Genomic DNA, 57671 nt, shown 5'->3' with positions numbered 1-57671 from the left:
TACATCCGCGCCAATTCCAAATTGAAAACCCCCACCAATTGATTGTTTGGAAATGCAGGATTTACCATTGGTCCGAGCATATTGAAAAAGGTTTTTACACCCAATTCCCTTCTAATTGGCGCTACATTTTTCATTGCAGGGTGAAAGAGGGGAGCGTGCAAAACACAAATTCCGGCCTCGTCCAAACTTCGTTTTAAAAAGTCTTTTTTATTACTGAATTTTATTCCCAATGCTTCCATCACATTGCTACTGCCGCTTACGGAAGAAACTCCGTAATTGCCATGCTTGGCGACTTTTATTCCAGCGCCCGCCGTAACAAACGATGCCAAAGTTGAAATATTAAAAGTATTCTTTCCATCGCCGCCTGTGCCGCATAAATCTATAGTGTTGTATTCGCTAAAATCTACCGCCAAACACAGGTCTAATAATGCATCGCGGAATCCTTCCAATTCTTCCAAACTCACGTTTCGCATCATATATACTGTCAAAAATGCGGCAATTTGACTTTGGTTGTATTTTCCTTCGGAAATGTTTACCAACACAGTACGCGCTTCTTCTTTTGAAAGTTGCTCGTGGTTTATTAATCTGTTTAGAATTTGTTTCATTTTTTTCCTCGCAAAGGCGCAAAGGCACCAAGTTTTTACTGAATACTACTACTGAACACTGAACACTACTTTTTCAGCTTTCTACCCAATTTTTAACGATCATTTTTCCCATTGGTGTCAATACACTTTCGGGATGAAATTGCACGCCGCATACGTTGTAAAATTTATGTCTGAGCGACATTATCTGTCCGTTTTCATCTACGGAGGTAATTTCCAAAACCTCCGGAAAATCTTCTTTGGAAACCACCCAACTGTGGTAACGACCTATTTCAAAATCTTTTTCAATTCCCTTAAAAAGCGGTTCGTTTTCTGAAATTATTGTTGCTTTTGTTGCAACACCGTGAAAAACTTGGCTCAAGTTTTCCAATTTCCCGCCGAACACTTCCCCGATTGCTTGTTGCCCCAAACACACGCCGAAAATTGGTTTTGAGGTTGCGTATTTTTGAATCACTTCCTTCAGTAAACCTGCTTCATCCGGAATACCCGGACCGGGGGAAAGCAAAATTTTATCGTAATTTTCAACTTCTTCCAAAGTGAATTTATCGTTTCGTTTTACAGTAACCTCGCAATCCAATTCTTCTAAATAATGGACGAGATTGTAAACAAAACTGTCATAATTGTCTATTACTAATATTTTCATCCCCATCCCCAGCCCTTCCCCAAAGGGAAAGGGAGCTTGTTTTGGTTTTTTATTTAACATTTTACTTTTCATTTATATTGGGTTTAAATTTCCCCTTCGGGGGTTAGGGGGCTATTTTCTCTGCTAATTCAAGGGCTTTCGTTAAAGCACCGAGTTTGTTATAAACTTCCTGTAATTCGTTTTCTTCATTGCTTTCTGAAACTACACCAGCGCCCGCTTGATAATGCAATGTATGGTTTTTGCTCACAAAGGAACGGATGATTATTGCGTGGTTAAAATTACCGCTAAAGTCCATAAAACCGATAGCGCCGCCGTAAAATTCGCGACTTCTGTTTTCGTATTTTTCCAGCAATTGCAGGGCTTTGTGTTTGGGGGCGCCGCTTAAAGTTCCTGCTGGAAAAGTGTCTGCAACAATCTGCATAGTTGAAGTTTCAGGATTTTTTGTTGCCGTAACTTTGCTGACCAAATGAATAACGTGCGAAAAAAATTGAACCTCGCGATAGGTTTCTACTTTTACATTTGTTCCGTGGCGGCTTAAATCGTTTCGCGCCAGATCTACGAGCATTACGTGTTCGCTGTTTTCCTTTTTGTCCTCAGAAAGTTTTTTGGCGAGCTCGGCATCCTGCTCATCGTTCCCAGTGCGTTTGAAGGTGCCTGCGATTGGATGAATTTCTGCTGTATTTCCTTTTACGACCAATTGTGCTTCGGGCGAACTTCCAAAGATTTTAAAATTTCCGTAGTCGAAATAAAAAAGATAGGGGGAAGGGTTTACACTTCGCAAAGCTCTGTAAACATTGAATTCATCGCCTGTAAATTGCTGCGAAAAACGTTTGCTGGGCACAATTTGAAATACATCGCCGCGTTGGCAATGCTCCTTACATTTTCGCACTAAATCTTTAAAATCTTCATCGTTGAGATTTGTATTTCGCGGACCATTTCTTTTAAAAGGAAACTCGGCAAAATTCTTCGACTTTAAAATCTGTTCAATCTGCGCAATGTTATTTTCGGAATTGTAACAATGTGCAAAAATGTAGGCTTCGTTATTAAAATGGTTTATCGCAATGATGTTTTGGTAAACGGCGTAATACAGATCTGGCATTCCGAGATTTTCTTCTTTTTTTGAAAGCGAAATATCCTCAAAATAGCGTACGGCATCAAAGGCCATAAAGCCGAAAAGACCAGCTCCCCCTCGATCCCCTCGAAGAGGGGAAGGCTCAACATATTTTATTGAAAAAGAGGAGGCAAATTCGTCTAAAATTTTTGGAACAGTATCCCCTCGGTCCCCCTTGTCTCCCTCTGCCCGTTGGGCATCTCCCCCCATGGGGGAGACAGCTATGCAGGTTGATTTTCCATCCGGAAATTTTTGTGTTATGGTTTCATTTTCAACTTTAATTGATGCGATTGGATTGAAACAGATATAGCTAAAACTATTGTCGTTGGCGTGGTAATCGCTACTTTCCAAAAGTAGGCTGTTCGGGAATTTATCGCGTAACCGTAAATACACCGAAACCGGCGTGAGGGTGTCTGCCAATAGTTTTTTTGAATGTGTTTTTAAGTTATATTTCATTTTTAGAATACTATATTTTGAGAATTGTCGGCTGTTGCGGGCATGAAAAAAGGCTTGTCGTGATTGACAAGCCTTTTCGTATATTTTTATACCATAGGTGTTCCGCTCACGAGATTTGCCGTAAGTTTTTCCACCACCAAATATTTTGTGTAAATGTGTTCATTGTTTCGGGTTCAAATATAAAAAGGTTTTTCTTGAAATTTCACAATATGATAATAATTTTTTGAAATTAAGTTTCGCTTCATATTTGATTCCTTATTTTTGCTAAAAAATTTAAAATATGGCAGATTTAACTCAAGAACAATGGTGCGAGCAGTGCGAAAATGACGAAAACGCAGTAATTTTGGATGTGCGTACCGATGCCGAATTTGAGGAAGGTTACATTCCGGGGGCATTGCAATTGGATATTCATAATAGTGCTGAATTTATAAAAAAGATTAAAGAATTAGACCCCAACAAAAGCTACTACGTTTACTGCCGTTCGGGTGGTAGAAGCGGACAAGCTTGCATGTTGCTGAATTCTGTTGGCGTAAAAAATGCCTATAATCTCAAGGGCGGAATTATGGAGTGGAATGGTGAAATAAATAATTAAATCTGAGTATATTATGAAAAAGATAATTTTTGTTTTTGGATTAGCGATGCTTCTTTTTACCACAGCTTGCAAAGACAACAATACGCAAAATGGTATTGAAGTAATATCGCCTCAAGAAGTATATGACGCAGTTAGCAATAGCAAAAATTTGCAATTGATAGATGTGCGTACCAAGGAGGAATATGGCGAAGATCACTTAGAAACAGCGCAAAATATTTGTGTTACTGACGATGATTTTAAAGAAAAGGTAGCCAAGTTAGACAAAGACGAACCTGTTTATCTATACTGCCGAAGCGGAAAAAGAAGTGCCCGGGCAGCCCAGATTATGAAAGAAATGGGTTTTAAGGAAATCTACGATATGGAAGGTGGATTTTTAAATTGGGACAGCCAAGGACTTCAAGAAGCGAATTAAAAACCAATTCTTAATTTATTTAACGATGCCCTGCTTTGTGAGTTAAACTCACGCTAAAGTGCAACTTCAAAGAACAATCAAACGCCAAAATTAAGTATCTTCAAGATAACTAATTTTGGAAATGGATACTAACTCACAATTTGTACAAAATGAAATGCGGCGGCTCGTGGCAATAAGTTGTATGGACGAGCTTTGCCCAAACTCTGAATTTCAGGAATTGCACAAAGAGTTGTTATTGTTTTCGTTTGGTGCGGTAAAGGTGACAGTTGATTATGGCAAAAAATTAATTTCCATTTGGAATTCCAAACCGTTAACTACAAGTCCTGTTCGGTTATTTAATATGAAAGATGCCGTGGCAGACACACTCTCTTATACCAGTTTAGAGGAAACCCTCGCAGGATGCCTTAAAAGTGGGCAGCTTCAAGACAAGTATTATAAAACACTTCTTTTAAAATACAGCAATTTCTTAAATAACGACGATCATTTTTTAAGTGCCTAAATTAAATTTCTCTCTCTATAAATAGATCAGAAACGGAGGTATCGTGCAAGAAATCTGTACTAATCTTTTCTATTTCGGTTTAAAATAATTCAATTGTAAAAATCAAAATTAATATTCCTGTTTAAAGCATTTTTTCAGAAAGAAATTCCTGTAAATTTGCAGCCTAAAATTTCATGAATTGGCAAGACAAATAACAGATACAATCGTAATGATACGCCCGGTAGCTTTTCGTATGAATGAGCAAACGGCGGTGAATAATTTTTTTCAAGAAGACATAGCGCTCAAAAATGCTGAAATAAATACCAAAGCTCAGAAGGAATTTGATGCTTTTGTTGAAAAACTGCGAGCGGTAGGTGTGCAAGTTATTGTTGAAAATGACGATTTACGTATGGATACGCCAGATTCAATTTTTCCGAATAATTGGATTAGTTTTCACGAAAATGGCGATATAGGTTTGTATCCAATGTTTGCCGAAAACCGTAGGCGAGAAAGACGCGAAGAAATTTTAATCCGATTGGAAGATGAAGGTTTTAAAATCAACACTATCTACGATTATACATCTGCCGAAGATGATGGCCTGTTTCTGGAAGGCACGGGAAGTTTATTGCTGGACCGCGTAAACCATAAAGCTTATTGCGCACTTTCCGCACGCGCCGATGAGGAGCTGCTTATTGAGTTTTGTGAAGATTTTGAATATTTCCCTGTAATATTTACCGCGAACCAAACTGTTGATGGAAATCGTGTGCCAATTTATCACACGAATGTAATGATGTGTTTGGCAGAAAAATTCTGCGTTATTTGTTTGGACAGTATTGACGATGCTGTTGAAAAGAAAAATGTAGTAAAGCATTTAAAAAAGGACGGAAAAGAGATTATTCCAATTACCGAAGCTCAAATGCACCATTTTGCAGGCAATATGCTTCAAGTTCAGGGAAAGGACAAAAAGTATTTGGTAATGAGTTCTGCTGCTCACAATAGTTTAACCAAACAGCAAATAACTACTATTGAAAAACACTGCCAAATACTAAGCAGCGATCTTACAACCATTGAAACCTGCGGCGGCGGAAGCGCCCGTTGTATGATGGCCGAAGTGTTTTTGCCAAAAGCTTAATCTGGTTTAGAAACGTAATTTCCTTTTGCGATATTTTTTATCATTCCTCCAAAAATAAAATAGTGGAAGGGCAGCATTAAATACCAATATAGGCGGCCCCACAAACCTTTGGGTCTAAAAGTGGCGGTTTGTATTAGGTTGTTTTCTTCGTTAATGCAGAATTCTAACCAGGCTTCTCCCGGGAGCTTCATTTCGGCAAAAAGGAGCAAACGTTTGTTTTCTCTATCGGCATACAATACGCGCCAAAAATCTAAAACATCACCAGCGTAAATTTTATCGGGATGCGTTCTGCCACGCCGTAAACCCACTCCCCCAAAAAGTTTGTCGATAAAACCACGTATTCTCCAAAGCGAATTAGCATAATACCATCCTTGGGTTCCCCCAATTGCCCAAATATTATTTAAAGCGTTTTCCGGATCAGTTACTTTAATAATTTGTTCATCTTTTAAACAGCCGTATTTTGGCACTTGAATGTATTCCTTTAAATTCGAAATCCTCCCGGCGGTCAACGAATCTTTCCAACTAGAGATAACCAAATTTTGTTCAATTTTTATAAATGCATTTTTAATTGCTTCTTCGTATGAAATTGGTTGAATATTCAATATTTTTTGAAGTTTATTGTCTCGGGCAACAACTTCCATCTTCATACTATCTACAAGGTTTACAGCAAGTTTATATGAAGTAGAGGTAACAAAATAAAGCCAATACGATGATAGTCGTGGCGACATAACGGGTACGGGAATAATCCAAAGTTTTAATCCGCGAATTTTAGAATATTTTTCTAACATTTCCCGGTATGTTAAAACATCGGGTCCGCCAACATCAAACGATTCATTATAGCATTTTTCGTTATTTAAAACCCCATACAGGAAGGCAATCACATCGCGAATTGCAATGGGCTGGATTTTTGTTTTTAACCACTTGGGCGCAATCATTATTGGTAATTTTTCGCATAAATCTCTTATTATTTCAAAAGAAGAACTGCCGCTACCTACTACAATTCCCGCTCGAAGCACCGTAAGATTATAGTTGCCCTTGTATAAAATTTCTTCAACCTTTTTTCGGGAAGAAAGATGTTTTGATAATTCTTCCTGATTTACAATTCCGCTTAAATAAATTACCTGTTTAACCGACGTTACCGCCATGTATTTGTTGAAATTTTCGGACGAACGGGCTTCCATTTCGTCAAAATTTTTGGTGGAGCCGCTCATAGAATGTATTAAATAATAAGCCGCATCTATGTCTGTTGGGAAGGAATCGGTTTGTACCTCTTCGGCAAAATCTACTTCAACCACGCTTATTCGCTCGGTGGTTTTAGGGTCTAAGGGCAATCTATTTTTATCGCGAACTGCACATACCACTTCGTGTCCGTTTTCAAGTAGTTCGGGTAACAATCGCATGCCAATATAGCCATTGGCGCCAGTGAGTAAAATTTTCAATACTTTATAATTTGTTTAAAGATAAAGTAATATAATTAAACATCAGTTAAAAACCCGTTAACAAATAGCCTGCTATATTTTTCAAAGCGGTATCTTTAAAACTTCAACCAGTAAAATTTTAATTCGATGAAAATCTTAAAAGTTGTCTTGCTAATAGTAGGAATTGTTTTAATTGTATTTGGACTTTACAATGCATTCGTGCCGCAGCAAGTACTGGATATTGGTCCTTTGGAAGTCAATGCCAAAGAGGGATTAACAAATCAAACTTTAGGGATGATCGGCATTGGGGTTTTGGCTTTGGTGGCGGGCGCATTGCTTAAAAATCGGAATTAAATATGTATCGTTTTTAAGATAGAAATAACGGCGGCGCTAATATATTCTATACCTATTGCTATTACAATAAACCCAACAATTCTGGAAATTGCATTAATACCGGAAGCACCTAAAAACTTACTGATATAATGAGAGCTTCGCAAAATTAGAAAAGTGGCTAAACCAACCGCTAATACGGCTAAAATTACAAATACAATTTCGTTGGTTGCTTGGTATTTCTGATTAAAAGTAATTAATAGTGAAATTGATCCAGGGCCTGCGAGCATTGGAATTGCTAGCGGTGTTAATGAAAATTTTTCTCGTTTGTCTAAATCTTTTCGCACCCGCTTGTTCTTCATTCCCTTGTGTTTTGAAAAAGTTCCCGTGAGCAGCGCAAAGCCCGAAGTAACGATTATCATTCCACCTGCAATACGCAATGCATTTAAACTTATTCCGAAGAAATCCAGCAAATAAGTTCCTGCAAAAAAGGAAATTATTAAAATAACAGCAACATTAACGGTGGTTAAAAGTGAAGTTTTGTTTCGTTCCTCAGGATTTTCATCACTCGTTAATCCTACAAAAACAGGCACCGTCCCCAAAGGGTTTATTACTGAAAAAAGTGCCGCAAATACGTATAAAAATATATCCATAGTTTTTTAAACAAAGGAAGCGCGGTTTTTCAATTTTGAGATTACCATTATGTTATCAAAAGTTTAAATGCAGTTGTTGAAAATGTGATGATTTTACGATGTTTTCAAAATAATTAGCTGCGATTTGCACTATATTTTTTTCGTATAAAGTTCACCCATTCCTAAATCCTTCAAATTTAAAAACGTGTATCTTTGCCAAAATTTCTGAAACCTGGACAACCCAATTCGCCATATTAAAAAACTATAGTAATGACACTTCAACAAACGTTAGACAATCAAATTAAAACAGCAGTAGAAAAACTGTACGGCGCCAAACTTGAATCGGTAGAATTGCAACCTACGCGCAAAGATTTTGAGGGCGATATTACTGCTGTTGTGTTCCCTATGTTGCGGGTGGTAAAAGGAAATCCAGTGCAAATTGGTGAAGCCATTGGAAACTATTTGGTTGAAAACGTTACAGAAATTGAAAAATTTAATGTGGTTCAAGGTTTTTTAAACATCGTTTTAAGCGATGCGTATTACTTAAACTTTTTCAGTTCCGTTGCGGATTTTTCTTCCTTCGGAAAAGTGCCGCAGGGAAAAGAAGCTTTAATGGTTGAGTACTCTTCGCCAAACACTAATAAACCACTTCATTTAGGGCACGTTCGAAATGTGTTGCTGGGTTATTCAGTTTCTGAAATTGAAAAGGCTGCGGGTAAAAAAGTGTATAAAACCCAAATTATAAACGACCGGGGCATACATATTTGTAAAAGTATGCTCGCTTGGGAAAAGTTTGGAAATGGCGAAACCCCTGCCGATGCCGATTTAAAAGGCGATAAGCTCGTTGGTAATTATTACGTAAAATTCGATCAGGAATATAAAAAGCAAATTGAAACTTTAAAAGCTGAAGGTAAAACCGAAGAAGAAGCAAAAGCGCAAGCGCCACTTATTCTTGAAGCCCAAGAAATGCTTCGCAAATGGGAAGCCGGCGATGAACAAACCGTAGCGCTTTGGAACAAAATGAACGGCTGGGTTTATAGCGGTTTTGAGGAAACTTATAAGTCTATCGGTGTAAATTTTGACTTTTATTATTACGAAAGCGACACCTACCTTTTAGGAAAGGATATTATTGAAGAAGGCATAAAAAACGATGTTTTCTTTATGAAAGACGATGGCTCGGTTTGGTGCGATTTAACCGAAGAAGGCCTAGACGAAAAGCTGGTTTTGCGCAGTGATGGCACTGCAGTTTATATGACGCAGGATCTTGGTACCGCCGTGCAGCGCGTAAAAGATCATCCCGATGTTGGCGGTATGATTTACACCGTTGGAAACGAGCAGGATTACCACTTTAAAGTCTTATTTTTAATCCTGAAAAAACTTGGTTATTCTTGGGCTGAAAACCTATTTCACTTAAGTTACGGAATGGTGGATCTTCCTTCGGGCAAAATGAAAAGCCGCGAAGGAACCGTGGTAGATGCCGATGATTTAATTGCTCAAATGACCAATACGGCAAGAACCATTTCGGAAGAACTTGGAAAGATTGATGATTTTTCGGAAGAAGAAAAAGAAGCACTTTACCGAATGATTGGCTTAGGAGCTTTAAAATATTATATATTAAAAGTTGATCCAAAAAAACGGATTCTTTTTAACCCAGAAGAAAGCGTAGATTTTCAAGGAAACACAGGTCCTTTTATTCAATATACTTATGCACGGATTCAGTCAATTCTCCGAAAAGCTGATGATGTCAGGTTGAGCGCAGTCGAAACCTCTTTCGGTGAAGGAATCGAAATGCATCCAAAGGAAAAAGAACTTTTAAAGATTATTCAACAATACCCTGAGACCATTCAGTTGGCAGCAGCTAATTACAGTCCAGCTTTGATTGCAAATTATACGTATGATTTGGTTAAAGAATTCAACAGTTTTTACCAAAACGTACCAATCTTGGCAACGGATAATAAAACAGAAAAGGCTTTCCGAGTACAGCTTTCGGCAGCGGTTGCTGAGGTTATAAAAAGTGCTTTCGCACTGTTAGGAATCGAGGTTCCGGAGCGAATGTAGATTTTTTCTTTACGACTTGGCGCCTTTGCGAGAGAAATTTTGCACGCAAAGGCGCAGAGTTTTATGTTTTTTTTCCACTCACCACTCACCACTCACCACTCACCACTTCTTAAAACAAAACCTGAAACGAAAAGTTGGGCGTAATTCCCAAGGAAATTTCTTCTACTTTATTTACTGAAACTTCGTTGTTTTCATCTCGAATTATCGCATACCGAATGTTTACAGTATTTTCGGCATTCAGAATGTTTAAAAGCGCAATGTTAATTTTCGCATCAATGGTTGGCGATAATTTCCAGAGATACTCTGCAGAGAAATCTGTTCTAAAATAATTTGGCAGTCGCTCATTATTAGGAGGGTTGTATTGGATTGTGGTTAAACCGCCGTCGGTTGTGGTTTCAGCATCTTTTAGGGGAGTGGTGTAAGGTTTTCCGCTGTGCCAATTTAATCCCAATGCAATTTTTAAAGCATCCCACGAATAGCTTCCCGCTAGCGTTGCGGCATGCTGCATATCTAAATTATTCGGGAAGGTTGGTGGTACGAGCGTTATAAATTCATAATCGTTTTTACTGAACACATAACTTGCCCACGCACTAAATGTTTTCGATTTTTTATTGATTATAAATTCGGCGCCTTTCACCGTGTAATTTCCAATTGCTTTTGTAAATCGAAATTGATTTTGAAATCCTTGGTTCGCACTGTTTATATCTTCCACGACTTTATAAAATCCTTCAGCATTTAAAAATAGTCCATTCCTGCTGTAAACCAATCCTGCCGAAGCTTGTTTGCTTTTTAAAATTGGCGTGTTTTCTTCGTCGGCTAAAATCCAGCGTCTTTTTTCGATGCCCAGAAAATCGCTTTCAAAATCGACTCTTTGCGTTGCGCTTTGGCTTTTAAACTCACCCAAAACTTCAATAGCGAAACCGTTTAAGAATTTTTGATGCAAGCTAAATCGGGGTTCGATTAAAATTTCTTCAAATTTGTCGAAATAATTCCCCCGGACACCCGCAACCACAAAGGTCTTTTGGTTTTTTGAATGATAATTTATTCCAGCGAAAAGGGTGTGTGTTCGCAATACATCTTTTTCGTAATTACGAAATCGCGGCAGGTTAACATCTTGCGTATTTGCAATGCCAACTTCCGAAAAGTGATAGCCAGTTTGAAGTTTTAGATTTTCAGAAAGTAGCATGTTCGCGTCAAGTTTAACGCCTGTTTCCAAGACTTCGTTTCTTTGAATTTGTTCCTGAGTAGTAAAAATATCGCGGTTAATTGCGTCCAGTAAATAATAGGTGCCGTAACCTAAAATCGTGGTTTCAAATTTATCGTTCCACGAGCGATTCCAAGAAACGCCGCCAAGCAAGCTGCGTTGGTCTAATTTACTGGTTTTAGACTGCGAGTTTATTGCTAAAGTTTCAGTAAAATCGAGTGAATTATCGATGGTTAAAAAGTTGAAACGAATTTTATCTTTTTCTGAAAAATCCCACAGCAATTTGGTGCCGAAATCGTAAAAACTAAAATCTTCATCTGTGCTAATACCTATGTTGTTTTGGGTGCTTTCAGCCTTGTTTATTTCGCTATCTTGAAAAATTCGTTGGGTGTAATTTTTATAAATTGGCGATTCCCAAACTTCATTGATAGATTTTCTTCCCGCAACTTGAAGGCTTGCTTTTTCAGAAATTGGAATATCCAAAAATCCGCTTCCGTTTATTAAATTGAAGCCGATTCCCGCTTCGGTTTTTGATGAAACTGTATTTTGTGAACGCATATCCAGCACGCCCGAAACCCCTTCGCCATAACGAATGTTGGTGCCGTTTTTATACAGTGTTACCCTTTTGGTAAGATCTGGGTTAAACGCTGAAATAAGTCCGAAGAAATGCCCGCTTTGGTACATTTTTATATCGTCCCAAAGCAGCAAGTTTTCATCGTGCATCCCACCGCGAATGTTGATATTTGAAATGGTTTCATCCACACTTTCAACTCCCGGAAGGGCTTGTGCAATTTGTAAAACATCGTTTTCTATTTGCCCAGGCAATAAGCCAAAATGTGCCGTTGAAAGAAGGATTGAACCATCTGTATTTTTATCGATTCCTTTGGTAAATATATTTTGAATAACCACGGGTTCAAGCGTTGAAACGGAGGGGAGCATCAACAGTGCGACACAATCTGTTGAAAGTGTAGCTGTGCTGCTTGTAAGAGGCGAATAGCCAACAAAAGTAACAGTAAAGGCTGTGTTTTTATTTTGAAGTGGAACATAAAAAAAACCTTCGGCATTGGTAATTGTTTTAAAAGAATTATCATTTGAAATAACAGTGGCTCCAACCAATGGCAACTGAGTTTCAAAGTCGATTATTCTACCGCAGAGAAGCCCAGTATTTTCTTTTTTGGTTATTGTAATGTACCGCTCGTTAATGCGGTTATAATGAAATGGCGTGTTTTCCCGAAGGTATAAAAGTTCACTTTCTATTGATGCTAAATTTTCGGTAGGTTTTTTCAGTTTTATTCCTTCAATTTCTTCGCGAACGTACGAAAAACGCACATTGTGTTTTTTTTCTAACGTTTCTAAATAGGTTAAAAGTGTAGTGGCTTCGGTTTCCTGTGCTATGGCTTTTGCGCCAAAAACACAGAACACCAAAAAGAAAACAAAAACTCTGTAGCTACTTGCTATGTTTGGCATCAATGGTTACTGCTCCGTTTTTATTTATTTTATACGTCAATTGCAGGGGCTCACAAATTGATTTTAATGCAAGTTCAAGATTTTTATGGGTAAATGTGCCCGTAAATCTTTTTTCTAAATTTACGTTTTTTAAATTTATTTTCACCACATATTGTCTTTCCAAAGCATTTATAACCCTTTGTAGCGGTACATTGTTAAAACTACTTTCTTGTTGAAGCCACAGTGGGGATTGGTTATCAGTGACTTCGTTGGCAACTAATTTGCCATTTATTATTTCTATTTTTTTCCCAGCGGGAAGTTTTATCAAACTATTGTTAAAGGCGACGCTTACTAAGCCTTCGTAACACGTTACGGTAAAGAGTCCGTCGCGTGCAGCAACATTAAATTGTGTGCCCAACACGCTTACAATTCCTTCTGCAGTTTTTACACTGAATTTATTTCCTTTAGTTACTTTAAAATACGCTTCGCCATCTAAAGAAAGTTCGCGGGAATCGTCCCAATTTTTTTTGTTATACGTAATTTTTGAACCCGAATTTAAAGCTACTTCAGACCCATCGGGCAGCGAAAAGGTTTCGGTTTGTGCAACTTCAGTTTTAATTGAAGTATCGAGGGTTGTAGTGTAATAATATCCCGCAAGCAATAATGCGAATACCGCAGCCACTTTCCAAACAACTGAAAACATATTCGGTTTTTGTAACTGGCGAACAGGTTTTGTTTTATTTGAAATAGCTTTAAAATTTGCTTCGGAATTCATATCGGCAACCTCAAAACCTGAACTAGCATCTGCAATCTTTAAATACGAAGCATATTTGGGGTCTGCTTTTAATTGCTCCAGTTCTTCGGGCGTGGCTTCATTATTTAGCCATTTATGTAAAATGTAATCTTTATCCATTTTTATTGTATTCATAAGTGAAACAGTTCAGCCAACCGTTACCCTACTTTTAATTTTAAACATTTCCTATTTCCTTTCTAAGAATAGCCAGCGCTTGGCTCATTCTCTTTTCTACAGCTTTTACCGAAATGTTAAGCATTTCGGCTATTTCGGCATATTTTTTACCTTCTATTCTATTTAATAAAAAAGCGGTGCGTTGTGCTTCGGTAAGATTTTCAATAGAGTTTTTCAGTTTTTCGTGAAATTCATTTTCCTCCATTACAAATTCTGGAGACTGATAATTGGTTTTATCAGGCTGCCGTTTAGCGTGTTTTAAAACTACTTTTTTATGCGCTACTTCATTTAAAAAAGCATTGTTACAAACAGTGTATAAAAACGATTTTGCTTTTTCTTTAGTGACTTTCGCACAGTTTTGCCACAGTTTTATAAACGCTTCCTGCACCAAATCGTCGGCTTGCGCTGTGTCGCCACATTTAAAATATATAAACCGCCAAACCGGTTTTCCGTGCGCCTCATACAACTGGGCAAATGTATTTTCGTTACAGACGTTTTCGGGTTGTTTCATAAAGGGGATTGCTAATTTTCAAATATATTTAAAAGTTATTCAATTTGCAGGGTAGGGTTAATTTTTATTAATTTGTTATAACTGTAGCATAAAGGTTTAAAATTTGAAAAAATCATACTTCTTCCGTTTTATTTTTTTGGTTCTATTAAGTGTATCACTTTTTTCTTGTCAGAAAGAAGAAGAGGAGCATATTGATGAAACCGAGGAAGAAACCATTACCGCCAGTTCGCCATTAACCGAATTGTTGTTGCGCACATCCCAAAGTCGGGGAGCCTACGACGATTTAATTGATGGGAATAGCTGTGCTTCGGTAATCCTACCCGTAACTGTAATAGCTAACGGACAGCAAGTAACGGTAAACACTCCTGAGGATATAAATTTAATTAAGGAGATTTTTAATCTGTTTCCGAACGATACCGATACCTTAGAAATATTATATCCAATTTCGTTGGAATTGTTTGATTACACCCAAGTAACAATAACCAATCAAGCCGAATTGGATGCCCTTGCCGCTACGTGCGATCTTACCAATACCGAAATAGGCTGTTTGGATATTGTTTATCCAGTTTCATTTTTCACCTATAATTCGGCGCAACAACGAACAGGAACCGTTGCAATTGGGAATGATTGGGAACTTTTCAATTATCTGTATAATTTGGGCTCAGATGATTTTATAAGTTTCGATTATCCTGTGTCGACGATTTTAGAAGAGGGGCCAGTAGTAGAAGTAAATAGCAACGAAGAGCTGCAAACATTAATTTTAGAATGTGTAGCAAACACCAACGACGACCCCATTGATATTTCGCAATTTGAAGAAGATTTAACAACGGGTACCTGGTATGTAGATTACTTTTTTGACGATTACGATGAAACGGATAACTATGCCGGATACGCGTTCACTTTTGCATTAGATGGCACGGCGCAGAGTGTAAAATCAGGCGTGGTGGTGAATGGAACCTGGGCACTGGTAGAAGATTTAAAATTTGATCTTTTCTTTGGAACAAATTCCCCGCTGGATGAACTTGACGAAGACTGGGAAATTCTTGAAGCCAACGCAAATTTTATTAAACTTAAACACATTAGCGGAAGCGATGGAAGCATAGATTATTTAACCTTCGGTCGCGAACCAAACACTGGTGGAACAAATACAGAGCTCAATCTTTTTATTGAAAATTTGATAACCGGAAGTTGGTACGTTAATTTGCTGGAAGAGGATGGGGTTGACCACACCGCAAATTTCAATGAATATGAATTTACTTTCTTCGGAAATGGTTCAGCCACTGCAGTTAGCAATAACAATACAATAAGCGGATACTGGACTGCCCAAATGGACAGTGGTAATTTAGACTTTATCCTGAATTTTGAAACAACAACTAACGGTGATTTTGAGGAATTGAACGATGATTGGGATGTGCTGGAAGCCACCCAAACTATTATTGAACTTTCCGACGTAAGTGGTGGCGGTGGTACAGACTACCTTACTTTTGGTCGTGAACCGTACGGTGGCGGTGGCGGAGGTCCCGATCCACAGGAGCTGCGCGATATTCTTGAATCTGGAACTTGGTATGTTGAAAAATTCTTGAACGATGGCGACGATGAAACGGAAGAATTTAACGGATACAATTTCAACTTTTACAACAACGAAACCGTTTATGCCACCAATGGCACCGAGTACGTTTACGGAATATGGATTGTAACCGTAACTGGCCAAGAACTCAATTTTGAATTTGATATGGATAGCCCAATAAATGGAGCAGACAGTCAAGAATATAAAGCTTTGCAATATGCACCCACTTCAGTAACTTTTATAACTAGAAATAGTCAAGGGCAAATAGAAGATACTTTAATATTTAAACAGAATTAATTTTCCCCCAGCGTTTTAAGCTTCCCCGTAAAACCATCCCACTTTTGGATGGTTTTTTTTATAAATCAAATTGAGATTTCAGGGTTTTTATAAAAAAAGTCAATTTAAGGGTAGGGTTTTTATTGCGTTGCCTGTCTTACTTATATAAAACCCAAAAAGAAATTACAATGTCTAGATTCATCAAATTATCAGTATTTATTTGTCTTCTAATGATTGTGGCCAACTCCTGCTCCGAAGACGACTCACAACCTACCGAAAATCCAGATTCAAATTTAATTGCAGTAGATTCTGAATTAGGCAATTTATTGCTTCGCACTACAGACGTTAATAATACGTCTTCAATAGATTGTATAGATCTGGTTTATCCGGTTACATTTTTCATATACAATTCTAACCAGCAACAAACCGGTACACAAACGGTTAATAACGATGGGGAATTATTGGCGTTATTGCTTTCACTAGAAAATGGCACTTACATCGCGCTGCAGTTTCCTATTAGTGTGGTGTTGCAAGATGGAACTATTGTAGAAGTGAATAGCAATGCCGAATTGGTAGCATTAATTTCTGACTGTTCTGCCAATGGCGGCGGTATTCCTTCAGATTTTGAAACTATATTAACTACAGATTCCTGGTTTGTAACCTATTTTTTCGACGATGAAGATGAAACTGGTGATTTTGCAGGCTATGAATTTACCTTCGCAACAGATAACACGGCTCAAGCGGTAAGTACTTCAAACACCGTGAATGGAACTTGGAATTTAACAACTAGCACAACTCCAGATTTATTATTGTTTTTCGGTAATACCGATCCTTTTGATGAATTAGATGAAGATTGGGACATTATTGAAGCAACACAAGATATTATTAAACTGAAACACATTAGCGGCGGCGACGGCAGCGTAGATTTCCTAACCTTTGAACGCACCCCGAATGGTGGCGGCGGGGGTGGAAATACTTCAAATTTTGTCGATAACCTTACAACCAGTGTTTGGTACGTAAATCTTTTAGACGACGATGGTGATGACGAAACATGTGATTATGTAGATTATCAATTCACATTTAATTCAGATGAAACGGTTACGGCTACAAGTACTAACAACACTGTTAATGGCACTTGGACAGCTACAAGTAGTGGTAGCGGAATAGACCTTATTCTAAACTTCGAAATAACTGGTGGCGACGATCCTTTTGACGACTTAAACGACGATTGGGATGTGCTAAGTTTTGACACTGAAATTATAAAATTAATTGATGTTAGCGGCGGAAACGGCGGTACAGATTATCTCGATTTCGGAAGAAATCCGTACCAAGGTTGCAGCGGTGGTGGAAACACAACGGAGCTAACAAATATCTTAATTGATGGCCAATGGTTAGTAGCAAGCTACATAGACGACGGCGATGATGAAACAAACGATTACAACGGCTATGCGCTTACATTTAACGCAGATGGCAGTGTGCTTGCAGTAAATAGCAATAATACCATTAGCGGAACATGGAGTGTCGTAACAAGCGGAAGCGGTCTTGATGTAATACTAGATTTTGGAACTGCAATTCCTTTTGACGAATTTAATGATGATTGGGATGTTGATACCTACACAAGCACTAGAGTTGAACTCTTTGATGTTAGCGGTGGAAACGGCGGCACAGATTATTTAACTTTTGAAAAACTATAGCATTTTAGTCAATTTTTTGGCGGGTGATAAATATGTAACTGCGATGTGATTTTGTCATCCAATTACTACGGCGCCCTCCATTTTTGAAAAATAAATTGAACATAAAAACTAAAAAACATCTTTATGAAAACAGTGGCTCTAATCTTAATTTCATTTTTACTGCTTGGCTGTACCGCCAGTACCTATGATGATATTGAAGAGATTCAAGAAGAAAATCAAGGGGAGCTGGTAACCTATCAAGATGTTGCTTTTATATTTCAAAATAATTGTACGGTTTGCCACAGCAATCCACCACAAAACGGTGCGCCAATGCCCTTAACAAATTATTCTGAAGTAAAAGATGCCGTGGAAGATCGCGATTTAATAGACCGTATTAGCAGAGAAGAAGGCGAGCAAGGTTTGATGCCCTTGGGTGGCCCGCGCTTGCCACAACAACAAATTGATTTAATAACGCAGTGGAACCTAGATGGCCTACTGGAAAATTAAAATTTATGAAAACTACAATCACTTTTGCAATTATCTGTTTCGCCTTTATAGTTTCGGCTGTAGGGCAAGAAAAATACGCTACCAAAACTGGACAAATAGATTTTGAAGCGTCAGTTCCTTCTTTTGAAGAAGTAAAGGCGGCAAACTCCAACGTGAGTGCCGTTTTAGATGCGTCAACTGGTAAGTTTGCGGCTCTCGCACTAATGAAAGGATTTCGGTTTAAAGTGGCTTTAATGGAAGAACACTTTAATGAAAATTATATAGAATCTTCAAAATATCCAAGAGCGACTTTTAAAGGAATTATTCAAGATTTTGACATTTCTGAAATCTCAGGAAAGAGTGACTATTCTATTAAAGGCACATTTAATATGCACGGAACCGATAAAGAAATGGACGTGCCCGCTGTTATTTCTGTAAATGGAGATACCGTAATGCTTACGGCCCAATTTGTTATGCAACCGGAAGATTTCAATATAAAAATCCCTTCGATTGTCAGCAATAAAATAGCCGAAGATGTAAACGTTTTTGTTGAATTCAGCCTACAAAAACAATAAAAAAATAGAACCGATGAGCAAGCAAAGAATATTTTTAATCGCCCTTTTACTACTAGCGATAGTAGGCTATTTTGGCTATAACTATATATACCAAGACCATAGAAATATAAAAACTGAAACTTCACAGCTAGAGATTACTGCGCCGTATTTATTGGAACGTTTTAAAACAAATAATGCTGAGGACCTGCTGAATAAAACCATAACCGTAACGGGAGTTATAACCAACATAGAAGGAAACGCCATCACCCTAGATGAAAGCGTTTATGCCAGTTTTGACGCCTTGAGCACAGAAGTTAACGTAAAGGATAAAGTGAAAATTAAAGGCAGATGTATAGGGTATGACGAGTTATTTGAAATTGTAAAGCTGGATCAAAGCACAGTGATAAAATAGAACCATGATGAAAAATATAGCACTCTTAATATGCTTTCTTCCCTTTGGACTTTTCGCTCAGGATGACTTATTAGATGATCTTGAAAGCGAAGTGGAAGTAGATAAAACCGTGACCGCAGCCTTTAAAGGTTTAAAAGTAGTAAACTTTGAAACCACAAAGCTTGCCGACAAAAACGATTTCTATTTTGTAGTGGCGCACCGTTTTGGGTCAGTGAAAAACGGAATTAAAGATTTTTTTGGATTGGACAATGCAGTCACCCAACTAAAATTTATTTACGGTTTTACTAATTGGTTGAATGTAGGGATTGCACGAAGTTCTTTTCAACAAAAATATGGAGCGCATATTAAATACCGTTTAATTCCGCAGGAGCGGGACGGCTTTCCGTTGACCGTAGTAGGTTATAATTTGGTTACAGTAAATACCTCGTTGGAAAAAGACCAATATACAAATCTGGAATTTGAAGACAGGCTTACATACACTTCGCAATTGTTGCTGTCGAAAAAATTTAGTGAATCATTTTCAGTATTGCTCGCCCCAACATATATCCATGAAAATTTAGCAACGCGTAGTCGTGAGGTATTGCCAAATGGGACCACGGTGAATTATGACGAAAATTCCAATCAATTCGCACTGGGTGTGGGAGGGCGATATAAAATTTCAACTCGAGTGAGTATCAACGCAGATTATGGAATTCATTTAAACCGAAATGATAATTCCAGTTATAGAAATCCACTTTCGGTGGGAGTAGATATTGAAACGGGTGGTCACGTGTTTCAAATGCATTTCACAAATGCTCAAGCCATGTTTGAAGAAGGATTTATTGTGCAGGGACAAGGTGATTGGGTAGATGGTAATTTCTTTTTCGGCTTTAATATTAGTCGTGTTTTTTAAAGAATATTTCATTCCTTTTTTAAATGAAACTTAAAGTACATAAAGTAGTAAAATTTTTTATTAACCTAAAATTAAACATTATGATAAAATTTAAACTATTTTTTACAATGGCACTAATAGCTACATTGGCTAGTGCACAAACAACTTTTGATCTAGACTGGTATGTTGGAATTCCGAATGGGGATGCCAGCATCACCATTGAACCGGGAGATACTGTACGGTGGACGTGGACAGACGAGGTTCCACATTCGGTAACAAGCGATTCTGGAAGCCAGGAGAGTTTTGACAGTGGAATACTAACGGGTAGCGGTACGCAATTTTCGTACACTTTTACTGAAATAGGTGTAAATGACTACGAATGCGATGTACATTCAAATATGGAAGGAACTATTACGGTAGATAATATTGCTTCAATTGAAGAAAAATTTAAAATGAATATTTCATTTTATCCCAATCCCGTAACCAATAAGTTAACCGTGGCTTCCCTTTACAAACTAGATAGTTACAAAATTCACAATGTATTGGGTAAATTGGTTGCACAAGGGGCTGCCAATGGAAACATTACAGAAATTGATCTATCTAAATTAGAGAGTGGGTTGTATTTTGTAAAAGCCGTTTCTGGAGAAATGGAATCGACTTTTAAAATTGTGAAGCGATAAAAGCACTTCAATCTTAAAAAGAGGCCGTTAAAAAAACAGCCTCTTTTTTATTTTGACTCTAACTCATCTTTATCCAGATGATAGATTTCCATAATGCCTTCCAATACTTTTTCAAAATCTATTTTTAAATCTATCAGTTTACCGCTAGCCATATCCATCACCCACCCGTGAACGGTTAAACGTCCTTGACGCACGCCAATCTGAACATCGGCAGTTTTTATAACATTTACGCACTGCTCCTGTACGTTAAGCTCTACCAATCTTTTGTATTTTTCCTCTTCATCTGCAATACCATTTAACTCATCGCGATGCAGGCGATACACATCTCGTATATTACGCAGCCAAGGATTTAAAATCCCCAAATCTTTAGATTGCATAGCAGCTTTAACCCCGCCACAACCGTAATGGCCGCAAATAACAATATGTTTTACTTTTAGAACATCAACGGCATAATCAATAACGCTCATCGCGCTTAAATCTAAGTTGGAAACCATATTTGAAATGTTCCGCATTACAAAAACATCTCCCGGTTTTACCCCCATAACTTCCTCTGCAGTTACGCGGCTGTCGCTACAACCTATATAGAGAATATCTGGGTTTTGCCCGTTGGCTAGGTTCTTGAAATAGTCGGGATCGTTGCCTAATTTTTCACTCACCCAGGTTTGATTGTTCTTAAAAATTTGTGCTATATCCATATTTTTCTGAAGATTTTATTCAGGCTATAAAGATACAGTAAAAGCAGTTTTGCTTGCAACTTCAAAATATATTCCGTTAGTTATTAATTTTGAACATTATTTAAGTTGATTGGATTTTTCTGGAACTTCCAAAACCTGCAATTTGGTGGAGATATTGGGTAACTTGATGATTGATTGTTGATATGACTTTTCAGAATTTATTGGCTTCCTGCTTCTACTATATAAGTATTTGGCCCAATTTGTCCCGTTGTTGTAAGTGATGCACATTCGTCATTTCTTTCAAAGATTGCTTTGGTAGGTTTTACAGCTCCGTTGGCCATGGTTGGAAAATCATAAATGGTTTTTGTATACCCAATACTACTACATGGATGTCTATTGCCATCTTGTGAGCCCCAATATTCAGTAAAATTGTAGGATGTAGCATTAAGCCATTCCCAAGTATCCGGAACCAAGATTTTTCCTATAAATTCCTCTTTTCCAGTTTCCATATCCATAACCCAAGATCCCCACCAAGTTCCGCTATTTGGTGCTTCTGCCTTGCCAAGTTCCCAAACCCTTATGCGGTATTTACGTCCTTCCTGCCAGTTGTATTTTATCCTGCAAGAATACCCAAAACCTTCATGCCCAAAGGCTTCGGTAAAACCATTTGGACTTTCGACAGTTTTTGCTTCCCAAATCGAGAAAATGGCAATTTTTGTTTTCTCACCTTTATACAAAGCCGAATTTTGAAGGCCCATATATCCTGTTTTACCATTTTTAAAAGAGAATTGCTGTGCCCAATAGAAATTGGGGGCTTCTTTTTCTATGGTAAGAAAGAAATCTAAATTATTATATCCTTTGCTGTCAGCATCTAATTGCGGCCAGTTAAATATTGCTGACGCTATATAAGAGGGCGATTTAAAGGTTAATTCGTTATCGCCCGTATTATTTTGTGCCATTAAAAAACTATTGCCGGCAAAAAATAGTAGGACAGCTGAAGTATAAATTTGCTTGAAATTTTTCATTATTGTTGATTTTAGGTTAGTTGTTTTCATTTGCTTTAAATACCCGAAACAGATTACTGACAAGGATTTTCCATTTTATTATTAATCTTTTAATACAGGTGGCGCCACGACCGTTTGTTTCAAAATAACAAAGCTATCCACGGTAACCCGGTGTTTCTTAAAGTTTATAAGTTGAATAAGGATTATCATAATCACGGGCATAGCGGCTATAATGAAAAAGACGATTTCCCAAGTAAAATTTGTTTTCAAAACCCCGAGCATTGCAGCTCCGGCAGCGCGCCCCATATTGGAAAGTGCCATATAAAGGGTAAATTGGGTCGCGGCAACAGTTTTCCAGCAAAGGTGCATCGCCGATGCGAACACCGCAATGCACAAAAATGTGTATAGTGTGTAATAGGAAAGGATAAAGGCGTAAACAATTAAATTATTTCCCCATAGATTGGACAGGGATGCAAATACGGCTATAAGTAGGGTCAAGAAAAATAAATACACCGAAAGCATTTTGATTTTTCCAAAATAGTCCACCAGATAGCCCCCGATGAACATGCCCAAAAAACCTCCAATTACCGTTGTAATGGAAAATACATTTGAAAAATACGAATTTGTCCACCCCAATTCCTGAATGCTGAAAATAGGCAGCAGCGTGTCAATAAGTCCGAACATTAAACCCACGGCAAAAACCCCAAGGCCAAATACCAAGCTCGATTTTAACCGAAGAACCTTGTAAAGGCATTTAAAAATGTGCTTCCAGCTTCGCAATTGTGTCTGCTTCGAATCTGGGGAAACTGCCCCGGCTGTCCAGGGCATTGTCTTTTCGCCCGGCCGTTCCTTAAAGTAAATCGGGAAAAGCATAATGGTTGCCACCGCAATGGAAAGGGAAGAGATAGCCGTAGGGAAACCAAAGGTATTGATAAGCCAAGTACCCATAAGCAATGACGCCGAAATGCCGATGGTTTTGGCCCCCCACATAAGGCCATTGGCCCGGGCCTGTTCGTTCCCGGGAATAACATCCACGGCCATGCCATCGGTTGCCACGTCTTGAAATGCGCCAAAAAAACTGATGAAAAAACCCGCAACCATTAAGGCGGAAAGATTGGTCAACGGATCGGGAACCAACCCGATACATAAAAAACTAATGATTAAACCAAGCTGCCCAAAGATCACCCACGGTCTTTTTCTGCCCATTGCCAACAGGGTGAAACGATCGATCAAAGGCGCAATCACAATTTTAAAGCTCCACGGAATCCCAACAACCCCCACATATGCTGCGATTTCCATAGCCGACTTGCCGTTCATGGCCAACCAAGCGGGAATTGCAAAAAAGGTAATGCCTTCGGGAATTCCCTGGGCAATATAAAGTGCCGAAAAGGTAATATACCTGGTTAAGGCATTGTCGGTCAAGATCCTGCCCAATCTTTTTTTTCTGATAGTAGTTTCGTTCGCCATGATTCTAGGTTTTAATGGAAAGATTAAAATCTTCCTTTTTTATGGGTGACATGGGGAAACTGCCTTTTCTTCCTGAATTTTGTTTGATTTAAATTGTTACTGCCTACTTTTTTCGGTTTCCTGCCTGATCGGTTTACCCGCCGGAGGAGGGCAGGCAGGTCAGCCGCTCCGTCGTCTTTGAAAAATTTATTTTTCCATCGCCTCGGCCACTTTCTCGGTATCCAAAAACTGCTGAAAGGTTACTACCTTGCCATTCTTAAGCGTCCAGAGATGGGCTACCTGAGCATTATAGGTTTTTCCGGTTTTCTTTACTTTGGCCTCGTAGCGAAGCGTTGCCAGCACTTGGTTATTGTCCATACCGTGAAGCTGTATGTCAGCCAATTTGAAATATTCGTGCTCCTCTCCAAGTCTTTTGAAAACGCCATTTAACACCGCCTCCGGGCCAATGTATGGATTGCCATCTGCAAGTGAATTGCTTTCGGCTTCGTTCCAAACTATTTTTGGATCCATACCGGCGAGGACGGTTGGAATATCGCCAGCTGCAAAGGCTTTGTAAAGGCCATCCACAGCGGCTATATTTTGAGCCGTATTTCCATTTTTCATCTCAACGCGAATAAGCTTGATGGTCTCTGTTTTGCTCAAGTTTTCAGCTTGATGTGGTGCTTCCGGATTTTTGAAAATGGTTAATGGATAAGTCGGTTGTTCCGGGAATTTTCGGGAATCGAGAATCATATTGCCTTCGCTGTCATAATCTATAAAATCGCCTGCACTAATTATATAAAGCGTACTTGGCCATTGATGATGGTGCAGCGGTTCTTTTTCGCCAGGAAGTAGTGTTACCTCCAAAACCCTAACTTTATCGTTTTCCAATAAAATTTTATGGTTTTTTGGGGCGGCTATAACAGCATCCAGTTCGGCAGGCCAATCGGCAGGATTTCCCGTATTATAGGCGAAGGTATTTGCATCTAATTTTTTTTGACCAAAAGAAGCCGTCGTAATAAAAATGGCAGTGATTAATAACGTAAAGTTTTTAAGAGTTTTCATAATGTTGTGTTTTATTGAGGTTTATGTACTTCCAATTCTATCTCTATCATAAATTCGGGAATAGCCAATTCCTTTACGCCAAGCCAAGTACCTGTTGGAAATTGCTTTTTATAGATTTCAGCCCTGTAACCCGACAATTCTAAAAATTTGGGCATATTAGTGGTGAAAACATTTTCTACAACCACATCGTCAAAGGTGCATCCGAAATGCGCTAGTACTTTTTCCAAATCTGAATAGCAGTTTTTCATTTGTTGCCCTAAATCGCCAACAGCGGTAGGATTGCCTTTATCGTCCATACTCACGGCACCAGAGATTTTTATGGTATTGCCAATCTTTACTGCATGTGAATACCCGTATGCTTTTTCAATCTGTGGCCGTAAGTGAAAATATTCGGGTGATTCTTTTGCCTTTGAATTTGTTGTAACCGAAGTTTTTTTCGCATTAAAAGTTGTTGTGTTTATCTCTGTTGAAGCTATGCCTGTTATTGCGGCATCTGCAGTACTATGCGGGTCTGTTTGAGCCTTCATTGCGAAGGTTGCAAATAACAGAAACAGGATTTTTATAATTGATGTTTTCATGGCTGATATTTTATTTATTAGTAAATAATATTCTCCAAAATGCGGCCCAAATTACTTTCAGACATAGGTATTTTACGATCTGCCGCAAAGAGTTGTTGAATTTCATTCTTTAATTCGCACAGTTCTAGTTCAGAATATTGATGGTGCTCAAAAGCATCTTCGATTTTTTCAATGCTTTCGTCTTCGTTATCATTCTGAAATTCGTTGTACATTTTAGCAAATATTTCTTCTGAAGTTTTAGTCTTTATAAGTGCTATTTCTTCATAGGTTTCCAAATTATCTGCTTTTGCACAAAGCATTAAAATGTACGCTTTCAGTTCTGCCTTGTTCCACGGAGTTGCGTTAGTTTTCATATATTGTTTTTAGTTTCTTGGCGACTTTGCGTCTTTGCGAGACAATAAATTATACGCAAAGACACAGAGGCGCAAAGTTTTTATTGTCTTGCGGCAGCTTTCACATCTCCGCTTATACCGCTTAAATCTGGACGATACATCCAAATTTCGGTAACACCGCCGTTAGTAACCTCCATCCAATCTTTTAGAAATTGGTCCCAGCTGCCTGCACCGTTCATTTCGTTATATTTTTTGGCAATGCTGTGATCTTCGCCAAGCCAGGCCGACTTTTCAAAAAACGAAATAACCGCCATATCTTGTCCTTCTTTTGTGCTGGGGAATTCGTTGGTATAAATACCAAAGGTTTCATTAGGCGCTTTTTCGGCGTATACGTCGTGCACTTTTTTTGCCAATGCTGTGGCTTCTTTATATTTGCCGCGTTTAAGATCCCAGATATTTACCGCCATGTTCTTTATGGTAAAGTTTTTTGGGAAGCGCGAAAGGTTTGCATGGAATTTCCAATACGAAGTTTCAAAGCCACTACCGGGCATTAGGTATGGCGATACGTTGTCTCGCCAATCGGCATCATGTCCTTCTTTTTGTGCGGGGCCGTTGTCCATGGAGCTCCAGAGGAATGGGCCCATAACCCACATATAGCTTCCGGTACGAGGTCCGTTGGAAATCCAATAAACGCGAACACCGTGGGCTCCGTCGTTGTGATATTTTTTGTTGTGGGCGGCAATCCCTTTTTCGAATTGGCTTATCTGCGTGGGATTTGGCGTTAACAAATCATTTTCAAATACGACATATTCGGCGCTTTCTTGGCTCATTACCAAGAGAGGTAATAGAAATATTGTAAATAGTAATTTTCTCATAATTTTTAATTTGGGTTCACCAAGGGCGAACTGGTTTATATAAATTAATTTTTAATAAATTAATTGGGGAGATTTATTTGTTATTCCAAGAGTTTTGGATTGTAATAAGCAGTTTCTTGTGTTATTTTACCATCTTTATTAAAATACATTTGATAGTGTATTGGTACGGTAATGGTTTTTTTGTCTGATTTGCGAACTAAGTTTATATTCCACCAAGACTGCACTACGTGGGCATCGCCCATTTCATAATGCAAATAGTCCGGATAGCCAACCATATCTATACTTGCAATATCAAATGTGTTCATGATTTGTTTGTCTATGACTTTTTGCTCTTCCAGCGAAATACTCTTGAATTCTGGCGAACTAGAATCTACGAATCGAGCGTCCTTATCATAAAAACCGTAAACTTTGTCCATATCTTTATTTTCTAAAGCATACATCATTTTACGTGTGGTGTTTATAAAGTCGTGATGATTGTAAATGGTACCGTTTTTTCGATCCGAAAAACTGGAGCGGATTTCGTCAATTACTTCACCATTTTTATAATATATGAGCATGGTTATTTTATCGTCTTTATTAACCGTGTACAATCTATGCGATGCCGCATCAATTTTAACGCCTGTGGTTTTATGAACACCCTTTATCAGATCCCAAGTTTGTACCCAGACCGTACCATTGGGATTGTCTTTTTTGTATTCGATGGCGTCGGGATACGAATTGGGAAAGGGTTCAATGCTATAATAATCTAAGTTGTCGTGGTAAACCATTTGATTGTTCAGAAAGGCCTCTTTATCCATTCCCTTATCGCTTGCCCGGTCTGTGGTGCCGTTGTAGGCTTTAAAGTCTTCGCTTAAATAGCTGGCCATTTTTGATCGGTCACCGGCTACGGAGGCTTTTACAAATTGGTTTACAATTTCAATGGAAGGATGTTCTATATACACAGTTCCATTCTTTTTTTGCGCTGTGGAAATGAAAGCTATAAGCATCATTACCGAGAGAATCTTTGTTTTCATCTTGTTTGTATTTATTTGGTTATTATTCGCTTTTGGGTTATTGAGAGTACCGGTTGAATGTTTTTTGTAAGGGTTTGAATGTTATTTTTAAATCTTTATTTGCTAATGAACTATCATAAATAACCTTCGCCTTATTTTTTGGGGGGTGATGGTTTAACATCAAATTCATATCGCTAATGCGGTAGGATTCACTGCTCAATAAGTAGTTTTTACCGTGCAAACCATTTGTAGTTGCCGCCTTATAAATTGCTTGAGCCACATCGCCCACATCTACTAGGGCAAACTCGGTATCAGTGTCATACAGCATCTGAATAAATGGATTGGGAGCGATTTTATTTTTAATAAGAAACTGCAATCCGGTTGAAGTAGAATCTTCTCTGTTTGATAGTGATTTTCCCATTACGCCAACCGGCGATACCGAAGTAATCTCAAATGATAGATTGGGATGTTGGTTAATAAATTTTTCAACCGTTTGGTTTGCAATATATTTTGCCTGTGCATACGGATGACTTTCTTCGCTTATAAATGGGGTGTCGCTTTCATTAAATGTGTCCTGCGGTTTTTTGCCGCCTGCGGGTAACGGAAAGTTGGTATTATACGCTGCCACAGATGCAATAAAAACTACTTTTTCAATTGATGGTGCTTCCTTGGCGGCTGCCAAAAAGTTTTCGGTACCTTTAATTGTTGGTTCAAAAAGCTCAGATTGCGGATCTTTTACGTCGAGCTGAAACGGGGTGCCGCCGTGAATAACAATTTCACAATCACTAATAAAATCTTTTAAGTCGCTTAAATTTTCAACCTTTAACGGGCTAATATTTAGAGTGTCTGAATTTTTTAAATTAAAAAGGTGTTGATACTTTTCACTTTTTTTAATATCGGTTACAGACACTTTTACACTGTACCCTTGTTCCAAAAACTCTTTGGTAATATAGCTTCCTATAAATCCTGAACCACCTATAATGCCTACTGTTTTCATAATTCGATTATTTTTTAAACCCCTAAAAATGTTGAAACTTAGCTTCCATTCTTTATGAGATTTAAGATTAAAGAGTTGTTAGTTTTTCAAAACAATTCTAAAGCGAGCTTTGCCAGTTTCAAGGTGCTCAATGGCATCATTTACTTTTTCCATCGGAAATTCCTCTACCTCCGGATAAATAGTATGTCTTACACAAAAATCAAGCATGGTTTTAATTATTGCAGGACTTCCTATTGGGCTTCCACCTACTGTTTTTTCACCGAGAATTAAACTGAAAGCCGATATTTCCATAGGATCTAAAACCGCTCCCACTGTATGAAATTTCCCTTTGGGCGCCAGTGCGGTTAAATACGAATTCCAGTCTAACTTTACATTCGCGGTATTGAGAATAAAATTTAGTTTGCCGTTAATACTCTCGAGTTCTTCCGGCCGCGTTGAATTAATTACTTTGCTCGCTCCCATCTTTAAAATGTGGTCCTTTTTATTTGGATTTGAGCTAAAGGCTATTACGTGGCATCCCCAGTGTTTTAAAAATTTAATTGCCAAATGTCCTAATCCTCCAATACCTATTACACCTACCGTATCTGTTGGTTTTACTCCGGCCAATATAATTGGACTAAAAACAGTGATGCCGCCACATAATAAAGGTCCTGCTTTGCTCATATCAATAGCATTTGGGAGTGGTATAGCCCAAGACCAATGGCTACGTACTTTGTCTGCAAACCCACCATTTCTGCCTACTATGGTGGCTTCGCCTTGGCCGCATAGATGGTGGTGCCCATCCATGCATTGGTTACAACTCATACACGATTTAGATTGCCACCCCAGGCCCACTTTATCGCCTACTTTTACATTTTTTACCGCACTGCCTGTGGCTATTACTTCGCCTACAATTTCATGGCCAGGTACAAAGGGGTATTGGGTCATTCCCCAGTCATTGTTTATCATACTTAAATCGGAATGACATAAACCACAATAAAAAACTTTAATTTCTACTTCCTCTGGGCCTAATGTTTCCAAATTGTAAGCGAATGGGGTAAGTTTACTGTGCTGCTCGAGGGCAGCGAAGCCGTTAACTATCATCTTTTTAAGTATTTAATTTATTAGTTGATTGAATCTTTCACAATAGCTGCTTCTGCTTGCTGCATGGCTTGCATATCCAGCATGATTTTGGAAAGATCCCAATAGCCAAATTCTTTTACTATTTTGCCATCTACAAACTGAGCGGTTAGGTGTGTTGGTATGGTGTATGTTTTATTGTTGGCTGCAAGGGTGCCTTGCCATAAACCCCAAAAGTTTACATATGTTTTGCTCTTGTCGGTCACTACCATTTCAAATTCAGATTCTCCGTCTACATACTCCCAACTCGAAAAGAGGGAGGCGTCTTCCTTATCACTGGCAACCAATTCTGCCAGAGTTTGAGCTTCCTTTTCAGTCACATTATTCATTATTTTTGCGGTATCTGAGTAATGGCTGGCCATTGTTTCCCAATCTTGCTTATCATAAGCTTCAATAACTTTTTTATAGGTGTCAATTTCTGGCGATTGCTGGGTGTAACGCTTTTCTTGTTGTTTACAAGCGGTTAATGAAAGGACTGCTGCAAGTACTAAAAGAATTGATTTTTTCATGATTTTCTATTTTTAAATTATTGATTCATATGTTACCGAAACCGTCCTGCCCGGCTGCTCTAGTCGCTACTCTAATTTTCTCGTGAAAAAATTGGAAGTAGTAAATTCAATTTTTCTCATTAATATGAAAGAGTGGCACAGGTATTTAGAAATTTCGCTTTTGTTTTCATAATAAATAGAATTAAATATTGCTAAAAACATGCGTGAGGAATGCATCTAAGTAACTGAAATACAACAAGTATGGAAAATGATTTAGGACGAAGAATAGCAATTTCTGTCCGAAGATGGCAAATTAGTTGCCGAAGGAAATTTTAACGAAATCGGGAGTTTATAATCACGAGGTTTTGAGCCACGGCTTCTAAGATTTTATCTTTTAAGTAGGTAGTTAATATTTACAGGTATGCTGTCGTTAGCCTGAACCACGTGATTTAAAAGTTTAAAATCCTTAAATTGTCTGCAACCTTTTAAGAAGCTCCGTGCGCATGGCTTTGCTCATAGGAATAGCCTTTTTTGCAATTACCACGTGCGTGCCGGCTACTTCGTCTATTTGTGAAATATTTATAATATACGATCTGTGTATTCTAAGAAAATGTTTCTGCGGAAGTTTTTCGTCTATATCTTTTAAGGTCATCACCAAAAGATATTCTCTTCCTTGCGAAAAAATTCGGCAGTAGTTGCGATCTGCTTCAATATAAAAAATGTCTTTAATATCAATTTTCAGCATTTTTTCGTTGTTCCGAACAAAAATGCGATCGTTTAAAATAAAATCGGTTGCCCTGCCATCGTCAAACAAATTATTATCACCGTTGTTTTTACTTGCATCGGCAGTATTTTCTATATTAATTCTTTCAATCGTCAATTCAATTGCACGTTGTAAATCTAGTTTTTTGAATGGCTTTGATATAAAAGCATAGGGATGGGTGGTTTTGGCACGATTAAAATGTTCGTCATCAGTATTTGCAGTTAAATATATGATGGGAATGTTGTATTGCTGTTCAATTATTTTGGCGGTTTCTATGCCGTCCATTTTACCTTTTAATTGTATGTCCATTAAAACAATATCCGGCCTATCAATATTTATATGCGAAAGCGCTTCTTCCCCTCGCGGCAAAATGCCCGTTACTTCATAACCAAGGTTGCTTAATTGCAACGAAATATTAGCGGCAATAACCATTTCATCTTCTACAATTAATATCTTGGTTACAGGATCCATTAAGCGGTTTTAAAATTTCTGAAATTAAAGAGTACGGTAGTTCCTTGGGTATTTTCTTCGGTTATAGTTCCGTTTAATTGTTGGGTAAGTAGTTGTATTAATTGTGTTCCAAAACCAGTGCCTTTGGGTTTTGAACCTTTTGTTTTCCCAATGCCATTGTCCGAAACTTTCAGAAATAACTCTTCGTTTTGTTTGCTTAGACTAATGTTTATTTTTCCCTGAGTTCCTTCGGGAAAGGCGTATTTTAAAGCGTTTGTTAAAAGCTCGTTAACGATTAATCCTATTGGCACTGCCGTGTCTACATCTAGATTTAAATGGTCCATTGCGCATTCTATTTTCACTTTTTCCTCTGCCTTAAATGTATCTAGAACGCCTTCGCTTAAATTAATAAAATAGTCCTTCATTTCAATACTGCCCAAGTTTTCACCTTGATATAGTTTTTGGTGAATTATACCCATACTTTGCACGCGGTTCTGGCTGGCGAGCATGGCCTCTTTACTTGCACCATCGTCTAATTTTGCAGATTGCAGGGCAATTAAACTCTTTACCATTTCCAGATTGTTTTTTACGCGATGGTGAATTTCTTTTAACAACAATTCGTTTTGTTTGTTCTTGGCATCCAATTCACTATTCAACAAAGCAAGTGCTCTACGCTTTTTGCGAATATTCTTTAAGGTAAAATACATCCCGAAAAGTATAATGGCCAACAAACCCGCAACGCCAATGTAAAGGATTTGTGTTTTACGTTGTTGTGCAATTTTTGCTTCTTGATTTAAAATTTCTATATCTTTTTGTGCGGTTTCGTATTTTACTTGTAGTTCGCTATCCTGTCGTGCAATTATGGTGTTCAGGTATTCTGTATGGCCTTGTTCGTATAGTTCGTGATATTGCAGAGCGTTTTTATAATCGCCCAATTCACTGTAAATATTGGCAACGTGCATATAGTTTTCCCATAGGTTTTTGGTGTTACCTATGCGTTTCATAATTTCTATAGCTCTTAAATTGTAAGGTAGGGCTTCGGCATATTTTCCTTGTAAAATATAAACGTGCCCGATGTTTGCTGTGGGAGGCATAGTATAACGGACGAGACCTATTTTTTTTGCACCTTCATAACAGCGGTTGTAGTCTGCAATGGCATCATCGTACCGTTCCATGTACTTATATATATTTCCGCGACCGTTGTAGCAAGCCAAGAGCGGCGCGTCTGTAATGCCTATTTTTTTATACAAATTGATGGCGCGATTCATATTGCCAAGGCTTTTTTCCAAATCGCCCAGAAACAATTGGTTTTCAGATAATCGTCGGTAGGAGAGGGCTAGATCTTCTTCGTAACCGTTTTTTGTTTGAATTGCAATTGCTTTTTTGCAGTATTCTGCGCCTTCGGCATAGCTGTCTGAATAATAAAGTAGGTCGCTTATTTTTGTGTAGCATTGCGCAATTCCGCGCTCGTTGTTTACTTTTTCGTACAGCGCCAATGCTTTGTAAACTGCTTGTGAACCTAAATCGTATTCGGCAGTACCACTGTAATTGGTAGCGAGTAAAAGATACGTGTCTGCCAACTTGTTTGGCAGCTTTAATTTTTCATAAACTGAAATTGACTTTTTTAAATAAACAGTAGAAGAGTCTAATACCGTGTTGTCTTCGTGCCATTTTGCTAAACTAATGTAAGATTTTGCGAGGGTTTCAAAATTCTTATCTTTTTGGGCTCGCTCAATAGTTTTTTTAAGATTGTTGTACTCGCTAACCGTGTCATTAATACTTACATTTTCTGTATCCGAATTTAAATACGAACTTTTTAGCGTGTCTTCTTGGTTTTGAGAAGGAGTTTGAGGAAGACTACTCCACGAAACACAAGCTAATACTACTATGAGTAATAGTGGTTTCATCATTAGTTGAATGGTTATAAGTGGATTATAAATTTACAACTATTTTTTTTTAGCGACCAAAAATGAGAAACTATTTCTATTAATTTCTGCTGTAAACTTTTGATAGTTTAATTTGTTTTTTGAATTCGTGTGCTCTGATTTTTAAAATTTTAAAATAATTATATACCCTAAAAAACAAATCTTCCCCGTCACAAATTGTAGTGACAGAGAAGATTTACAATAAAAAAAAGAAACTAGGAAGCTTTGGGGACAGTTTCAGAACCGCTTAATTTTGCCAGGACAAAAGCGGCAACGGCCATGACAATATCGCGTACCGCAACATCCGGTTGATGCCAGGTAAACAGTAAGCTTAAAGCAATTAGTAATAGCCAAATAGAAACTATATAGGCCCCCAGTTGGGTTTTGGTGAAAACAAGTATTCCCGCAACAATTTCAACAACCCCAACAATCATCATAAAAGTTGTTGCACTTATGGGTAATATATCTACCATGGAAGGTGCCAAATAATTGCTCCAATCTGTCAGAATATTTAAAAATTTGTCCACGCCAGCGGCAATGGGGACTATAGTAAAAGTGTATTTTAATAGAGTCTGTAATTTGCTGATTTCAGCATTGTTTATTAGTGTTTTCATAGTTTTTAGAATTAAAGTTCTATCGGTTAGATGTATTATGCGAAAAACGGTTACAAAATTTGTAACTTAAGCTTGGTTATTGCATCTAAAAGAAAAACAACTTATGAAGGCGACACAAACCAACAGATCTGCTGATACCCAATTAACCGATTCTATCGTTGTGCAACGGGTGTTGGAAGGCGAAAAAGAACTTTTTGAAATTTTGATGCGACGCTATAATCAGCGTCTGTTTAGGGTGGTTCGGAGCTATATTTATTCTGAAGACGATGTACAGGATATTTTGCAGGATGCCTACGTAAAAGCTTTCACAAAACTTTATCAATTTAACAACCAATCTTCCTTTTCTACCTGGCTCACTAGAATAGCCATTAACGAAGCACTTCAAATAATTCGAAAGAAAAAAAGGCAAATGACGAATTATGGAAAAACCGAAAGTTTAGAAAATGTTTTTCATCTGCCAGACACAAATACTATGAATCCAGAAAAGCAAGCTATAAAAACAGAAACCAAAATATTGGTTGAAAAAGCTGTTGATGCACTTCCAGAAAAATACAGAGTGGTATTTATACTGCATCAAATAGAAGGATTGTCTAATCCTGAAATAGCTGCTTGCTTAAAACTGAGCGATAGCAATGTAAAGGTGCGTTTGCATCGTGCCAAAAATTTATTGAAAGAAGAACTCTTTAAAACCACCCACGATCCCTCGGTGTTTGAGTTTGGAAATCATAAATGCGACGTATTGGTTGCAAATGTTATGAAGCGCATTCAAGATTTATAAGCTGTGTTTCTTAGAAATTTTAAAATTACAATCAGCTCTGAAAAAGGTGGAATTGAGCGTGCTTTCATTTTATCTGAAGTTGCGCTAAAGCATCTACTTTAACACCCTATTTCAAATTGTATTTAGTACATTAGCAGATTATTTTTAAAATTGAACAACGATGAAGTATTTTGCTGGCAGCCTATTATTCATGCTGCTTTCCTCCACAGTATCTTTCACTTTGAATGCACAGGAAGTAAATCAAGACAACCAACATCTCTTTAATAATTTTACCTATAGACAGGGCAATGCCTACAGAACCGCCTCGGGGAAACCGGGCCCGGAATACTGGCAAAATGCAGCAGATTATAACTTGGATGTTACTTTAGACGATAAAAACCACACCGTTTCGGGAAATGTTACCATTCAATACACAAACAATAGTCCTGAAACCTTAGATTTTATTTGGATTTATTTGGAACAAAATCGCTTTACCGAAAATTCGCGCGGTACATTAACCACTTCAATTCAAGGTGGTAGATACAGTGGCGATGTTGAAGGCGGTTATACCCTCTCTAACGTTTCCGCTAAAACTGATACGGGCGTTTCTTCAAAATATATAATTACGGATACCCGCATGCAACTTTGGTTGGATAAACCCTTGGCAGCTAATGGAGGCGAGGTTGAGATAAAAATGGATTTCAAATTTAAAGTGCCCGTAGAAGGTATGGATCGCATGGGCAGATTAGAAGTAAAAGATGGCACTATTTACGCCTTGGCACAATGGTATCCTAGAGTAGCGGTTTTTGACGATGTGGTAGGATGGAACACAGATCCGTATTTGGGTGCGGGTGAATTTTATTGCGAATATGGAGACTACAATGTAAAAATTACCGCCCCGGCAAATCTAACGGTTGTTTGCTCCGGAATTTTACAAAACCCAAAAGAAGTATTGACTAAGGAGCAACAGGAACGTTGGGAAAAAGCCGAGAAAAGCGACAAAACGGTTTACATTATAAAACCAGAGGAAGTTGGTAAACCTATTGCCCAAACCAAAACCAACGGCACACTTACGTGGCATTTTAAAATGGAAAACACTCGCGATGTGGCTTGGGCCGCTTCAAAGGCATTTATTTGGGACGCTGCTAAAATGAATCTTGGCAATGGCAAAACGGGGTTAGCGCAATCGGTTTATCCAAAGGAAAGTGATGGGCAAATTGCTTGGTCACGTTCTACAGAATATACAAAAGCTTCAATAGAATTTTATTCAAATAATTATTACCCATATCCCTACCATAATGCAATTAACGTTGCAGCTAGCGTTGGCGGAATGGAATATCCAGGCGTTAGTTTTTGCAGCTATCAAAGTAAAGGCTCTTCGCTGTGGAGCGTAACAGATCACGAGTTTGGTCACAACTGGTTCCCGATGATTGTGGGAAGCAATGAGCGCCGCTATGCTTGGATGGACGAAGGTTTCAATATATTTATAAACCATTACAGTACCGAAGCTTTTAACAATGGCGAATTCCCCACCAGATCTAGCAGTCCGCGCAGCCTAATTGGATATCTTACTTCAGAAAGTAGAGAAGGCATTGATACCTATCCAGATGTAGCCAACCCAAGAAATTTAGCTTATACCGCATATTACAAACCTGCTGCAGGGCTTTATTTGCTTCGCGAATACATAATTGGCCACGAGCGTTTTGACAATGCGTTTAAAAGTTATATTGAAACTTGGGCGTATAAACATCCACAGCCGAATGATTTTTTTAATCATTTTGAAAACGTTACGGGCGAAGATTTAGCATGGTTTTGGAAAGGATGGTTTTATGGCAATGGCAACATAGATTTGGGCATTGTGGAAGTGAAACCGTATAAAGGCAATTCGTTAATAACGTTGGAAAATAAAGGGGAAATACCAATGCCCGTAAAATTTCAGGTTATCTATACCGATAACGCTTCGGAAGTTATTGAACTTCCAGTTGAAATTTGGCAACGTGGCAATAGTTGGACCCATCTAATAAATAACACCAAAGAAATAAAACGCGTGGTGTTGGATCCCGATAAAATTATTCCCGATGTAAATGTGTTAAATGATACTTGGAATAAGTTATAATCCATTTAACGAAAGAAAAAGCCTCTAAAAATTAGAGACTTTTTTTTTTGTAAGATATTTGGAGAAATTCAGATTAACATCCTCCCAAAATCACTTTTGGATAATTGCTTACATCAATGGTTGCTTCATTACTTTTCCGTACCAAATCAATCGCCTCATCTGTGCTGTATTTGTGAGGGCCTATATAAAAAGTAGCACCTCTTTTCCCCAATTCTTTTACGTATTCAACTGGGTTTGAATTTGGTGGCGGGGGGGCTTGGGCTGCCGTATATAAATTGCCGTTTTCGGCTGAAGGTGCTTTTGACTGTTCTTTAACCTCTATTTTAGTTTTATCGAAAGGTTCTTCATATAAATGAACAATCCCTACTTCACCTCCAGGTTTGCCAATATAAATCCCCAGATTATTGTTGTTGTCGAGTAAGTGGTTGGCTTTTTCAAAAGTGATTCTCTCTCCTTTAAAATAGTAAGTAGCTTCCCTAAATTTCTTGTTGTCCTCTTCTTTGGAACTGAATTGCTTTGGCGGCGGTGGCGGGGGAATTTCACTTTTATCGCCCTTTTTTACTTTCGGTGGTTTCGGTGGCGAAGGCGGAGGCGGCGGAATACATTCCGGAAAAGGCTGCGCTATTGCCTTTTGTGCATCGGTCATTTTTCTGTAGATAATTTCCAATCGCTCCAAATCCTTCTTTTTGATGATGCGTTTTTCAATTTCAACAGCGTTGTATTTTAACGCTAGTTTGTTGTATTCGGCGAGTTCGGCTTTTGTGGCTTTTTGTTGGATAATTTTCCCAGTGTTTTCGTCTCTTTCTTCGGGTTCGCCAACTTGAATGGACCACGGATTATTTTCGTCATTTTTCACATTAGTTCTTGTCGCTTTAAATTTTTCAAGATCCTTTAAATATTCCTGATATAAAATTCTAGCTTCTTCAATAGTTTTTCCTGAGTATGAATTTACGATAACATTTGTATCCAAATTGGCAGCTTCCAGGTTTTTTATATTGGACATGCTTAGTTTTCTCAAGTTATTCGCATAAAGTATTTCTATTATATTTTTAGCTAAAACTTTATCATCATTTTTGTAGAAGCCCACAGTGGCCGAAATATATTTTTGCTTTTGTTCGGCTGTTAAATGTGTATTTCGTTTGTTGATTTCACTTTTTAAATCTTCAAAATCTACAGAGAAACCATTTAGGGTTAATTGAGAGTCTTTATCAATTACAATTCTTATATCCTCTATAGTGTCGGTTGTAATAATTGTGTTCTTTTCAGAAACCTTCGCTAAAACTTCCTTTGTACTAAACCCATAAATTAACAGGGAAAGTATGGGTAAAATTAAGAGGCTTCGAAGCCAAATGGCTCTTTTTGACGTGTGTATTTTCATAACTGTAAAACGTTTTTTGATTGATGAATAATTGATTGAATGTGCCAACGGAGGCGCCAAAGCATTTGATGAGAATGCAAGTAGTATTTTTTGATATTCCGAAATTTGCGCGCCAGAGTTCAATACTGCTTGGTCTGCCAAAAATTCGTGGTTTAGCTTAATACTGCTTTTTAAGAAAGCGAATAGGGGGTTAAACCAAAATACAATTTGCAAAATTTCGACTAAAAGTATATCTAAACTGTGATTTTGCCGTGCGTGGGTTTCTTCATGCTGCATAACTTCGGCGGGGATTTCACCGTTTGTAAATTGTGTTTTATTTAAAAAAATATAGTTGAAAAATGTATGGGGAACAACAGTTTCGCTTAAAAGCACATGAATAAAATTACTGTTTTTATATTTTGGATTTTGTTGAATTCTCTGAACTAATGCCAGCAGATTTCGAATAAATTTCACACTAAAAAACAATACTCCCAAACCGTAAATTGTCCATAAAACAAACGGCCAATAATTTATCGTTATTTTGGTTTCAGCGTGTATGGGTTGCAAAATTTGGTCGTTATAAATAGTAACGCTCGGCGATATTGCTACATAACTGGTAAAGGTTATTAGAGGAATAAAAAAAGCGGCGCAAAAGCTTCCCAATAAATAAAAACGCTTAAAAGTGTGCATGGAGGTTTTTTCCAAAACAATTTTGTAAAATGCGAAAAGAACTGTTAGAATGGCTGCGGATTTCAGTAAATATACTACCATAACTACTTCTTTTTAATTTCTGAATCTATTAGAGCCTTTAATTCCTCCAGCTCTTTCTTGGAAAGATTAGTTTCTTCGGTAAAAAATGAAGCAAATTGCGATGGACTGTTGTTAAAGAAGTTTTTGATTAGTCCATTTACGTGTTTTGAAAAGTAATCTTTCTTTTTCACCAATGGGAAATATTCGCGCGATCGCCCCAGTTGTACGTAATCTACAAAACGTTTGTCCTGCATACGTTTTAAAAGTGTTGCAACGGTAGTTGTGGCAGGTTTTGGTTCTGGATAAGCTTCAACTAAATCTTTCATAAAAGCACGCTCCTTTTTCCAGAGGAGCTGCATTAATTGTTCTTCGGCGTTTGAGAGCGTCATCTTTATATTTTTAAAACTAACTCTACAAACGTAGAACAATTATTTTAATTCTACAAATGTAGAGGTTAAAAAATTTTCAAATGACAAATCCCAAATTTCAAAGTCGTAACCAAAACCTTTTTAAAGTTATGAACTGGTCTCGATTTGGGTTTCGGTTTCGAGTTCAAAAGAATATCTTTGACCCAAATTATTTTAAGATGAGTTTAGAGAAAGAATTACAACAGCGAAGCGATAACAAATGTGAACTTTGCGGAAACGAAGAAAATCTGAAGGTTTTTGAAGTGCCAAATTCCCCAACAGACGTGGCCGAAACATCTATTTTAATCTGCCATACTTGTAATGAACAAATAGAAGACCCAGAAAAAGTAGATGCAAACCATTGGCGATGCTTGAATGATAGTATGTGGAGTACAGTTCCTGCAGTACAGGTTATGGCTTGGCGCATGCTAACCCGTTTAAAAGCCGAAGGTTGGCCACAGGATTTGCTGGATATGATGTATCTGGAAGACGCAACAAAGGAATGGGCAAAGGCAGGTGTAGCAGAAGCAAAAGCCGATGCTGTTATTCATCGCGATAGCAACGGTGTTATTTTGGAAGCGGGCGATTCTGTAGTTTTGATAAAAGATTTAAAAGTGAAAGGTAGCAGTATGGTTGCCAAGCAGGGAACGGCCGTACGCAGAATTTCGCTCGATCACGAAAACGAAAAATATATTGAAGGTAAAGTAGATGGCCAACAAATTGTGATTATCACAGATTTTGTAAAGAAAATATAGGCTAGTATTTATAATTCAGCTTTTTAATAAATTCTTTAAAGCGAGGTTGGTCTCTATAGGGCTCAAAAGTAGGTTCATACGGTAATTCTATTAATCCGAGATCATTGTTGGTTCTGGCTTTCTCTAACCAAAAATACATTTGGGTTTCGTTATTGAGCACGGCATAGGTACTGGCAATTTGGAAGCCCCATGCTTTTTCAAATTCTTTTGTAAGTTTATTTAACGCAGCATCAGATTTTTCCGTATCGCCCAAAAAATAATATATCATAGCTTGTACATGTAATTGAAACCCTTCTAAAGGTTCTTTTTCTATAACTTTTAAAGCTTCTTTGTACCGTTTTTGATACATTAATGTAAGTGCAAGTTGCGAATATGCCAAATCTTGATCTGGGTCTAATTTTATAGATTTTTTAATATTTAATTCGGCTTCCGGAAATTTTTTAGCCATGTAATATGTGTTTGCCAGCGCATAGTAATTGTTGGCATTCAAAGGATCTATCGCAAGCACTTTTTTAAGAATGTTTATTGCTTCTTCTGCATTGCCTCGGAGTAATGCTATCTCTGATGCTCTGTGCAAAGCAGTTTCATTATTGGGCTCTAAGCTTAATGCTTTGTTTGTAAGTTTAGCGGCTTTGCCGATATCGTTTTCATATTCTAAGGAGGATAATGCCATAAAAGCATACGTTTCGGCATAGGTACTGTCTGCTTTTATTGCTCTTTCAGCAATTTGCGAAGTAACTTTTTTTGCCTGTTCAAAATCTATTGTTCCGTAATTGTTTTGCACGTGATAAATATTTCCTAAAAGCACTAATGCGGGAACGTAGGTAGAATCAATAGCCAGGGATTGTTTTATTAACTGCTCAGATTCTATTAGCGAAGCCTCGTCAATGTTACTTCTAAAAACGTATCTGCCTTCTAAAAACAATTCGTACGCTTCGGTGTTAGATTCTTTAACCTTCGGAATTATATTGTCGAGAATGCGTAACTGAAGATTTTCTGCAACAGCCTCAGCGATTTCATTTTGAATTTTAAAAATGTTTTTCAGTTCTTTTTCCCAAGTTTGAGACCAAATATTGTTGTCGGTTTTTGTTTCCACAAGATTTACGCTTACCCGTAGTGTGCTGTCCTGGGCGCGTACACTGCCTTCGAGAATATAACTAACGTGAAGTGCTTTTGCAATTTCGGGCAGGTCCATAGCTTTGTTTTTAAACGAAAAAGCAGAGGTGCGGGAGGTAACTTGCAGTTCGTTTATTTTCACCAATGAATTAAGCACCTCTTCTGCCAATCCATCGGCAAAATAACCCTGTTGCTTATCGGGGGTGATATCTGAAAAGGGTAAAACTGCAATAGATTTTTCGGGAATTGTTTCTGTAGCAATGGCGGTTTCTTTTTTTTCGGCCCGTAATCTAAATCTATCTACAAACAATAAAATTATTGCCAGGGCCAAAAACGCAATGATAAAAGTGTTGAGTTTTTGCCCTGTTTTTTGTGAAATCGATTTTTCTCTTGGAACATTCTTTGTTTTTTTTATACCATCAGCCGTAATTTCAAAGAACCATGAAATGCAAATCCAAACGGGCAAAAGCACAATTAAAATAATTAGCAACATTTTGCCAAACCAGGCCGGGGCATTTATTATGGGGCTGAGTATGGCGATAACCTGTAGCAGAACCCAAGAAAACACCAAATAGGAAACTGTGCCTTTAAAGACATTTCTTCTTTTTAACTCATTAAAAAATTCGTTTAGATTCATTGGGTATCGTTAGCTGTTTCGGGAAAACCCATCTTTTCTATAAAGAGTTGCCATCTTTTATCGTTGTGTAAATTTCTAAAACGCGGTTCGGAAAGCACTTCGTTTAATCCTACATCGTGCAGTTTGTATGCTATGTCTAGCCATTTAAAAGCGTTTTCGGTATCGCGTCTAAACGAATAGCTTTCGGCAATTTGGTACGCCATTTCTTGCTCATATTTTAAAATAAGTTCGTTCAGATATGCATCAGATTTTTCTTTTTCATTTAATTTAAAGTAGATATCGGCATACATCTGTAAGCGCCATCCTTCATCTTTCTCTGCCTTTATAGCTTCAAGAGCTTCATTTGGTTTATTCTGCTGTAATAAAACCCTTGTGTAATAATAATGAATGGCATACCGATTGGGTTGTAATTCTATACATTTCTTGGCAGCATCTACGGCTTCGTCGAGCCTATTTGCACAATAATATACGTTTACCAATTGGTAATATATGTCTGGGTTAAGAGGGTCTAAACTTGCCGAATATTCCTGCAGCCGCAAGGCTTTTTCAATATTGCCAAGTGCAATGGCAAGTACCGCAGTTAAGTTTATTATTTCGGGATTGGAACCGTCTAGTTTTAGCGCAATTGCATTAAGTTTTTTGGCTTTGGTAAAATCCCAGTTATATCCTAATTCAATATCGGCTAGGTAGGCGTATGCTAAGGCATTATTTGGCTCAATTTCCAACACTTTCTTTGCTGCTTTTGTCGCCAAACCATAGCCCTCGTCAAAAGTTAAGGTGCCGTTGTTGGCCTGTGTTTGATATATATTTGCCAATAATAACCAAGCCGGAACGTAGTTGCTGTCTATTGCCAAAGCTTGTTTTGCAAAAGATACAGCCTGTATTAATTGTTGGGGATCGCTGGAAAAATGCGATTCGTGAATTGCCTGTAAATACAATTTATATGCTTCGGGATTTGTTTTTTTAGATTTTGGAAGGGGTTTTGTGTCCAATAAATTAATTTCCAACGCTTTTACAACAGCTTCCGATACTTCGTCCTGAATTACAAATATGTTATCTAAAGTTCTGTCGTATGTTTCAGACCACAAGTGTTTATCGTTCTTTGCATCGATGAGCTGTGCAGTAATACGAAGAAGGTTTCCCGATTTGCGAACACTTCCTTCTAAAATGTACGAAACATTTAGTTTTTTGGCGATGTCGGTAATTTTTAGTTCAGAATTTTTAAAAGAAAATGTTGAGGTTCGTGAAGTTACTTTTAGATTGGTTACTTGCGACAGCAGATTGAGAAGTTCTTCGGTAAGTCCGTCGGCAAAATAGGCGTTGTCCTTTTGTTCCGAAAAATCTTGAAATGGAAGTACGGCTATGGTCGTAGCGTTTGTCGCTAAAACTAAACTACTAATGTTGTTTTCGGCTTTTTTGTCGGTTATAATAAACCTGTCAACAATTAAAACTGCGAGTATTAAAACTAAGAAGGCAATTATGATTTTATTGAGACGTTTTCCGGTTTTTTTTCGAATGGAAGCAGATTCGGTTACTTTACTGGTTCTTTTTATGCCTGTGGGAGTAAATTCATAAATCCAAGAACCCAATAAATAAAAGGGGAAACCTATTAAAAGTAGGTAAAACAGGCTTTTTGAAATCCATAGCGGCATTTCCAAAATATCTCCCAATAGCGCAACAATACGTATAAGTAACCACGCCACAACTACATACGAAATTGCGCTTTTTATTACGTTGCGTCGTTTTAGTTCATTCCAAAAGCTATTTTTTCGCTTCACAATTTAGATTCTTTGGTGAGGAATCTAATCCTAAAGATAGCGAAATTATGTTTTAAAATTCTATTTAAAAGTTTACGCGGTTAATTACATTCCAATTTAAATGGGAATGAATTTATCCTAAAAAACAGTGTAGGCTTAACAATTTAGAATTTTGCTGAGTACATATAACAATTTATTTCTCCACCGAACCTCCCCGCTAAAAGGGAGGTGTGGAGATTATTTTTTATGAACTCATTTTAGTAAAATAATGATAAAATTGTGGAATGGTTTCTATTCCTTTTAGGTAATTCCAAATACCAAAATGCTCGTTTGGCGAGTGGATGGCATCGCTATCCAATCCAAATCCCATTAAGATTGTTTTGCTTTTTAATTCTTTTTCAAACAGCGCTACAATTGGAATGCTACCACCGCTTCGCTGCGGAATAGGCGTTTTGCCGAAGGTTGCCTCATACGCTTTTTCAGCAGCTTTGTAACCCAGACTATCAATCGGGGTAACATACGCCTGCCCGCCGTGATGCGGTTTTACCTTAACGCGAACGCCTTTTGGAGCAATACTTTCAAAATGATTTTTAAAAAGTTCCGTAATTTTTCTCCAATCTTGGTCTGGCACCAATCGCATACTTATTTTGGCAAAAGCTTGACTAGCAATAACTGTTTTTGCACCTTCACCAATGTAGCCGCCCCAAATACCGTTAACATCTAAAGTTGGGCGAATGCTATTTCGCTCGTTTGTGGAATATCCTTTTTCCCCATAAACGGAGTCGATATCAATAGATGCTTCGTAATCTTTTAAGTTGAATGGAGCTTCTGCCATTTTTGCGCGTTCATCGGTTGAAAGTTCTTCAACATCATCATAAAATCCTGGAATGGTAATATGGTTGTTTTCGTCGTGAAGGGACGCAATCATTTTAGTTAAAACGTTTATTGGGTTTGCCACTGCACCGCCGTAAAGACCGCTGTGCAGATCGCGATTTGGTCCCGTAACTTCCACCTCTACATAACTCAAGCCGCGAAGTCCCGTAGTTATTGAGGGTACGTCTTTAGAAATCATACCGGTATCGCTAATTAAAATAACATCATTAGCGAGTTTTTCTCGGTTTCGGGTTACAAACCACTCTAAGCTGCTGCTACCCACTTCCTCTTCGCCTTCAATCATAAACTTCACGTTGCAAGGCAATTGATTGGTTTCGGTCATATATTCCAGCGCTTTTACGTGCATATACATTTGGCCTTTATCGTCGCAACTACCGCGGGCAAAAATAGCGCCTTCGGGGTGTAGCTTGGTTTTTTTAATTACGGGCTCAAATGGCGGGCTATCCCACAAATCCAATGGATCTGGCGGCTGCACATCGTAATGTCCGTATACCAAAATAGTGGGCAATTTTTTGTTTATTATTTTTTCACCGTAAACAATAGGATACCCGGGTGTTTCGCAGATTTCAACTGTGTCGCAGCCTGCTTTTTTAAGTTGATTTTTTACTGCTTCGGCAGTTTTTAAAACATCCTTTTTATAGGCTGAATCTGCACTGATAGAAGGTATTTTCAATAGTGAAACCAATTCGTCTATAAATCGATCTTTATTTTTTTCAATATAAGGTTTTGCGCTTTTCATAAATTACTATTTGAATAAAAGCGAAGTTACAAAAACAACCCTCCTTCATTGAAGAAATATAGATATTTTATGACATTGAAAATTTTCCGAAAAGATTTGGTTGAAAAATAAAATTCTTGTTTATATTTGCACTCCTTTTACAATAAGTAATAACTTTTGTGGGAGAATTTAATGCAGGCGTGGTGGAATTGGTAGACACGCTAGACTTAGGATCTAGTGCCTTACGGTGTGAGAGTTCGAGTCTCTCCGCCTGTACTAAACAAAAAAGCCGACTTTAACTAGTCGGCTTTTTTTATATAATGATTTGTGAGTTTATCGTTGTGAGGGGCTGGGGGCCCATCTGTTATATGGAGCCATGTCAAAACTATCAACTTCTTCCATTGTTAAATCCAGCGCTTTAGCCACACCTTCGCCATATTCTGGATCTGCTTTATAGCAATTTCTAATATGGCGAATCTGAATAAACTTTTCTGCACCCCCTACTTGAGCTGCAGTATTATCAAACAATTGCTGTGCTTTCCCATCGCTCTTTATTATGCGGAATAAATCGCCTGGTTGTGTGTAGTAATCTTCATCGTCATCTCTAAAATTATGGGCATAGGCATCGCCATTTAATTCCAACGGTGGTTCTTTTGCATCGGGCTGTTCTTGCCATTGTCCGTAGCTGTTTGGCTCGTAATGTTTGGTTGCTCCATAATTGCCGTCTACGCGCATAGCGCCATCTCTGTGATAAGCGTGATACGGGCAGGTAGGTTTATTTACAGGAATTTGGTAATGATTTACCCCCAATCTATAACGTTGTGCATCACCGTACGAAAACAATCGTCCTTGTAGCATTTTATCTGGAGAAAAGCCAATTCCAGGTACTATATTCGTTGGGTTAAAAGCTGCCTGTTCAACATCTTGAAAATAATTTTCGGGGTTTCGGTTTAATGCAAATTCACCTACAGGAATAAGTGGAAAATCTTTTTTAGACCAAACCTTGGTTAAATCGAAAGGGTGAAAGCGATATGTTTTTGCCTGCTCTTCGGTCATAACCTGAATAAACATCTTCCACTTTGGAAAATCTTTCTTTTCAATGGCGTCAAACAAGTCTCTTTGCGAAGACTCTCTATCAATACCCACTAATTCTGCGGCTTCTTTATCCGTTAGATTTTTAATACCTTGTTGGGTAATAAAATGGAATTTCACCCAGTGCCTAACGTTGTCATTGTTTATTAAACTATAAGTATGGCTTCCAAAGCCGTGCATATGTCTGTAACCTTTTGGAATGCCGCGATCGCTCATAACAATGGTAATTTGGTGTAAAGCCTCAGGTAGCAATGTCCAAAAATCCCAGTTGTTGTTGGCGCTCCGCAAATTAGTTTTTGGGTCGCGCTTTACGGCGTGGTTTAAGTCTGGAAATTTCATTGGGTCACGGAAGAAAAAAACAGGTGTATTATTTCCAACTAAATCCCAAATACCTTCTTCGGTATAAAATTTTAAGGCAAAACCCCTAATATCTCTTTCGGCATCGGCAGCGCCTCTTTCCCCGGCAACGGTGGAAAAGCGACTAAACATTTCGGTTTTTTTGCCCACTTCACTAAAAATTTTCGCTTTGGAGTATTTCGAGATATCGTGCGTAACCGTAAATGTTCCGAAAGCTCCCGAACCTTTGGCGTGCATTCGCCTTTCGGGAATTACTTCTCTGTCAAAATTCGCCATTTTTTCGAGAAACCATGCGTCTTGCATAAGCATTGGGCCGCGTGGTCCGGCGGTTTGTACATTCTGATTGTCTGGAACAGGTGCTCCAGTTTGTCTTGTTAATTTCGATTTTTTATCCTCCATAATGCTCCGTATTTAAATTATTGATATAGCCTATGAAGTTACAATAATTTTGAAACTTTTAAAATTGTGTAGCTGCGTAGTGTGTGTGGCGGAAAAAATATCTAAAAACAAGACGCAAAACAAAAGATTACTGAGAGGGGATATTTTAAATTATAAAACGAAAGAATGGCAATATTATGTATTGTTTTTTCCTTCATCTACTAACTCCTCAATTTCTTCTTTTTCTTCGCCGTTTAATTTAGGATTCTCAGGAGTTTTTACTTTTTTTTTATGATGGATTTCATAATACATAGCAAAATGATCGCTGCCAAAATTTTTAGAACGAATCATTTTTCCAACATACAGATCGCGCGTGTGGAATAGATGGTCCAAAGGAAATCGTAAAAAGAAATAGTTAGCATGATAGGTAGAAAAGAAACCACGGCCTACACGCGGATCTATCATTCCCGTCATTTTTTTGAAAAGACGGGTGGTGCGGCTCCAAACAACATCGTTCATATCTCCACAAACAACTGTTGGTTTGTCTAGTTTCCGTATTCGTTTTCCTGTAATCATTAACTCTGCATCGCGCTCTTTAGAGGTTTCATTTTCAGTGGGGCTGGGAGGAGCGGGATGTAAACAGCAGAAAAATATTGGCGAATACTTATCGGTGTAGTAATCGAAAAAAATTGAAGGCTTATCGTCTTCGATTTGGTATTTTACCTCCACATTTTTCAATTCTTTTTTAGAATACAAATGCATTCCGTAAAAATTTTCTAAGGGTACTTTTACGGTGAATGGGTAGTTGTTTTCAAGTTCTGAAAGTCCGTTTTCCCAATCTTTGTTCGATTCCATTACCAAAACCAAATCTGGTTTAAATCGTTTTACTTCGGCTAAAAATTGAGGATAGCTTGTATTGGTTTGCAAAACATTTCCGGCTAAAATAGAAACGTGGCCATCGCTCGCAGCGTGCGATCTTCTTCTTGGAAATAAAAAACTATACGGAAACACTTTATAGAGCTGATACAATACGCTGGCAATTAAAGCTATTGCGAGGGCATAACTAAAAGCCGAGTAGTTTTCTTCAAAATAGAAAAACAGCCCAAGTAAAACTAGTTGTATAAATAAAGATTGCAATCGTACAAAATCTGCGGTTCTGAAAAACCAATGCGGGTTTCCAGTTGCAGGAAAAAAGGGGCTGATTATAAAAAATAGCATCAAAACGTATAATACCATATTTCAAAGTTACCGCTTTTGTAACTATGTAAAACCAATTAAATAACTTTTTTGCTTAATTACATATCCCTACTTTTGCCACATTCTAAAAAATAATTAAAAATGAAAAAAACTATTTTTAGTGTCTTCTTTACACTTTTAAGCTGTGCTTTGATTGCACAAGATTACACAACTCCAAATACAGGTGTTACCTATTCGCTAGACGACATTGCGGCTGCAAGCCCTTCTACCATTACTGTTTCTGGTAGTGACTACACGCTTTTGGGAAATCTTACAATTTCGGAAAATGACGCGCTGCTAATAGACGCCGATTTAACTTTACTTATTGATTTTGAAAAAAGAGTTACGATTTTTGGCGATTTCACGGTAGATGCAAATGCCGTAACCATTACAGCTTTAGACGAAAACGCACCCTACGACGGTTTTCGCTTTGAGGAATTTTCAACTATAGATATAAAAAATGCAACCATAACCTACGGGGGTGGTTTGCGAGTTTTAACCGAAACTTTCTCCATAGATAATTGTACGCTTACAAATAATGTTTCGGGAACAACAAGTAGTGCTGTAATTCAACTTTCTCGCGGAACGCCGCAAATTACCAATAATACTATTTCATCCAATAGCAATCCGGCAATTGGTTCTGCTGCAAATTCGGCTGTTTCGGCCTATATTTTCAACAATACCATCCAAGGTAACAATATTGCAAATTCTAACAGACCGCAAATTAATTTGGGTACCACATTGGCAAATACTACATTAGAGATTATTCAAAATACAATCATTGGCGATCCTGCATTAGACCAAGCTGGCGGTATTGCCATTGCCAATTTCGTGGGCGGCGATGTAAATGTGCTAATTGAAAATAACACAATTCGCGGCAATCGGTACGGAATTACTATTTTGGGTAATGTAGATTCGGCAGAAATAAAAAATAATATAATTGAAGACAATAACATTCAGGGAGATCCTTTGCTCGGTGGAAGCGGAATAAACCACAATGCTTCTAATGTTGGAACTGCAATAATTGTTTCGGATAACCAAATAAGAAGAAATCTTTGGGGAATTACACTACAAGGCTCAGCTACGGCAAATCTCGGAGATGACGCAGGTAATCCGGGCAATAATATTTTTGCCGAAAACGAAAATGGAGGCGTAGTTTACGCGCTGTACAACAACACGGCAAACCCGATTATGGCTAAAAATAACTGCTGGATCGAAAACCAGGAAAGTACTCCGGAACAAGTAGAAGATGTAATTTATCACAGCGTTGACGACCCTACTTTAGGCGAGGTTACTTTTAATCCTTTTTTATGTGGCGTATTGGGTGTTGCGGAGAATACGGCCGAAAACTTTAACTTTTATCCAAATCCGGTGAAAAACGAAATTAACTTCAACAACCGTTTTGTTTTTGAAAAAGTTGAAATCTATAATGTACAAGGAAGTTTAATTGCTTTAAAAACAATTTCTGAAGGGCAACAATCTTTGCCAATTAACTTATCTCCTGGTATGTATTTTGTGAAATTCAGCAATAATACACAAACGGTTACAAAGAAAATGATTGTAAAATAACGCGATAGTTTATTCAATCGCAGTACGTGACCGCTTTACAGGTCTGGACTACGTTCGGTGCTACAATTTTTTTAAAATGCCTTGGTTTTTATACCAAGGCATTTTTATTATATAAAAGCCTAATTTCCCTTCATAAAACTGTAATTTTGCACTTTAAAATTTCAAAATACACATCCGTGAAAATTCAGAATAAAGCAACGTTAGAATTGAGCCATGACGAAATGAAACACTATGGTTATAAAGTAGTTGATGCCATCGTGGAGCATTTTGCAACCCAAAACGAAAAACTACCCGTAGTTTCTGGGTCACGAGAGGAAATGGAAGATTTATTTCTTGAAGATGCACCCGAAAAATCCAGCGATCCACAAAAGGTTTTAAATTTTGTTTTAAACGAAGTAATGACCAAAAGCAATATTGTTTCGCATCCAAAATCCTACTCATTTGTTCCGGGGCCGAGCAATTATATTAGTGCCATGGCAGATGGATTGGCTTCAGGTTTTAATATATTTTCTGGAGGTTGGCAAGCTTCGCCCGCTGCAGCCGAGATGGAAATAGTTACTATGAACTGGTTGTTGAAAATGTTCGGTTTTCCTCAGAAAAAAGGAGGTGGAATTTTTACGAGTGGTGGTTCAATGGCCAATTTAACTGCGTTGGTTACAGCACGTACGGTAAAATGTGGCGACGATTTTAGCAAGGCAGTAATTTATCTTTCAGACCAAGCGCATTCCTCAAATATTAAGGCCATTCGTGTGCTCGGTTTTAAAAAGGAACAAATTAGAGTAATCCCCACCGATGGCGAGTTTAAATTTTCGCTCAATAAATTAAAGAACGCAATTGCAAAAGATAGACTGGAAGGTTTGCAGCCTTTTTGCTTAATTGCAACTGCCGGAACTACAAATACGGGAACGGTAGATCCGTTATCGGAGATTGCAAAAATTTGTAAAAAGGAAGATATTTGGTTTCATATTGATGGGGCTTACGGAGGTTTTGCAATTCTTTCTGAAGACGGAAAAAAAGCGATGAAAGGAATTGAAAAGGCAGACTCCTTAACTGTCGATCCGCATAAATGGTTTTATCAACCGTATGAAATAGGATGTTTATTAATTAAAAATCACAAGTGGTTAAAGGGAACGTTCACCGAAAAACCTGAATACCTTCGCGATATTGAAGGCAATACTTCCGAGATAAATTTTTACGATCACGGGATTGAATTAACACGCCGTTTCCGCGCATTAAAATTTTACATGTCTGTAAAAACTTTTGGAATGGGCGAATTTAGAAAAGCTATTTCATACAATATTAAATTGGCAGAAGCTACCGAAAGCTTTCTTCGTACAAGTTCTAATTGGGAAGTAATTTCGCCGGCAACTTTGGCGGTTATCAACTTTAGATATAACCCAATTGGCAACAAGCTCTCAGAGAAAAAATTGGACGCTTTAAACCAGCGAATTTCACAAAGTGTTGTAAATTCCAAAGAAGCATTATTAGTAACAACGGTGCTAAATGGGCAAGTGGTGCTGCGTATGTGTTTAATAAATCCGCGAACAACTCTCACTGATGTAAAAGAAACAATTGCGCTTTGCGAATCTTTTGCAGCCGAAAAAGCACTTGTTTGAAAAAGGCCGATATACTACTAATTGGCGGTGGGGCAGCCGGATTTTTTACAGCAATTAATGTTGCGGAAAGGAATCCGAGCCTAAAAATTATAATCCTCGAACGCGGAAAGGAAGTACTCACAAAAGTGAAAATTTCTGGCGGTGGAAGGTGCAATGTTACCCACGCCGAATTTATCCCGAAAGAATTATCACAAAACTATCCGCGGGGTGAAAAGGAGCTTTTAGGGCCTTTCCACACTTTTATGACTGGCGATACCATTGAATGGTTTCAGAATAGAGGCGTGGAGCTAAAAATTGAAGAAGACGGCCGTATGTTTCCGGTTACAGATTCTTCCCAAACAATTATTGATTGTTTTTTGTCTGAAGCCAAACGGTTGGGTGTTGAAATTATGTTAAATGAACCCGTAAAAAAAATTCAGAAGAAGGGTGAATCCTTCATTTTACATACAACCTCGGAGACTTTTTCGGCAAAAAAACTAGTTGTTGCCACAGGTAGTAATCCGAAGATTTGGAAAATACTTGAAGGTTTGGGACATACCGTTGTACCTGCGGTGCCTTCGCTTTTCACTTTTAATATTAAAGATAGCCGTATTGCAGATTTACCCGGCTTAAGCACCGATGTAACGGTAAAAGTACTAGACAATAAAAGCAAAACACTTTTAGAAAGTAGCGGTGCGCTTTTAATTACCCATTGGGGAATGAGTGGCCCCGCCATTTTAAAACTTTCGGCTTGGGGCGCACGACTTTTGGAACCTTTAAAATATAATTTCAATATTGAAATAAATTGGTTGAATACACTTTCTGAAGAAGATGTTTTAGATTCTTTAAAGGAATTAAAATCATTTCAAGGGAAGCAGACCATATTTAAGTATGCCCAGTTCGATCTGCCTAAACGACTTTGGCAAAGTATTATTAAATCTTCGGGAATTAACGAACGCCTAACTTGGGCCGAAGCTACGCGCGAAAATCTATTAAATATTGCAAATCAGTTAACCGCGGCAATTTTTGAAGTTACCGGAAAAAGTACTTTTAAGGAAGAATTTGTAACAGCTGGTGGAGTAGATTTAAAAGAAGTGAACTTCAAAACCTTTGAAAGTAAAGTCTGTAAAAACTTATTTTTTGCTGGCGAAGTACTTAATATCGATGCCATTACTGGAGGTTTCAATTTTCAGAGTGCTTGGACGAGTGGGTTCGTTGTTTCACAAAATTTATAATTAATTTTTGAAATTCAGTATTAGATTGTATATATTTGATATATACAATCTATATACAATGGGAAAGACAAAAAAATTGATCGAGCTGGATAATAAAACAATTGCTATTCTTGAAGAACAGGCAAAAATAAACAAGCGTTCTTTAAAAAATTTCCTTGAATGGTCTTTGGAAGAAACGGCACTGCGTTTAGCAGAGCCCAGTGAGGAATATAAGGCTATGATGGATATATTGAAGAAACGTGATGCAGAAGGGAAATTAAAATGGTATACCTCCGAAGAAATAAAGAAGAGCTATGGCAGATAAAACATTCTTTTCGGAGGATGCCAAGCGTGATATTTACAGAGCGAAATGCCAATATGATCTTGCTCAAAAGGGAGACTTGTTCTTAGATGATATCTTTAATACATTAGAAGTTATTAAATTGATGCCGGAAGCGTTTCAGATTCGGTACGATTCTGTACGCATTGTTGCTTTAGAATATTTCAGCTTTAATATTCATTATGAACTGACAGATGGCAGTATAAAGATTTATAAGGTTCTTCACCAGCGCCAAAACTATTAAAATGAAAACCCACATTGCTCTCCTTCGCGGTATTAACGTTGGCGGACATAAAAAACTGAAAATGGCAGATTTAAAACTTCTTTTTGAAGGATTGGGTTTTGAAAATGTGGTTACTTATATACAAAGCGGGAACGTGATTTTTTCTGCTGCGGGAGAAAGAAGTCTTTCTGAAAAAATTTCAAATGAAATAACGATTAAGTTTGGTTGGGAAGTTCCCGTATTAGTAAAAACAGGCGAGGCAATTGCCGAAATTTTAGCCGATTGTCCTTTTGACGAAACAAAGAAAACTGAAACCTATTATATGTTACTTACATCGCCACCCAAAGCGAAATTAATGGAGGCAGTGCGCGAAATTAGCTACCCAAATGAAGAATTTGTGTTGACCCCAGAATGTGTTTATATCTACTTCGGCAATGGTTACGGCAATGCAAAATTGAACAACAACTTCTTTGAGAAAAAGCTGAAGGTTGCGGCTACTACGCGCAACCATCGTACGCTTGCTAAATTGGTGGCGTTGGCGGGATAGCTGTTTGTTTTATATTAATAACAAAATTTGAATCACTAATAGTATCAGATTTATTAAGCCAAAAGAAACGTTTATAATTGTTGCTTTATTATTTAATTTATATGCTTTGAGAGTTGATTTAGCTAGCTTTATCTCTAATTGGGATTTTTGATAGTCACTATTTAGCATAATATCCCAATCTCTATAATCTTTTACGGACGACTCTGCTTTGTATTTTCCAGATTGCGTAATCAAAGAAGTAATTCTGACTTTTTTTAAAACTTGTTCTTTATCATTATAAACTTGTTCAGTTCCTAAAATTTCTGCCATTGCCCAACCTACACGGCAATAACCATTATTATCATCGTTAATATGTGATTTAATTTTTTTGATTATTTTCTCGACATTCTCTGAGGTCATTTCGAATGTAAAATCACTGTTTTTACTTTGATCTAGTTTCATAAAAGAATATTTATTGAAATGATGGAACTAATTTAAAGCTACAAATAAATTTATTTTAGGCTTTACTTCCCATTCCCCCCTCTTCCAAACAGCATACCTTTCAGCAAAATATGCATTCCTTATTTCAGAATATTCGGAAGTGAAAACCGTAAAAGGATCTCCCGGAAAATATTCAGACTGAAAATTTGTGTTTAAGGGTTTTAAATTTACAAAAATTCTTCCCAAAAGAATGATGACCAATTACTCAATCTTCGATATATGGTTATAATCCTTAAAATTATAAGTCATGAAAAATTTACTTCTTTTTACTTTTTTGTTCGCACTTATTGCAGCTAACACCAAAGCGCAGAATTTGCTCGGAGCTGCAACAGATGTTTATGTAATGGAAACTTTTACCAATCCGGGGCAGTTTGGCACTATTCCGCTTGCAGGGCCGTATTACCCATTGGGTACTGTAATTACGGGTAATGCTTTTACTATGTTGGGAGGTGATTTTAACGATGCTGGCGAACTTTATACGTTTGTATATCAAGCCCCAGATTATGTACTGGGAATTGTAGATTTAAGTACGGGAGCTGTAAACTATGCCGCTACCGTATCGGGCAATGTAGGTGGCCAATTTTTAAGTCAGTTATCTTTTAACACCACAAATAATACTTTTTACGCATTGAGTGCAGACCCTAACAATAACTCCGGAACACAGTTTTATGAGGTGAATATTACCACCGGCGTTCTAACACCAATAGGTGCTGGTACAGGTATTTTAAATGGCGTTGCTATGGAAATAGACAACAACGGAAACGTGTACGTTGCCGATGCTAACACAGGAAATTTGTATACTGTAGATATTAATACGGGTGTTGGCAGCGTAGTTGGCAATATGCTTCCCAATGGAATGTACCCGGTGCGAAGCGGGTTTTCCATAGACCCCGGCACCAATGTTATGTATGCAGTTTTGCAGAATAGAGAAGGTGCTATTTGGTCTACTTTTTATACGGTTAATCTTTCTAATGGAGCTCTTACAACCCTTGGATTTGGAGGTTCCAGAAAATACAGTCTTTTTGCGATTAATGGTGAATCGCTTGGGGTAAGCGAGAACGATCTGGCTTTGGTAAGTGTGTACCCAAATCCAGCTACCAACAAACTATACATTGAGAATCCAACTGGAGTGGCATTAAAAAACGTTACGCTTTTTGATATGCTTGGCAGAGATACCGGTTCAATTTTTTCTAATGGAGAAGTAAATATTGAAAATCTTGTAAGAGGTGCTTACATACTTCAACTAGAAACTGAAAATGGCACAATAACAAAAAAGATAGTAAAGGAATAGTTTAAAATTTATGAATGTGGGGAGAAAGAAACTTCCGAGATGTTATGTTTCGGGAGTTTTTTTATTATTCTTAACTTTAAAATTCATTCAATATATGTGGTTTAAATTTTAGGGTAAAATGAAAGTCAGAATATTTCAAATAACTATTTCATAAGTAAATCTGCAATTTTTGTGCTTTTAAAACGAAGGGTATTTTTGGTGCTATTTTTAATATATTCCAGTTGAATTATATTCTCTTCTTTTGGATCGAGTTGGTTGCCTGAAATTTCAAATTTTATAAAATAGTCTCCCGAAGGCAATTTTTCCCCATTAATTATTTTTCCGTCTTTTAAATCGTAAATAATATAGTTGGGAATTTTAATTACTTCACTTTTTTTATATAATGAAACAGATTTTATTTCAATAGGTTTTTCTACAGAGAGCTTCCAGGAATAATTAATTGTTGGTGAGCCTGATGGCAATCCGGGTCTGTGTATTTGACTATGTACATTTGAAACTTGTATAATGTTACAGCCTATTGTTATACCTGTAACGAGCGACAGCGCAATGATTTTTAAATAATGCATTTTTTTTGAATTCTTCATTCAGATTATTTCCTTTAAAATTCTGAAAGAAATTAATAAAGGAAAGATTTTTTAACGTAGTTAAATCGGTTGCAAAAACGATGTGTAAAGCAACTTAATTTATTGTGCGAATTTTAATTATTATTCAAAAATAACTCCAAAGGTAGTCTTTGGAGTTATTCGAATAACAATTAATCTAAAGCTATGAGCCTATTCTTTAATAAGTCTGAGCATTACTGTCTGCCCTGTTTCAGAAGTAAGGTTCATAAAATATATAGCAGCAGCTGCTTCAATTTCCATTTCAATTTTATTGGTGTCATTGAAATCTTGTTTCGCCACTATTTGTCCCAATAAATTGTAAATACTAACACTTACATTTTTATGGAAGGATCCTAATTCTACAGTAACACTCCTTTTTACAGGGTTTGGATATACTTTTAGGTTTGTACCAAAACTCGTTTCTGGTATGCCTAAAACTGTAACCATATAACAGTTGGAGGTTACTGTACATAGCGCATTACTAATAACTACAGCATAGTTTCCAGATACCGTAGGGGTAAAGCTCTGGTTTGTTTCGCCAGAAATTGGAGCGTTACCGTTGTCGCAATCAACCCATTGATAGTTATATCCGGATGCATTGGCAGTTAAGGTATTGCTGGTTTGGGTAACCGAATTGTCAATAGGCTCAATAACAATTATCTGGTTTTGAATGGAAACATTCGTTCCATCGGTATACGACCATGTTATTACAGTACTTTCCAAAATCGGGAAAGTTGCCGTGGTGGTTGCAGTTACACTTCCAATACAATTATCTGTCGCAATTGGCGCGGGGATACTATCAACACTACAAGTAGCTGTTATTGTGGGTAAATTAGGAATGTTTGGTACGGGAGCCGTGGTGTCGTTAATAGTTACCGTTTGGCTCTGCGTACTTGTGTTTGTTCCATCTGTATAATTCCAAACTACCGTAGTTGATGCTGTAATAGGGAAAGTAGTTGTTGTAGTACCTATTACGCCGCCAACGCAGTTATCGGTTGCGGTTGGTGCAGGTAAACTTGCTACGCTACATTCTTCAATAACATCTGGCAATGTAGTAGCATCTGGAACAGGAGCAGTGCTGTCATTAATAGTTACCGTTTGGTTCTGCGTACTTGTGTTTGCACCATCCGTATAATTCCAAACTACTGTAGTTGATGCAGTAATAGGGAAGGTAGTTGTTGTTGTACCCGTTACGCTACCCGCACAAGCATCTGTTGCTGTTGGCGCAGGTAAACTGGTTACGCTACACTGTTCTACAACGTCCGGTAATGTAGTAACATCTGGCACGGGAGCCGTGGTATCGTTAATAATTACCGTTTGGTTCTGCGTACTTGTGTTTGCACCATCCGTATACGTCCAAACTACTGTAGTTGAAGCAGTAATAGGGAAAGTAGTTGTTGTAGTACCTGTTACGCTACCCGCACAAGCATCTGTTGCTGTTGGTGCAGGTAAACTGGTTACGCTACACTGTTCAACAACGTCCGGTAAAGTTGTAACATCTGGCACGGGAGCCGTGGTATCGTTAATAGTTACCGTTTGGTTCTGCGTACTTGTGTTTGCACCATCCGTATACGTCCAAACTACTGTAGTTGAAGCAGTAATAGGGAAAGTAGTTGTTGTAGTACCTGTTACGCTACCCGCACAAGCATC

General features: G+C 37.8%; 55 protein-coding genes and 1 tRNA gene (1 of these 56 running past the window's edge). 24 read left to right on the top strand and 32 right to left on the bottom strand.

What is annotated here, in order from left to right:
- The 3 genes from trpD to VZD24_RS05010 all read right to left on the bottom strand — a co-directional run.
- Nucleotides 1-605 carry the 5' portion of an anthranilate phosphoribosyltransferase gene (gene trpD / locus VZD24_RS05020; protein WP_342687177.1) on the bottom strand. The gene continues 391 nt to the left of window position 1, outside the view, so the window shows 605 of its 996 coding nt (coding positions 1-605); it begins with the start codon at nt 603-605; its stop codon lies off the left edge, out of view.
- A gap of 73 nt (nt 606-678) precedes the next feature.
- Nucleotides 679-1245 carry an anthranilate synthase component II gene (locus tag VZD24_RS05015; RefSeq protein ID WP_279450219.1) on the bottom strand — a complete coding sequence of 189 codons (567 nt, stop codon included), beginning with the start codon at nt 1243-1245 and terminating at the stop codon, nt 679-681.
- 103 nt (nt 1246-1348) lie between these two features.
- A complete protein-coding gene (locus VZD24_RS05010; protein ID WP_342687178.1) occupies nt 1349-2812 on the bottom strand; it encodes an anthranilate synthase component I family protein in 1464 nt (487 codons plus the stop codon).
- Between the two features lie 280 nt (nt 2813-3092).
- On the opposite strand from VZD24_RS05010, the gene VZD24_RS05005 reads away from it, so the two are divergent.
- The 4 genes from VZD24_RS05005 (at nt 3093) to ctlX (ending at nt 5426) form a co-directional block, all read left to right on the top strand.
- A complete protein-coding gene (locus VZD24_RS05005; protein WP_279449081.1) occupies nt 3093-3404 on the top strand; it encodes a rhodanese-like domain-containing protein in 312 nt (103 codons plus the stop codon).
- Nucleotides 3405-3417: 13 nt separating this feature from the next.
- Nucleotides 3418-3816, top strand: coding sequence for a rhodanese-like domain-containing protein (locus tag VZD24_RS05000; protein WP_279449080.1), 399 nt, complete (start codon nt 3418-3420; stop codon nt 3814-3816).
- A 121-nt stretch (nt 3817-3937) separates the two neighbouring features.
- On the top strand, nt 3938-4315 hold the full coding sequence (locus tag VZD24_RS04995; RefSeq protein WP_342687179.1) for a hypothetical protein: 378 nt from the start codon (nt 3938-3940) through the stop codon (nt 4313-4315).
- 208 nt (nt 4316-4523) lie between these two features.
- The gene (gene ctlX, locus VZD24_RS04990; RefSeq protein ID WP_373693816.1) at nt 4524-5426 is read left to right on the top strand and encodes a citrulline utilization hydrolase CtlX; all 903 of its coding nucleotides are present in this window, start codon (nt 4524-4526) and stop codon (nt 5424-5426) included.
- Here ctlX and VZD24_RS04985 read toward each other — a convergent pair.
- Nucleotides 5423-6865: an SDR family oxidoreductase gene (locus VZD24_RS04985; RefSeq protein ID WP_342687180.1), complete on the bottom strand. Its 1443-nt coding sequence runs from the start codon at nt 6863-6865 to the stop codon at nt 5423-5425. The two genes, ctlX and VZD24_RS04985, sit on opposite strands and share 4 nt — an antisense overlap.
- Before the next feature lie 126 nt (nt 6866-6991).
- Between VZD24_RS04985 and VZD24_RS04980 the strand changes: the two genes are divergently transcribed.
- Nucleotides 6992-7198: a hypothetical protein gene (locus VZD24_RS04980; protein ID WP_279449077.1), complete on the top strand. Its 207-nt coding sequence runs from the start codon at nt 6992-6994 to the stop codon at nt 7196-7198.
- Here VZD24_RS04980 and VZD24_RS04975 read toward each other — a convergent pair.
- Complete coding sequence (locus VZD24_RS04975; protein ID WP_279449076.1) at nt 7195-7827, bottom strand: MarC family NAAT transporter; 633 nt, start codon at nt 7825-7827, stop codon at nt 7195-7197. The genes VZD24_RS04980 and VZD24_RS04975 overlap by 4 nt on opposite strands.
- A 249-nt stretch (nt 7828-8076) precedes the next feature.
- Here VZD24_RS04975 and argS point away from each other — a divergent pair, with 249 nt between their 5' ends.
- Entirely contained in the window at nt 8077-9864 is a 1788-nt protein-coding gene (argS, locus tag VZD24_RS04970; protein WP_342687181.1) for an arginine--tRNA ligase, read from the top strand.
- Nucleotides 9865-9973: 109 nt separating this feature from the next.
- On the opposite strand, the gene VZD24_RS04965 is transcribed toward argS, so the two are convergent.
- Genes VZD24_RS04965 through VZD24_RS04955 form a run of 3 tightly spaced genes read right to left on the bottom strand, consistent with a single transcriptional unit; the run spans nt 9974 to nt 13992 of the window.
- A complete protein-coding gene (locus VZD24_RS04965; protein WP_342687211.1) occupies nt 9974-12535 on the bottom strand; it encodes a TonB-dependent receptor in 2562 nt (853 codons plus the stop codon).
- Nucleotides 12516-13442 carry a FecR family protein gene (locus VZD24_RS04960; RefSeq protein WP_342687182.1) on the bottom strand — a complete coding sequence of 309 codons (927 nt, stop codon included), beginning with the start codon at nt 13440-13442 and terminating at the stop codon, nt 12516-12518. The genes VZD24_RS04965 and VZD24_RS04960 overlap by 20 nt, the downstream gene beginning before the upstream one ends.
- 40 nt (nt 13443-13482) lie before the next feature.
- Nucleotides 13483-13992, bottom strand: a complete 510-nt coding sequence (locus VZD24_RS04955) for an RNA polymerase sigma factor (protein ID WP_279449073.1) — start codon at nt 13990-13992, stop codon at nt 13483-13485.
- 103 nt (nt 13993-14095) lie between these two features.
- On the opposite strand from VZD24_RS04955, the gene VZD24_RS04950 reads away from it, so the two are divergent.
- From VZD24_RS04950 to VZD24_RS04920, 7 genes are all read left to right on the top strand, one after another.
- Nucleotides 14096-15856, top strand: coding sequence for a hypothetical protein (locus VZD24_RS04950; RefSeq protein WP_342687183.1), 1761 nt, complete (start codon nt 14096-14098; stop codon nt 15854-15856).
- Nucleotides 15857-16023: 167 nt separating this feature from the next.
- Nucleotides 16024-17529 carry a hypothetical protein gene (locus VZD24_RS04945; protein WP_342687184.1) on the top strand — a complete coding sequence of 502 codons (1506 nt, stop codon included), beginning with the start codon at nt 16024-16026 and terminating at the stop codon, nt 17527-17529.
- 123 nt (nt 17530-17652) lie between these two features.
- Nucleotides 17653-18015, top strand: a complete 363-nt coding sequence (locus tag VZD24_RS04940) for a c-type cytochrome (protein WP_237603079.1) — start codon at nt 17653-17655, stop codon at nt 18013-18015.
- A 5-nt stretch (nt 18016-18020) separates the two neighbouring features.
- Nucleotides 18021-18569 (top strand): YceI family protein, encoded by a 549-nt coding sequence (locus tag VZD24_RS04935; protein ID WP_342687185.1) that lies wholly within the window; start codon nt 18021-18023, stop codon nt 18567-18569.
- Nucleotides 18570-18582: 13 nt separating this feature from the next.
- Nucleotides 18583-18960, top strand: a complete 378-nt coding sequence (locus tag VZD24_RS04930) for an OB-fold protein (RefSeq protein ID WP_279449069.1) — start codon at nt 18583-18585, stop codon at nt 18958-18960.
- A gap of 4 nt (nt 18961-18964) precedes the next feature.
- Nucleotides 18965-19852: a DUF5777 family beta-barrel protein gene (locus tag VZD24_RS04925; protein ID WP_342687186.1), complete on the top strand. Its 888-nt coding sequence runs from the start codon at nt 18965-18967 to the stop codon at nt 19850-19852.
- Between the two features lie 80 nt (nt 19853-19932).
- Complete coding sequence (locus VZD24_RS04920; RefSeq protein WP_342687187.1) at nt 19933-20511, top strand: T9SS type A sorting domain-containing protein; 579 nt, start codon at nt 19933-19935, stop codon at nt 20509-20511.
- Between the two features lie 47 nt (nt 20512-20558).
- On the opposite strand, the gene VZD24_RS04915 is transcribed toward VZD24_RS04920, so the two are convergent.
- The 14 genes from VZD24_RS04915 to VZD24_RS04850 all read right to left on the bottom strand — a co-directional run bounded on the left by VZD24_RS04915 (nt 20559) and on the right by VZD24_RS04850 (nt 33833).
- The gene (locus VZD24_RS04915) at nt 20559-21206 is read right to left on the bottom strand and encodes a carbonic anhydrase (RefSeq protein WP_342687188.1); all 648 of its coding nucleotides are present in this window, start codon (nt 21204-21206) and stop codon (nt 20559-20561) included.
- 197 nt (nt 21207-21403) lie between these two features.
- Nucleotides 21404-22210 carry a DUF3472 domain-containing protein gene (locus VZD24_RS04910; protein WP_279449066.1) on the bottom strand — a complete coding sequence of 269 codons (807 nt, stop codon included), beginning with the start codon at nt 22208-22210 and terminating at the stop codon, nt 21404-21406.
- Between the two features lie 81 nt (nt 22211-22291).
- Nucleotides 22292-23656 carry an MFS transporter gene (locus tag VZD24_RS04905; RefSeq protein ID WP_279449065.1) on the bottom strand — a complete coding sequence of 455 codons (1365 nt, stop codon included), beginning with the start codon at nt 23654-23656 and terminating at the stop codon, nt 22292-22294.
- Nucleotides 23657-23842: 186 nt separating this feature from the next.
- A complete protein-coding gene (locus VZD24_RS04900) occupies nt 23843-24700 on the bottom strand; it encodes a nuclear transport factor 2 family protein (protein WP_279449064.1) in 858 nt (285 codons plus the stop codon).
- 11 nt (nt 24701-24711) lie between these two features.
- Nucleotides 24712-25161, bottom strand: a complete 450-nt coding sequence (locus VZD24_RS04895) for a RidA family protein (protein WP_373693817.1) — start codon at nt 25159-25161, stop codon at nt 24712-24714.
- A gap of 134 nt (nt 25162-25295) precedes the next feature.
- A complete protein-coding gene (locus VZD24_RS04890) occupies nt 25296-25631 on the bottom strand; it encodes a hypothetical protein (protein WP_342687189.1) in 336 nt (111 codons plus the stop codon).
- 80 nt (nt 25632-25711) lie between these two features.
- Nucleotides 25712-26485, bottom strand: coding sequence for a hypothetical protein (locus tag VZD24_RS04885; RefSeq protein WP_279449062.1), 774 nt, complete (start codon nt 26483-26485; stop codon nt 25712-25714).
- Between the two features lie 80 nt (nt 26486-26565).
- Nucleotides 26566-27498, bottom strand: coding sequence for a nuclear transport factor 2 family protein (locus VZD24_RS04880; protein ID WP_279449061.1), 933 nt, complete (start codon nt 27496-27498; stop codon nt 26566-26568).
- A 37-nt stretch (nt 27499-27535) separates the two neighbouring features.
- Entirely contained in the window at nt 27536-28474 is a 939-nt protein-coding gene (locus VZD24_RS04875) for an NAD-dependent epimerase/dehydratase family protein (RefSeq protein WP_342687190.1), read from the bottom strand.
- A 78-nt stretch (nt 28475-28552) separates the two neighbouring features.
- A complete protein-coding gene (gene ahr / locus VZD24_RS04870; protein WP_342687191.1) occupies nt 28553-29557 on the bottom strand; it encodes an NADPH-dependent aldehyde reductase Ahr in 1005 nt (334 codons plus the stop codon).
- 20 nt (nt 29558-29577) lie between these two features.
- The gene (locus tag VZD24_RS04865) at nt 29578-30102 is read right to left on the bottom strand and encodes a nuclear transport factor 2 family protein (protein ID WP_342687192.1); all 525 of its coding nucleotides are present in this window, start codon (nt 30100-30102) and stop codon (nt 29578-29580) included.
- A gap of 445 nt (nt 30103-30547) precedes the next feature.
- On the bottom strand, nt 30548-31315 hold the full coding sequence (locus VZD24_RS04860) for a LytR/AlgR family response regulator transcription factor (protein WP_342687193.1): 768 nt from the start codon (nt 31313-31315) through the stop codon (nt 30548-30550).
- On the bottom strand, nt 31315-33204 hold the full coding sequence (locus tag VZD24_RS04855) for a tetratricopeptide repeat-containing sensor histidine kinase (protein ID WP_342687194.1): 1890 nt from the start codon (nt 33202-33204) through the stop codon (nt 31315-31317). Before VZD24_RS04855 ends, VZD24_RS04860 begins: the two co-directional genes overlap by 1 nt.
- A 230-nt stretch (nt 33205-33434) precedes the next feature.
- Nucleotides 33435-33833 carry a hypothetical protein gene (locus VZD24_RS04850; RefSeq protein WP_342687195.1) on the bottom strand — a complete coding sequence of 133 codons (399 nt, stop codon included), beginning with the start codon at nt 33831-33833 and terminating at the stop codon, nt 33435-33437.
- 103 nt (nt 33834-33936) lie between these two features.
- On the opposite strand from VZD24_RS04850, the gene VZD24_RS04845 reads away from it, so the two are divergent.
- Nucleotides 33937-34611 (top strand): RNA polymerase sigma factor, encoded by a 675-nt coding sequence (locus VZD24_RS04845; protein ID WP_279449054.1) that lies wholly within the window; start codon nt 33937-33939, stop codon nt 34609-34611.
- 160 nt (nt 34612-34771) lie between these two features.
- Nucleotides 34772-36706: a M1 family metallopeptidase gene (locus VZD24_RS04840; protein ID WP_342687196.1), complete on the top strand. Its 1935-nt coding sequence runs from the start codon at nt 34772-34774 to the stop codon at nt 36704-36706.
- 73 nt (nt 36707-36779) lie between these two features.
- Here the strand turns inward: VZD24_RS04840 and VZD24_RS04835 are convergent, their stop codons facing one another.
- Together VZD24_RS04835 and VZD24_RS04830 are read right to left on the bottom strand one after the other, a co-directional pair.
- On the bottom strand, nt 36780-38834 hold the full coding sequence (locus VZD24_RS04835; RefSeq protein ID WP_342687197.1) for a M56 family metallopeptidase: 2055 nt from the start codon (nt 38832-38834) through the stop codon (nt 36780-36782).
- A gap of 2 nt (nt 38835-38836) precedes the next feature.
- On the bottom strand, nt 38837-39202 hold the full coding sequence (locus VZD24_RS04830; RefSeq protein ID WP_342687198.1) for a BlaI/MecI/CopY family transcriptional regulator: 366 nt from the start codon (nt 39200-39202) through the stop codon (nt 38837-38839).
- Between the two features lie 197 nt (nt 39203-39399).
- Here VZD24_RS04830 and VZD24_RS04825 point away from each other — a divergent pair, with 197 nt between their 5' ends.
- The gene (locus VZD24_RS04825; RefSeq protein WP_342687199.1) at nt 39400-39975 is read left to right on the top strand and encodes a PhnA domain-containing protein; all 576 of its coding nucleotides are present in this window, start codon (nt 39400-39402) and stop codon (nt 39973-39975) included.
- 1 nt (nt 39976) lies between these two features.
- Here the strand turns inward: VZD24_RS04825 and VZD24_RS04820 are convergent, their stop codons facing one another.
- From VZD24_RS04820 to VZD24_RS04810, 3 genes are all read right to left on the bottom strand, one after another.
- A complete protein-coding gene (locus VZD24_RS04820; RefSeq protein WP_279449049.1) occupies nt 39977-41728 on the bottom strand; it encodes a tetratricopeptide repeat protein in 1752 nt (583 codons plus the stop codon).
- On the bottom strand, nt 41725-43506 hold the full coding sequence (locus VZD24_RS04815) for a hypothetical protein (protein WP_279449048.1): 1782 nt from the start codon (nt 43504-43506) through the stop codon (nt 41725-41727). Before VZD24_RS04815 ends, VZD24_RS04820 begins: the two co-directional genes overlap by 4 nt.
- 223 nt (nt 43507-43729) lie before the next feature.
- Entirely contained in the window at nt 43730-45118 is a 1389-nt protein-coding gene (locus tag VZD24_RS04810; RefSeq protein ID WP_279449047.1) for a dipeptidase, read from the bottom strand.
- A gap of 173 nt (nt 45119-45291) precedes the next feature.
- Between VZD24_RS04810 and VZD24_RS04805 the strand changes: the two genes are divergently transcribed.
- A tRNA-Leu gene (locus VZD24_RS04805) sits at nt 45292-45373 on the top strand.
- Between the two features lie 57 nt (nt 45374-45430).
- On the opposite strand, the gene VZD24_RS04800 is transcribed toward VZD24_RS04805, so the two are convergent.
- A complete protein-coding gene (locus VZD24_RS04800) occupies nt 45431-46945 on the bottom strand; it encodes a catalase (protein WP_279449046.1) in 1515 nt (504 codons plus the stop codon).
- A gap of 174 nt (nt 46946-47119) precedes the next feature.
- On the bottom strand, nt 47120-48160 hold the full coding sequence (locus VZD24_RS04795) for an endonuclease/exonuclease/phosphatase family protein (protein WP_342687200.1): 1041 nt from the start codon (nt 48158-48160) through the stop codon (nt 47120-47122).
- Nucleotides 48161-48262: 102 nt separating this feature from the next.
- Here VZD24_RS04795 and VZD24_RS04790 point away from each other — a divergent pair, with 102 nt between their 5' ends.
- From VZD24_RS04790 to VZD24_RS04765, 6 genes are all read left to right on the top strand, one after another.
- The gene (locus tag VZD24_RS04790; protein WP_279449044.1) at nt 48263-49729 is read left to right on the top strand and encodes a T9SS type A sorting domain-containing protein; all 1467 of its coding nucleotides are present in this window, start codon (nt 48263-48265) and stop codon (nt 49727-49729) included.
- 221 nt (nt 49730-49950) lie between these two features.
- Nucleotides 49951-51345 (top strand): pyridoxal phosphate-dependent decarboxylase family protein, encoded by a 1395-nt coding sequence (locus tag VZD24_RS04785; protein ID WP_373693818.1) that lies wholly within the window; start codon nt 49951-49953, stop codon nt 51343-51345.
- Nucleotides 51342-52559 carry a BaiN/RdsA family NAD(P)/FAD-dependent oxidoreductase gene (locus VZD24_RS04780; protein ID WP_342687201.1) on the top strand — a complete coding sequence of 406 codons (1218 nt, stop codon included), beginning with the start codon at nt 51342-51344 and terminating at the stop codon, nt 52557-52559. Before VZD24_RS04785 ends, VZD24_RS04780 begins: the two co-directional genes overlap by 4 nt.
- Before the next feature lie 58 nt (nt 52560-52617).
- Nucleotides 52618-52863 (top strand): hypothetical protein, encoded by a 246-nt coding sequence (locus VZD24_RS04775; RefSeq protein ID WP_279449041.1) that lies wholly within the window; start codon nt 52618-52620, stop codon nt 52861-52863.
- Nucleotides 52853-53122 carry a type II toxin-antitoxin system RelE/ParE family toxin gene (locus VZD24_RS04770; protein WP_279449040.1) on the top strand — a complete coding sequence of 90 codons (270 nt, stop codon included), beginning with the start codon at nt 52853-52855 and terminating at the stop codon, nt 53120-53122. The genes VZD24_RS04775 and VZD24_RS04770 overlap by 11 nt, the downstream gene beginning before the upstream one ends.
- A gap of 1 nt (nt 53123) precedes the next feature.
- Nucleotides 53124-53648 (top strand): DUF1697 domain-containing protein, encoded by a 525-nt coding sequence (locus VZD24_RS04765; RefSeq protein ID WP_342687202.1) that lies wholly within the window; start codon nt 53124-53126, stop codon nt 53646-53648.
- A 9-nt stretch (nt 53649-53657) separates the two neighbouring features.
- Here VZD24_RS04765 and VZD24_RS04760 read toward each other — a convergent pair whose 3' ends face one another.
- Nucleotides 53658-54089, bottom strand: a complete 432-nt coding sequence (locus VZD24_RS04760; protein WP_342687203.1) for a hypothetical protein — start codon at nt 54087-54089, stop codon at nt 53658-53660.
- A 286-nt stretch (nt 54090-54375) separates the two neighbouring features.
- On the opposite strand from VZD24_RS04760, the gene VZD24_RS04755 reads away from it, so the two are divergent.
- Nucleotides 54376-55419: a T9SS type A sorting domain-containing protein gene (locus VZD24_RS04755; RefSeq protein ID WP_279449037.1), complete on the top strand. Its 1044-nt coding sequence runs from the start codon at nt 54376-54378 to the stop codon at nt 55417-55419.
- Between the two features lie 143 nt (nt 55420-55562).
- Here the strand turns inward: VZD24_RS04755 and VZD24_RS04750 are convergent, their stop codons facing one another.
- Both VZD24_RS04750 and VZD24_RS04745 read right to left on the bottom strand, forming a co-directional pair.
- Entirely contained in the window at nt 55563-56003 is a 441-nt protein-coding gene (locus VZD24_RS04750) for a hypothetical protein (protein WP_279449036.1), read from the bottom strand.
- Nucleotides 56004-56192: 189 nt separating this feature from the next.
- The coding region (locus tag VZD24_RS04745) for a T9SS type A sorting domain-containing protein (RefSeq protein ID WP_342687204.1) at nt 56193-57671 on the bottom strand (1479 nt) is incomplete at its 5' end.

The organism is Aequorivita flava (genome assembly GCF_038742595.1).
Lineage (GTDB): Bacteria > Bacteroidota > Bacteroidia > Flavobacteriales > Flavobacteriaceae > Aequorivita > Aequorivita marisscotiae.
The sequence above is the reverse complement of the archived record's forward strand: the minus strand, read 5'-3'. Positions and strand labels throughout refer to the sequence as shown.

Coding starts and splice junctions, on each gene's coding strand:
- VZD24_RS04785 (WP_373693818.1), top strand. CDS start 49,951: ATGAAACACTATGGTTATAAAGTAGTTGATGCCATCGTGGAGCATTTT.
- VZD24_RS04790 (WP_279449044.1), top strand. CDS start 48,263: ATGAAAAAAACTATTTTTAGTGTCTTCTTTACACTTTTAAGCTGTGCT.
- VZD24_RS04945 (WP_342687184.1), top strand. CDS start 16,024: ATGTCTAGATTCATCAAATTATCAGTATTTATTTGTCTTCTAATGATT.
- argS (WP_342687181.1), top strand. CDS start 8,077: ATGACACTTCAACAAACGTTAGACAATCAAATTAAAACAGCAGTAGAA.
- VZD24_RS04855 (WP_342687194.1), bottom strand. CDS start 33,204: ATGATGAAACCACTATTACTCATAGTAGTATTAGCTTGTGTTTCGTGG.
- VZD24_RS04995 (WP_342687179.1), top strand. CDS start 3,938: ATGGATACTAACTCACAATTTGTACAAAATGAAATGCGGCGGCTCGTG.
- VZD24_RS04965 (WP_342687211.1), bottom strand. CDS start 12,535: ATGCCAAACATAGCAAGTAGCTACAGAGTTTTTGTTTTCTTTTTGGTG.
- VZD24_RS04845 (WP_279449054.1), top strand. CDS start 33,937: ATGAAGGCGACACAAACCAACAGATCTGCTGATACCCAATTAACCGAT.
- ahr (WP_342687191.1), bottom strand. CDS start 29,557: ATGATAGTTAACGGCTTCGCTGCCCTCGAGCAGCACAGTAAACTTACC.
- VZD24_RS04770 (WP_279449040.1), top strand. CDS start 52,853: ATGGCAGATAAAACATTCTTTTCGGAGGATGCCAAGCGTGATATTTAC.
- VZD24_RS04920 (WP_342687187.1), top strand. CDS start 19,933: ATGATAAAATTTAAACTATTTTTTACAATGGCACTAATAGCTACATTG.
- VZD24_RS04760 (WP_342687203.1), bottom strand. CDS start 54,089: ATGAAACTAGATCAAAGTAAAAACAGTGATTTTACATTCGAAATGACC.
- VZD24_RS04930 (WP_279449069.1), top strand. CDS start 18,583: ATGAGCAAGCAAAGAATATTTTTAATCGCCCTTTTACTACTAGCGATA.
- VZD24_RS05005 (WP_279449081.1), top strand. CDS start 3,093: ATGGCAGATTTAACTCAAGAACAATGGTGCGAGCAGTGCGAAAATGAC.
- VZD24_RS04935 (WP_342687185.1), top strand. CDS start 18,021: ATGAAAACTACAATCACTTTTGCAATTATCTGTTTCGCCTTTATAGTT.
- VZD24_RS04865 (WP_342687192.1), bottom strand. CDS start 30,102: ATGAAAAAATCAATTCTTTTAGTACTTGCAGCAGTCCTTTCATTAACC.
- VZD24_RS04910 (WP_279449066.1), bottom strand. CDS start 22,210: ATGAAAAATTTCAAGCAAATTTATACTTCAGCTGTCCTACTATTTTTT.
- VZD24_RS05010 (WP_342687178.1), bottom strand. CDS start 2,812: ATGAAATATAACTTAAAAACACATTCAAAAAAACTATTGGCAGACACC.
- VZD24_RS04840 (WP_342687196.1), top strand. CDS start 34,772: ATGAAGTATTTTGCTGGCAGCCTATTATTCATGCTGCTTTCCTCCACA.
- VZD24_RS04835 (WP_342687197.1), bottom strand. CDS start 38,834: ATGGTAGTATATTTACTGAAATCCGCAGCCATTCTAACAGTTCTTTTC.
- VZD24_RS04960 (WP_342687182.1), bottom strand. CDS start 13,442: ATGAATACAATAAAAATGGATAAAGATTACATTTTACATAAATGGCTA.
- VZD24_RS04890 (WP_342687189.1), bottom strand. CDS start 25,631: ATGAAAACTAACGCAACTCCGTGGAACAAGGCAGAACTGAAAGCGTAC.
- VZD24_RS04810 (WP_279449047.1), bottom strand. CDS start 45,118: ATGAAAAGCGCAAAACCTTATATTGAAAAAAATAAAGATCGATTTATA.
- VZD24_RS04795 (WP_342687200.1), bottom strand. CDS start 48,160: ATGGTATTATACGTTTTGATGCTATTTTTTATAATCAGCCCCTTTTTT.
- VZD24_RS04955 (WP_279449073.1), bottom strand. CDS start 13,992: ATGAAACAACCCGAAAACGTCTGTAACGAAAATACATTTGCCCAGTTG.
- VZD24_RS04875 (WP_342687190.1), bottom strand. CDS start 28,474: ATGAAAACAGTAGGCATTATAGGTGGTTCAGGATTTATAGGAAGCTAT.
- VZD24_RS04885 (WP_279449062.1), bottom strand. CDS start 26,485: ATGAGAAAATTACTATTTACAATATTTCTATTACCTCTCTTGGTAATG.
- VZD24_RS04800 (WP_279449046.1), bottom strand. CDS start 46,945: ATGGAGGATAAAAAATCGAAATTAACAAGACAAACTGGAGCACCTGTT.
- ctlX (WP_373693816.1), top strand. CDS start 4,524: ATGATACGCCCGGTAGCTTTTCGTATGAATGAGCAAACGGCGGTGAAT.
- VZD24_RS05015 (WP_279450219.1), bottom strand. CDS start 1,245: ATGAAAATATTAGTAATAGACAATTATGACAGTTTTGTTTACAATCTC.
- VZD24_RS04975 (WP_279449076.1), bottom strand. CDS start 7,827: ATGGATATATTTTTATACGTATTTGCGGCACTTTTTTCAGTAATAAAC.
- VZD24_RS04980 (WP_279449077.1), top strand. CDS start 6,992: ATGAAAATCTTAAAAGTTGTCTTGCTAATAGTAGGAATTGTTTTAATT.
- VZD24_RS04765 (WP_342687202.1), top strand. CDS start 53,124: ATGAAAACCCACATTGCTCTCCTTCGCGGTATTAACGTTGGCGGACAT.
- VZD24_RS04860 (WP_342687193.1), bottom strand. CDS start 31,315: ATGGATCCTGTAACCAAGATATTAATTGTAGAAGATGAAATGGTTATT.
- VZD24_RS04775 (WP_279449041.1), top strand. CDS start 52,618: ATGGGAAAGACAAAAAAATTGATCGAGCTGGATAATAAAACAATTGCT.
- VZD24_RS04825 (WP_342687199.1), top strand. CDS start 39,400: ATGAGTTTAGAGAAAGAATTACAACAGCGAAGCGATAACAAATGTGAA.
- VZD24_RS04830 (WP_342687198.1), bottom strand. CDS start 39,202: ATGACGCTCTCAAACGCCGAAGAACAATTAATGCAGCTCCTCTGGAAA.
- VZD24_RS05000 (WP_279449080.1), top strand. CDS start 3,418: ATGAAAAAGATAATTTTTGTTTTTGGATTAGCGATGCTTCTTTTTACC.
- VZD24_RS04820 (WP_279449049.1), bottom strand. CDS start 41,728: ATGAATCTAAACGAATTTTTTAATGAGTTAAAAAGAAGAAATGTCTTT.
- VZD24_RS04880 (WP_279449061.1), bottom strand. CDS start 27,498: ATGAAAACAAAGATTCTCTCGGTAATGATGCTTATAGCTTTCATTTCC.
- VZD24_RS04755 (WP_279449037.1), top strand. CDS start 54,376: ATGAAAAATTTACTTCTTTTTACTTTTTTGTTCGCACTTATTGCAGCT.
- VZD24_RS04750 (WP_279449036.1), bottom strand. CDS start 56,003: ATGAAGAATTCAAAAAAAATGCATTATTTAAAAATCATTGCGCTGTCG.
- VZD24_RS04925 (WP_342687186.1), top strand. CDS start 18,965: ATGATGAAAAATATAGCACTCTTAATATGCTTTCTTCCCTTTGGACTT.
- VZD24_RS04905 (WP_279449065.1), bottom strand. CDS start 23,656: ATGGCGAACGAAACTACTATCAGAAAAAAAAGATTGGGCAGGATCTTG.
- VZD24_RS04850 (WP_342687195.1), bottom strand. CDS start 33,833: ATGAAAACACTAATAAACAATGCTGAAATCAGCAAATTACAGACTCTA.
- VZD24_RS04900 (WP_279449064.1), bottom strand. CDS start 24,700: ATGAAAACTCTTAAAAACTTTACGTTATTAATCACTGCCATTTTTATT.
- VZD24_RS04940 (WP_237603079.1), top strand. CDS start 17,653: ATGAAAACAGTGGCTCTAATCTTAATTTCATTTTTACTGCTTGGCTGT.
- VZD24_RS04915 (WP_342687188.1), bottom strand. CDS start 21,206: ATGGATATAGCACAAATTTTTAAGAACAATCAAACCTGGGTGAGTGAA.